Below are 57,020 nucleotides of genomic sequence, written 5' to 3'. Positions count from 1 at the left end.
CTCCGGCGCGGACCTGGCGTGGAGCGACGCCGAGCTGCACCACGCGATGACGCAGCAGTTCGGCGCGTTCGCCGACGCCCCGGCCTGGCGGGTGTGGCTGCTGGTGGCCAGCCGGCACGTCGGCGGCTACCGGGGCATCATGTTCGACTACAACGACGCCCACCAGCGCCAGGGGGCGGCGGTCTTCTACGACGCGATCCAGGGCACGACGCCGGAGGCGCAGCGGGCGCAGTTACGGACGTACATGCATGAGCTGGGGCACGCCTTCAACCTGCTGCACTCCTGGCAGAAGGACCTGGCCACCCCGCCGCAGCCGCTCGGCCCCGAGGGCGGCTTCGGCGACCTGAGCTGGATGAACTACGTGCAGAACTTCCGCCCCGGCGGCGAGCCCGGCTACTGGGCGGCCTTCCCCTTCCAGTTCACCGACGCCGAGCTGGTGCACCTGCGCCACGGCTTCTACCGCGACGTGGCCATGGGCGCCAACGCCTTCGGCACCGGGGCGGCCGAGATCGCGCCGTTCGAGCGGCCGGTCGAGGACCGCTCCGGGCTGCGGCTGGAGGTGCGCGCCAAGGAGTCGTTCGAGCTGGGCGAGCCGGTCGTGGTCGAGCTCAAGCTCTCCGCCCCCGGCGGGCCCGCGGTCACGCACGGGCATCTGCACCCCGACACCGAGTTCACCCAGGTGTCGATCACCCAGCCGGGCGGCAGGACCGTGCTGTACCGGCCGATGATGCGGCACTGCGTGGACACCTCGCCCGACATCCGGCTGGACGCCGGCAACCCGGCCATGTACCGCAGCGCGTACATCGGGCACGGCCGTGACGGGCACTACTTCCAGCAGCCCGGCGAGTACCAGGTCCGCGCCCGGTACGTCGCGGCCGACGGCTCGCGCGTGGTCTCCCCCGCCTGCCCGGTGCGGGTGCGCCTCCCGGTCACCCGGGACGACCACCAGGTGGCGGAGCTGATGCTGGGCGAGGAGCAGGGCAAGCTGTTCTCGCTGCTGGGGTCGGACTCGCCGGCCCTGCGGGCGGGCAACCTGGCGCTGGACGAGGTCATCGACCGCTACGGCGACCATCCGCTGGCCACGTACGCGCGGCTGGTCAAGGGCCTGAACGCCGAGAGCGGGTTCAAGGCGCTGACCACGGGCAAGCGGCTGCGCGTACGCCCGCCCGACCCGAAGCAGGGCATCGAGCACCTGGCCCGGGTCGCGCGGGACGGCACGGTCGACAACATCACGCTCAACCTGGTGATGCGCCGCCTGGCCAGGGCCCAGGCCCGGCAGGGCGACCTCCAGCGGGCGAACGCCGTGCTGGACGAGATGGTCGCCCTGTTCACCGCCAAGGGCGTCAACCCGATCGTGCTGGGGCAGGTCAGGCGGCAGGCCGAGCTGACGAAGTCGGCGCTCAGCGCGGAGGCGTGAGGCCCGCCGGCTCCCGGGGCGGTCAGCTCCGCCGCGGCACGGGCTGCCCGGCCGAGCAGGCGATCGTCAGCTCGACCTCCTCGCCCTCGCGCGGCTCGAACTCGACCTTCACCTCCGCGGCCGGGCCGGGCTCGACGTCGTCCACCGAGTAGTCCTGGGCCGGGCTCCACGAGCGCAGCGTCACCAGGCCGCCGCCGTCGCAGGCGGCGATGACCGTGCCGCCCGCGCTGCGGATCAGCTTGCCCTGCCCGCCGCCCTGGGCCGGGGTGCCCCCCGGGGTGGCGGCGGCGCGGGCGCCGGCGGTCGCGGTGGCGAGGGCCGCGGCGACCTCCTCCTCGCTGAGGACGTGGCTGGACGCGCCGGTGACCCCGGTGCCCAGCAGGCCGAGCACGGCCAGGGACGCGCCGGTGACGGCGACGGCGGAGGCCGCCCAGGCCAGCAGGTATCTCTTCATCCACCTCAGCTTCCCCCACGTCGGGCTAAGGCGGGGTTAACGGGACGCTAAGGCGTCCCGAGGCGGGGCCGGCGAGCGGCTACGTTCGTGCTATGGCCGACATCCTGCTCATCGAGGACGACGTGGCGATCCGCACCGCGCTCAGCCGGGGGCTGCGCGAGCTGGGGCACGCGGTGTCCTCCTCGCCGACCGCCCTCGACGGGCTGAAGCTGGCCGTCCAGGACCGGCCCGACCTCATCGTGCTGGACCTGGGGCTGCCCGACCTGGACGGGGTGGAGCTGCTGAAGATGGTGCGGGCGGTCAGCCGGGTGCCGGTCATCGTGGCGACGGCCCGCGACGGGGACGCCGAGATGGTGCCGGTGCTGGACGCGGGGGCCGACGACTACGTGGTCAAGCCGTACAGCGCGGCGCAGCTCGACGCCCGGGTGCGGGCGGTGCTGCGGCGGGCGGGCGGCTCGGCGCCCGAGCCGCTGGCGGTGGGGGCGCTGCGGGTCGATCCGCGGGCGCGCGCCGCGACGCTGGACGGCGTGCCGCTGGACCTGACGCCGCGCGAGTTCGACGTGCTGCACTACCTGGCGGCCCGGCCGGGCGAGGTGGTCACCAAGCGGGAGCTGCTGACCGAGGTGTGGCAGCTCCCGTACGGCGGCGCGGACAAGACGGTGGACGTGCACCTGTCGTGGCTGCGCAGGAAGCTCGGCGAGACCGCCGCCGAGCCCCGTTACCTGCACACGGTGCGCGGGGTCGGCGTCAAGCTGGTCGAGCCGTCATGAGGCGGTGGCTGGCGCTGCTGGTGGCGGCCACCACGTCGCTGGTGCTGATCGCGCTGCTGGTGCCGATGGCGCTGCTCATCAGGGCCGTGGCCGAGAACGGGGCGATGGACCGCGCCACGGCCGCGGCCGGGTCGGTGGCGCTCGCCGTCGGCACCCCGGACCTGGCGCTGGCGGTGGAGCAGGTGGCACGGCCGGTCACGGTGTTCCTGCCGGACGGGCGGACGGTCGGCGCGCGGGCTCCGCGCTCGGCCGCGGTACGGCTGGCCGCGACCGGCCGCAGCGTGACCGCCGAGACCGACGGCGGCAGGGAGGTGCTGGTCTCCGCGCAGTCGCCGGAGGGCACCGCGGTGATCAGGGTGTTCGTGCCGGACGCCGAGCTCACGAAGGGCGTGCGCGAGGCGTGGGCGGCGCTGCTGGTGCTGGGGCTGGCGCTGGTGGTGCTGGGGATCGTGCTGGCCGACCGGCTGGCGCTGGCCGTGACCCGGCCGGTGGACGGGCTGGCCCGGGTCTCGCACCGGCTGGCCGGGGGCGACCTCACCGCGCGCGCCGAGCCGGGCGGGCCGCCCGAGGTGCGGTCGGTGGCGCTGGCGCTCAACCACCTGGCCGGGCGGATCGACGAGCTGCTGGCGGCCGAGCGGGAGTCGGTGGCCGACCTGTCGCACCGGCTGCGCACGCCGCTGACCGGCCTGCGGCTGGACGCCGAGGCGCTGCGCGACCCCGAGGAGGCGGCGCGGGTGCAGGCCCGCGTGGACGCGCTGGAGCGGGCGGTGAGCGCGGTCATCACCGAGGCGCGGCACCGCACGGCCGGACGGGCCTCGTGCGAGGCGGGCGCGGTGGTGCGCGAGCGGGTGCGGTTCTGGTCGGTGCTGGCCGAGGACCAGGGGCGGGAGGTCGCGGTCGGCCTGCCCGACGGGCCGCTGCCGGTCGCGGTCGGGGCCGGCGAGCTGGCGGCCTGCGTGGACGCGCTGCTGGGCAACGTCTTCGCCCACACGCCGGAGGGCGTCGCCCTGTCCGTACGGCTGGCGCGGCACCCGGACGGGGCGCTGCTGACGGTCGAGGACGCCGGTCCGGGGTTCGAGCCCGCGCAGCTGGAGCGCGGCACCAGCGGCACCGGCTCGACCGGGCTGGGGCTGGACATCGTCCGGCGTACGGCGGAGGCGTCGGGCGGCCGGCTGGCCGTCTCCTCGCCCGGCGGGGGCGGCGCGCGTGTTGAGGTGGTTTTAGGAGCCGCTTAGCGCGCGGTTATCGGCGGTCGCGATGAGGTGGGGTCATGCGAATCACGAAGAAGCTCATCGTCGCCGGTACCGGAGCCGTCGTGCTGCTGGCGGGTGGCGGAGCCGCCGCCTACGCCGCCACCGCCGCTCCCACCGCTCCCAAGATCACCGCCGAGAAGGCCATCGAGCTGGCGCACCAGCAGGTCCAGGGCGCGTGGGTGAGCGAGGTGGACCACGACGACTCGGGCGCGTGGGAGATCGAGCTGACCAAGGACACCCAGGTGTACGAGGTGTCCGTGAACGCCACCGACGGCAAGGTGACCAACCACGGGGCGCAGCCGGCCGAAGCCGACGACGACCAGAACGACGACGACCAGGCGAGCGCCCAGACCGGCAACCAGCCGGGCGCCCAGACCGGCGCCCAGACCGGCGAGCAGGCCGACGACGACTGAGCCGCCGCTCCACCGCCTCCTTCACCGCCCGCCCATCGCCCGCCGCCCGCTTCCGAGGGCGGCGGGCGGTCGCGTTCACCGGACGAGGCGGTCCAGGAGGGCGTAGCAGGGGTCGCGGCGGAAGTCGTGCATGGTCGCGCAGGGATCGACCGGGCCCCTGGGCAGCGCCGGGGACAGCTCCCGGGGCGGGGCCTGCGGAGGCTCCTGAGGGGGCGCCTGGGGCGGGGCCTGCGGCACGGGCGAGCCGCCGCGCCGCAGGCGGGGCGACGGGGCCGCGCGCCCCGGGCGGGACGGCCCGGGCTGCTCGCTCGCGCGGGACGTCCTGGGCATCCCGCCCGACGGGGACGGCCGGGGGACGGCGGCGCGGTACGAGGGCGGGTCGCGGCGCGGCGGCGCCGGAGGGGCAGGGGGGACCGGAGGGACCGGGGCGGCCCTCGGCGCCGGCGGCGCGCCCGGCGACGGCAGCACGCCCGGCGTCGTCCACACGTCCAGGGACGGCAGCGCGCCGGGTGACGGCGGCGCGCCCGGCGACGGCACGGACCGCACCCACGGCCCCGGGGCCTCCGTGGCCTTGTGGATCGTTCCATCGGGTGGCGACGGAGATGCGATCAATGTCATATGCGGCGGGCTCGGCGTTATCGATCTTCGGGAAATCGGCGTTTCCCCCTCGTTTTCCCCCGCCCTTTGCCCTGCGGGTTCAGGGGTGCCGGCGAATGCCAGGAATATGCCGAGCGCGGCGATGGCCAGGACCCCGACCACCCCGGCCACCGACCCGAGGCGGCCCCGATCACCAGCGGAAACAGCTCTAAAGGGGGACAAGTCGTGATTCCTTTGTGATTGGTGTGCGAGCATTCCTCCAATGCGGCTAGTGTGGTCCATCACCCGCGGAAGCCGGCGAGCTTTCCCCGATACGACCGCGAGGAGCTGCACCCTCATGCACGATCCGACCCCACCGGATCACCACGAGATCCTGTCCGGCCCCGGCGACGTCCGCCTGGCGGAGAAGCGTTCCGGCGGCCCCGCCGCTTCCCGGAAGAAACCAGGCCGGAAGAAGGTCGCCGCCATCGCCGCCTCGGTGCTCGTCGCCGTGCTCGCGGCGGGCGGCGTCGGCTACACGCTGGCCTCCGGCTCCGGCACCCGGCAGGAGGCCGGGCCGTCACAGGGCACGAACGGCGACCAGAACCCCCGGAACGGCGCCCCCCAGGACGACACCTTCCAGGACGACACCTTCCAAGACGACGACGCCACCATGGGCGACGCCCGTACCGACGGCCCCGACGACGGCCTGCCGGACGACGGCAGCATGGGCGACGCCGCCACCGACCCGGGCGCGGGCGGCGACCCGGGCTCTTCCGACACCGGCTCCTCCGACACCGGCTCCTCCGACACCGGCTCGCCCACGGGCGGCGACTCCTCCCGCGGCACCGAGCAGACCGGCGACGGCAAGAAGACCTCCTCCCCCGCCAAGGCCCCGCAGGAGCCGGCGGCCGACAACCCGGCGGACGGGCCCGGCGGCCTGGTCTCCGGCCAGTGCGCCGTCAGCGGCTGCTGATCCCCCGCCTCGAAGGACCCCACCCCCGGAAGTGGTTCGGCGGTTATGGCCGTCACTGGCCCTTCGGCGAGGACCACTCGCGGCCTAGGGTCACGGTCATGACGACGATCGACAGAGCCGGCGCGGGCAGAGCCGGCGTGCTGCGCGCGCTGCACGTGCCGGGCACCCCCGTGATCCTGCCCAACGTCTGGGACGCCGCCTCCGCGCGTGCCGTCCAGGAGGCCGGCTTCCCCGCGGTGGCGACCGGCAGCGCGGCCGTCTGCGACGCGCTCGGCTACGACGACGGCGAGCGGATGCCCGTGGAGGAGATGCTGGCCGCCGTGGCGCGCGTCGCCCGCGCCGTGGACGTACCGGTCAGCGCCGACATCGAGCGCGGCTACGGCCTCAAGCCCGCCGAGCTGGCCGAGCGCCTGATCGCCTGCGGCGCGGCCGGCTGCAACCTGGAGGACAGCGACCCGCGCACCGGCGAGCTGCTCGACCCCGGCGAGCAGGCGGAGTTCCTGGCCGGGGTGCGGGCCGCGGCCGGCGACGCCCTGGTGATCAACGCCCGGGTGGACACGTACCTGCACGGCGGGGGCTCCCGCGAGGATGCGCTCGCGCGGGCGCGGCGCTACCTGGAGGCCGGCGCCGACTGCGTGTACCCGATCGTGCTCGGCGACGAGGACGAGATCCGGGCGCTGGTGGACGAGCTGGCGGGCGCCCCGGTGAACGTGTTGTTCCGCCCGGGCACGCCGTCCCTGGGGCGGCTGGCCGAGCTGGGCGTGGCGCGCGTCAGCTTCGGCAGCGGGCTGTACCGGCTGGTGTACGCCCACGCCGCCGGGCTGCTGGCGCGGGTCCGGCAGGGCGAGAGCCCCTTTTAGCAGGCCGGGGCGGGCCGCGTACGCTTGCGCTCGTGCTTGCCGCCGCGGCCGTCCGCCCGCAAACCCCGCTGATCGTGACGGCCCGGATGGCCGGGGTCCGCGCCGCGTGCGCGGCGCCGTCGAGGGCGTGCTCGCCGCCCGTCCCGACGTCCTGGCCGTGGTGGGCCGCTGCCTCCTGGACGGACGCGCCCCCGACGCCCTCCAGGCCGTGGCCTTCGACGCCGCGCCCGGCGAGTGCCTGACGCTGGGCGGGGAGCTGGCGGCGTCCGGGGCGCGGGTGGGGCTGCTGGCCCGCACGTCCCCGTACGGCGTCGGCTACTTCGCCGCGCTGTGGGCCTGACGCCGCGGCACCGGCACCTTCATCAGGTCGCGGGCCAGGACGACCTCCCCGTCGTAGCTGCGCCGCGCCTCGGCCACGAACGCGGGCTCGTCGTCGAACCCGTACCGCTCGGAGAAGTGCGTGAGCACCAGCCGCCGCACCCCGGCGTCCGCCGCCACCACGCCCGCCTCGTACGCCGTCAGGTGCCCGTACTCCTTGGCCAGCGCGCCCTCCCCCGACAGGAACGTGGCCTCGATGACCAGCAGGTCCACCCCGGAGGCCAGCTCGAAGACGGCGTCGCAGAGCCGGGTGTCCATGACGAAGGCGACGGCCTGCCCGGGGCGCGGCTCGCTGCACTCCTCCAGCGTGACGCCGCGCACGGACCCGGTGCGCTGCAGCTCGCCGATCTCCGGCCCGCGGATGCCGCGCGCGGCGAGCCTGGCGGGCAGCATGCGGCGGCCGGGCGGCTCCTGGAGGCGGTACCCGTAGGACTCGACGGGGTGGGACAGGCGGCGCGCGGTCAGCGGCCCGACCTCGGCCAGCGCGCCGGAGACGGGGTGCTCGGCGATCACGCCGGTGTCGGCGAACGCGGCGGCGTGCCGCAGCCGCCGCCAGTACTCCGTGCCGGAGGCGGGGAAGACCGCGCGCACCGGGTGCCGCACCCGGTCGCGGGCGATGCGCTGCACGACGCCCGGCACGCCCAGGCAGTGGTCGCCGTGGAAGTGCGTCACGCACAGCCAGTGCACGTCGTTGGCGCTCAGCCCGGCGTGCACCATCTGCCGCTGCGTGCCCTCGCCCGGGTCGAACAGGAAGCCCTGGCCGTCCCAGCGCAGGAGGTAGCCGTTGTGGTTACGGTGTCGGGTGGGGACCGCGCTGGAGGTGCCCAGCACCACGAGCTCACGAGAGGACACGATGACCTTCCGAGCAGACCCGCACCCCGCGGAGACCGTGGCCGTCGCGGAGGTGCCGACACCGGTGGGCACGTTCGTGCTGGCCGTCACCGAGAAGGGCCTGGTGACGTCGGGCTGGGGCTCCGGGGCTGGGCTGGCGGACCGGCTCGGGCTGCGCGAGGTGCATGATGCGGATCGTACGGCCTCCGCCGTCGCGGAGCTCAACGCTTATTTCGCCGGCGAGCTGCGCGCCTTCCGCACGCCGATCGACTGGCGGCTGATGTCGGGGGCGCGGCTGCGGGTGCTCCAGGCCCTGCACCGGGTGCCGTACGGCACGGCGGTCACCTACGGCGAGCTGGCCAGGCTCAGCGGCTCCGGCGTGCCCGCGCGCGGCATCGGCTCCATCATGGGCTCCAACCCGCTGCCCATCGTCGTGCCCTGTCACCGGGTGATCGCGGGCACGGGCCTCGGCGGGTTCAGCGGCGGCACGGGCGTGGAGACCAAGCGGTGGCTGCTCACGCACGAGGGGTACCTGCAACCGACCCTGCTCGACCTCTAGCACACTGGTGCGTGTGCGCCAGCAGCCCGTCATCGCCGTCGTCGGCCCCACCGCGGCCGGGAAGTCCGATCTCGCCGTGGAGCTCGCCCTCCGCCTGGGCGGCGAGTGTGTCAACGCCGACTCCATGCAGCTCTACCGCGGCATGGACATCGGCACCGCCAAGCTGACCCCCGCCGAGATGCGCGGCGTCCCGCACCATTTGCTGGACATCTGGGACGTCACGGTCACCGCGAGCGTGGCCGAGTACCAGAAGCTGGCGCGGGAGGTGATCGACCGGGTCGAGGTGCCCGTGCTGGTGGGCGGCAGCGGCCTGTACGTCCGCGCGGCCCTCGACGACCTGGAGTTCCCCGGCACCGATCCGGAGATCCGGGCGCGGCTGGAGGCCGAGCTGGCCGAGCGCGGCCCGGCCCCGCTGTACGAGCGGCTGCGCGGGCTGGACCCGTCCGCCGCGGCGGCGATCCTGCCCAGCAACGGCCGCCGCATCGTGCGCGCGCTGGAGGTGATCGAGCACTCGGGCCGCCCGTTCTCGGCCACGATGCCGTCGTACGACGCCGTCTACCCCAGCGTCCAGATCGGCCTGGACGTGCCGCGCCCCGAGCTGGACGCGCGGATCGCGCTGCGGGTCGAGCGCATGTGGGCGGCGGGCCTGGTGGACGAGGTGCGCGCGCTGCTCGGCCAGGGCCTGGCCGAGGGCCGCACGGCCGGCCGGGCGCTCGGCTACGCGCAGGTCGCCCGCTACCTGGGCGGCGAGTGGAGCGAGGAGCAGGCGCGCGAGGAGACGGTGCGGGCCACCCGGCGCTTCGCCCGCCGCCAGGAGTCGTGGTTCCGGCGCGACCCGCGGGTGCGCTGGCTGCCCTACGACGCCCCCGACCTCGTCGAGCGCTGCCTCGCTGAGATCGCCGCGCCCTCCGCCCCCTAAACTTGCAGGATGCGCTTCCTGAAGGGTCACGGCACCGAGAACGACTTCGTCATCCTGCCCGATCCTGACGCCGAGATCGACCTCACGGCCGCGCTCGTCGCCAGGATCTGCGACCGGAGGGCCGGCGTCGGGGCCGACGGCGTCCTGCGGGTGGTCCGCGCCAAGCGGAGCCAGGAGGTGGCCGATCAGGCGCCGGAGGCGGAGTGGTTCATGGACTACCGCAACTCCGACGGCAGCACGGCCGAGATGTGCGGCAACGGCGTGCGGGTGTTCGCCCGCTACCTCATCGACGCGGGCCTGACCGACCCCTCCGGGTTCGCCATCGCCACGCGCGGCGGGCTGCGCCGCGTCGGCGTCGAGCCCAACGGCGACATCACCGTCGACATGGGCAAGCCGGTCGTGCTCGGCGAGAGCGTGGCCACGGTCGGCGGCGCCGAATACCCCGGCCTGCACGTCGACATGGGCAACCCCCACCTGGCCTGCGCCATCGGCGATCCGGTCGTCCAGCTCGACCTCACCCACCAGCCCGGCTTCGACATCGGCGCCTTCCCCGCCGGGGTCAACATCGAGCTGTTCAACCCGGTGGGCGTCAGCCGCGCCATCATGCGCGTCTACGAGCGCGGCTCCGGCGAGACCCGCGCGTGCGGCACGGGCGCGGTGGCCACGGCGGTCGCGGCGGCGGCCCTGTCGGGCGACACCACCGGCACCTGGACGGTCGAGGTGCCCGGCGGCACGCTCACCGTCACCCTCGACGACGACACGAGCTACCTGTCCGGCCCGGCGGTGATCGTGGCCGACGGCGAGCTGATGCTTGCAGAATGATGTTCTCCTGAGGGATGCTGGGTCTGCTTGCCGAACCGAGAGGTGGGACATGGCAGACCCCCGCACCACCGCGATCCGCGTGAAGGCGCCCATCGGGCAGCTCGGCGGCGGCTTCATGGTCTCCCGCGAGGCCAAGGCCGTCTGCGAGGAGCAGGGCCTCGGCGCCCGGGAGCTGTACTTCAGGGGCCGCTGCGGCGTGCTCGGCGAGTGCGACGCCGACGTCGTCCACTCGGTCGCCGTCTTCTTCCCCCGCGAGCACGTCGAGGAGAGCTGGAACGGCGGCCGCAAGCTCGCCACCGACCTGGCCGTCGAGCTCTACGCCGAGGTGTGCCGCGCCTGGGGCCGGCGCAAGCTGGGCGACTACGACGGCTGCGCCCGGCTCGCCGAGCTGCTGGAGCGGGTCGTCCGGGCGGCGCCGTCCTTGGGCGCGCCGCTGTTCGCGGGCTGGCGGGCGGTGCCGCTGGCCGACGACCCGCCGGCGCGGGCCGTCCAGCTCATGCACTGCGTACGCGAGCTGCGCGGCGGCCTGCACGCCAACGCCGTGCTCGCGGCCGGCCTGCACCCGCTGGAGGCCACGCTCGCCACCGGCCACGACACCACTCCGTTCGGGCAGGCCGCCGGCGAGATGATCGCCAGGTTCTTCACCTGGCCCGAGCCCTACCCCGTGCCCTCCGCCGAGGTCGTGGCCCGCCGGGCCGAGGTGGAGCGGCGCACGGACGACCTCATGGCGCCGGTGTTCTCGGTCCTGGACGACGGCGAGTCGGACGAGCTGATCGACCTTCTGCGTTTGGGGCACGCTCGTTGACCTGGCAGACTGACTGCCCATGGACGTGGACATCTGGGCCTGGGTCGGCGACACCCAGCAGCAGCTTTCCGAGGCGGGCAACGTTGGCCTCGCCATGGCGCTGGGAGACCTCCCCGCACAGGCCTACGAGGGCCGGTATCCGCAGCTCGACGTCATGGCCCCCGCCATCGCGCAGCAGGCCGAGACCCTTGAGCTGCCCTGGCTGGAGTTCTACGCCCGCTACTGGCACCTCGTGGGCCGCATCGGCGACCGGGCGCAGGGCGCGGTCGCGCTCGACGACGCCGAGCAGCTCCTGACGTTCGCCCAGCGCGAAGACGTGCGCGAGTGCCCGTCCGCCCCGGCGGCGGTCGAGGCCCTCGCCATCGCCTGGGCCAACACCGACGGCCCCGGCTACGCGAGCCGGCGCCTGGAGACGCTGGGCGCCTTCCTGGAGGACCTGAGCCCCGAGCGGCCCGCCTTCACCGGGCTCGCCACCCAATACGTCGCCGCGCTGATCGACGCCGGCAGGGCGGGCGAGGCCGTCAGCTACGCCGAGTCCGCCACCGAGCGGCTGGGCACCGCCGGCCGCGCGCCGAGCTGGGAGCTCGGCGCCGAGCACGCCCGCGCGCTGCTGGCCGCCGGCCGCGCCGACGACGCGCTCACCGCGCTCCAGGCCGCCGCGGGCCACCAGCCCGACGACCCGGTCGCCAAGGAGCACCGCGACGGCGTGCGCCGGGCGCTGATCCTGGCCACGCTCGGCCGCGTCGCCGAGGCCGTGGACGCGCTGCCCGACCTCGACGTGGTCGGCGAGCACCCGCGCGTGTTCGTCGAGTGGTCGCGCGCGGTCGGCCTGCTGGCCAGCTCGTCCCAGATCACCAACACCTGGCAGCTCGGCCGGGTGCTGCGCCAGTGGATCGACTACTTCGGCATGATGGGCGGCTACCGCGCCCGGGTCGAGCTCGCGCTGATCGCCGGCGACCTCGCCGTCGCCCGCCAGGGCGTCTGGCAGGCCAGGCTGCTGGCCGACCTGGCCGAGTCCGGCACCGCCGAGCTGCGCGACAGCGAGGGCCTGGCCGAGCGCGTCGCCGCGCTGCGGGCCGCCGCCGAGGCCGCGGGCGAGCCCGAGGCCCCCGGCGCGCGGGAAGAGCTGGTGGGCCAGTTCGACGCGGCCGACGGCTTCAACGCCGACCCGGAGAAGTGGGTGGGCTGGCTGGCTCCGCTGTCCGGCGAGGACCTGGAGGCCACCCGCCGCCACACCACCACGCTGGGCTTCCTCGGCTACCCCGCCGCCGGCGCCGACATCTACTGGCGCATGCTGGTCGACACCGGCAGGATCGGCGAGGCCGAGCCCGACGACGTCGCCTACCTGACCACGCTGCTCGTCGAGGCCCGCCAGGACGAGCGGCTGGAGCAGATGGCCGCGCTGCTGCCGCACGCCGCGCAGCAGGTGACGCTCGCCCGCCTGCACAGCGCCCGCGAGCGCTGGCCGGAGGCGCTCGACGCCGCCGAGCACGCGGTGGCCGCCGGGGCCGGCCTCGACGCCCGCCGCCTGCTGTCCGGCGCCGCCCAGCAGCTCGACCAGAACGCCAGGGCCGCCGAGGTGCTGCTGGAGGTCATCGACGAGCTGTCCGACGAGGACGTCTGGCGCATGATCGTCATGGCCACCTCCGCCGAGGACTGGGACACCGTGCGCAAGGGCGCCGCCAGGATCGGCATGCCGATCAAGTCCAAGGAGGGCCCGATCGAGGAGGAGATGGGCCTCATCCGGGTCATCCTCCCGGCGCCCGACGGCGGCCAGCGCCAGGTGCTGTCGATCCGCACCGGCCCCGCCACCGCCCGGCTGGCCCTGCCGCAGCCGCGCGGCATGGACTACAACGCCGGCGACCTCGTGGTCTTCGACCCGCAACTACTGGAGCCGGTGCCCGACGACCCGCAGGAGCAGCAGAACTTCGTGCCGCCGTTCGCCGCGGTACGCATCCTGCGGCCGGGCGGCTACACCAGCTACTTCTTCGACGGCGCCGCGCCGAGCGAGTCCGACTGGACCGAGTTCACCGAGGTCATGGCCGAGCGCGGCTGGCCGATGTGGGTCTACAGCGACGAGAACTACAAGGTCACCCACCCCACCTCGGGCGAGCCGCTGCCCGGCGTGTTCGGCTGGGTCGCGGTGCCGCCGGACGTCACGCCGGAGGAGGTCGACGCGCTGCTCGACGACGCCACCGAGCGCTGGGTGCACCCGCTGGCCTGGCTCGACCTGGCGCGCGAGATCGGCGTCGAGGTCGAGCGGCACGAGCGCATCGTCAAGGAATACGGGCTGTAGGAGGGGCGCGGCGGTGCTGGAGCGCTTCCGCCTGGACGGCAGGGTCGCGGTGGTCACCGGGGCCTCGTCCGGGCTGGGGGTGGCCTTCGCCCGCGGGCTGGCCGAGGCCGGCGCCGACGTCGTGATCGGCGCCCGGCGCCCCGACCGGCTGGCGGAGACGCGGCGGCTGGTCGAGGAGACCGGCCGCCGGTGCCTGGCGGTGCCCGCCGACGTGGCCAGGCCCGAGGAGTGCGAGGCGCTGGTCGCCGCCGCGGTCGAGGCCCTGGGCGGCGTGGACGTACTGATCAACAACGCGGGCGTCGGCACCGCCGTGCCGGCCCTGCGCGAGACGCCCGCCGAGTTCCGGCGGGTGATCGAGGTCAACCTGATGGGCGCCTACTGGATGGCGCAGGCGTGCGCGCGGGTGATGCGGCCGGGCTCCTCGATCGTCAACATCGGCAGCGTGCTGGCCGAGACCACCGGCGGCCTGCCGCAGGCCGCCTACACCGCGTCCAAGGCGGGCCTGGCCGGGCTGACCCGCGACCTGGCCCAGCAGTGGACCGGGCGGCGCGGCATCCGCGTCAACTGCCTGGAGCCGGGCTTCTTCTCCTCGGAGATGACCGACCAGTACAAACCCGGCTACCTGGAGCAGGCCGTGGACTCCCGCGTGATCATGCGCCGGACCGGCGACCCGGCCGAGCTGGTGGCCGCCGCCGTGTTCCTGGCCAGCGACGCGTCCTCGTACGTGACGGGCGTGACCCTCCCGGTGGACGGCGGCCTCCTGCTCACCTGACCCGTGGCGCCTTCTGTCAGGCGTGCGCCTTCAATTGATGGACGCGCTGCTTGGACAGGCCCATCACCCGCGCCGTGTCCGGCTCCGACCAGTGACGCGTGAGCGCCTTCGCCGTCTTGACGGCGAGTTCCGCAGCTCGTCTGGCATGAGCCTCGGCCAGTTCCTTCTGACGGTGGTACTCCGCGACCACGCCCGCCACGTCCTCGGGCAGATCGAAGACGAACTCCACCCCTGGTGGCTCTTCTGGCCAGGCCCAGGCGTGAATGTCCGTCAGGTCGCGCTCCAGCTGCGACAAGGAGCTCGCCACGCCGACGCCCTCCACCTCCCCGCTGGGACACCGCGACACCCATCGGCCGTTCTCGAAGGTGACGGAGTATGTGATCGTGCGCAGCAGCCGCTATTGCTGCGATCTCCCCACAGGAGAGAGCGATAGGAGGGGCGCTCCTAGCCGACTGGGAGCCTTCTGCTCGCGTGTCATCGGGACAGCAGGTCCTGCTGGGCGGCGAGGTAGCCGGCGTGGAAGCGGGTGTGGGCGCCCAGGCGCTCGCAGAGGAGCTGGACGCGGCGCTGCACCGTGCGCGGGCTCAGGCCGAGCTGGCGGGCGATGGCGTCGTCCTTCATGCCGCCGGCGAGCAGGGCCAGCACCTCGGTGTCGGGGGCCTGGGGGCGGCCCTCGGGGTGCAGGCCGTCCTCGGTCAGGCGCAGCGGGACGGCGGCCCGCCACAGCGTCTCGAAGAGCGCGATCAGGGCGTCCAGCAGGGTGGACGGGTGGACGACGAGGGCGCTGTCCACCGCGCGGTCCGTGCCGGAGCCCAGGGGCAGCAGGGCGAGGCGGGCGTCGGCGACGGCCAGCTTGACCGGCACCTGGCCGAGCCTGGCCTGCTCGCCGCCGGCGATCGCGCGGCGGGCGTGGGCCAGCATGCCGGGGTGCTCGAAGGCGAGCGGGCTGTAGATGCCGCGCACCACGGGTGCTCCCTCGCGGCCGGGGGCGCGGCGGCTGCGCTCGCGCTCGTCGCCGTCGCCTCCGAGACCGCCGTCGCCTCCGGCACCACCGACGCCCCCGACACCCCCGATTCCGCCGACGCCCCCGACACCCCCGATTCCGCCGACGCCCCCGACGCCCCCGATTCCGTCGGCGCCTCCGGCACCGCCGATGCCGCCGGTGTCCACCGCGTACGGCGGGCGTACCAGCACCAGCAGCTCCCGCGTGGCGTCGCGTTCGAGCCGGCGGTAGCGGCGGGCCACGGCCTCACGCCCGGTCACCACCTCCAGTGCCTCCTCCGGCTGCGGCCCGCCGTGCTCGGCGGCCTCGGCGGCCAGCAGCGCGGCGGCGGACCGGCTGTGCGCCAGCTCCTCCTGGCGGCGGGTGACGAGCAGATCGACGGCGAGCTCCGGCGGGGTGGCGAGCAGCCGCAGCGGCCGCCCGGCGATCCGGGAGACCAGCCCGAGGTCCTCCAGCCTGGGCAGCATGCGGCGGACGGCGGACGGCGAGGAGCCGGTCTCGGCGGCCAGCTCGCTCAGGGTGGCGGGGCCGTGCCTGAGCAGGGCCCGGTACGCCGTCTCCTCGGCGAGGGTGACCCCCAGATCCTCCAGTAAGCGCCGCTGCGCCATGCCGCCCTTCCTGACGTGCCATGATCCCTGACGAGCGTACGGTGCGCCGCGTCCGGCGGTCCACACGCGGGCGCGGGTCTTGTTCCGGGGGCGGGCAGGGATCTATGGTCGTTGCGTAGTCCGGTTCTTGTTGCGTTATAAGGAACAACCGGAGGCGCCATGAGCCGTCCCCGTTTGGTGATCATCGGCGCGGGGATCGTCGGGTGCGCCCTGGCCGACGAGCTCACCGAGCGCGGCTGGACCGACGTGACAGTGCTGGACCAGGGGCCGCTGTTCGCCACGGGCGGATCCAGCTCGCACGCGCCCGGCCTGGTCTTCCAGACCAACCCCTCCAGGACGATGACCGAGTTCGCCGCCTACACCGTGCGCAAGTACACCGCGCTCGGCGAGCACTGCTTCCGCCAGGTCGGCGGCCTGGAGGTGGCCACCACCCCGGAACGCTGGGCCGACCTGCACCGCAAGCGGGGCTGGGCCGAGTCGTGGGGCGTCGAGGGCCACCTGGTGGACGCCGGCCGCTGCGCCGAGCTGTGGCCGCTGCTGGACCGCGCCAAGGTGTTCGGCGGCTACCACGTCCCCACGGACGGCCTGGCCGCGGCGGTCGCGTGCGGCGAGACGCAGGCCGCGCGGGCGGGCGAGCGCGGCGCGCGGTTCCTGGAGCGGCACACGGTGGTGGGCGTCGAGCAGCGCGGCGGCCGGGTCACCGGCGTGTCGGCGCTGGTTGCCGGCGAGTACCGGACGATCCCCGCCGACGTCGTGGTGTGCGCGGCCGGCTTCTGGGGGCCGTCGATCGGCGCGATGGCGGGGCTGAGCGTGCCGCTGCTGCCGCTGGCCCACCAGTACGCCAGGTCCGGCCCGCTCGACCTGGTCAGGCCCGGCCCGATCCTGCGCCACCAGGACCGCGACCTGTACGTCCGCCAGTACGGCGACCGCGTCGGCGTCGGCTCCTACGCCCACCGCCCCATGCCGGTCACCCAGGAGGAGATCGACCCCGGGGGCACCACGATGCCGTCGGTGCGGGCGTTCACCGCGGAGGACTTCGACCCGGCCTGGCGGGACGCGGCCGAGCTGCTGCCCGCGCTGGCCGCGTCCACGTACGAGGACGGCATCAACGGGATCTTCTCCTTCACCCCGGACGGCTTCCCGCTGATCGGCGAGGCGCCGCACCTCGACGGGTTCTGGCTGGCCGAGGCCGTGTGGGTGACGCACTCGGCCGGGGTCGCGCGGGCCGTCGCCGAGCTGCTGGTGGAGGGCACGTCCCGGATCGACCTGCACGAGTGCGAGCTGGGCAGGTTCGAGCCGGCGCAGCTCTCGCCCGCCTTCGTCGAGGAGCGCGGCAAGCAGAGCTTCGTCGAGGTGTACGACGTCATCCACCCGCTCCAGCCGATGGAGTCGCCGCGCCCGCTGCGCACCAGCCCCTTCCACGTACGCCAACGGGAGCTGGGGGCGTTCTTCCTGGAGGCGGCCGGGTGGGAGCGGCCCCACTGGTTCGAGGCGAACGCGCCGCTCTTGGACGCGGCGGCCGAGCCGTTCCTGGGTGCGGCGCGGCGGGACGCCTGGGCGAGCCGCTACTGGTCGCCGATCGCCGCCGCCGAGTCGTACGCCACCAGGGAGCGCGTCGCGCTCTACGACATGACCCCGCTCAAGCGCATCGAGGTGAGCGGCCCGGGCTCGGCGGCGTTCCTGCAGCGCATGACCACGAACAACGTGGACAGGAAGCCCGGCTCGGTCTCCTACACGCTGCTGCTGGACGCCAGGGGCGGCATCCGCTCGGACCTGACCGTCGCCCGGCTGGCCGAGGAGCGCTTCCAGATCGGCGCGAACGGCAACCTCGACCTGGACTGGCTCTCCCGGCACGCGCCCGGCGGGGTGCGGGTGCACGACCTGACGCCCGGCACCTGCTGCGTCGGGGTGTGGGGGCCGCTGGCCAGGGAGCTGGTACAGCCGCTGACCGACATGGACCTGTCGGACGAAGGCTTCCGCTACTTCACCTGCAAGTCCGGATATGTCGGGCACGTTCCGGTGCTCGCCCTGCGCGTGTCGTACGTCGGCGAGCTGGGATGGGAGCTCTACACCACCGCCGACATGGGGCTCAAGCTGTGGGACACGCTCTGGTCCCGGGGGACGGCGGTGGCCGGCGGGCGGGCGGCGTTCAACAGCCTGCGGCTGGAGAAGGGCTACCGGCTATGGGGGGTGGACATGACGAACGAGCACACTCCGTACGAGGCCGGGCTGGGCTTCGCCGTCCGCGACGACAAGGACTTCCTCGGCCGCGACGCCCTGCGCCGCGAGGTGACGCGCAAGCTGGCGCCGCTGCTCAGCACCGAGGTCGTCATGGGCAAGGAGCCCGTACGGCACGGCGGGCGCACGGTCGGGTACGTCACCAGCGCCGCCTACGGGCACACCGTCCGGAGCCCGATCGCCTACGCCTGGTTGCCGGCCGAGCTGGCCACTCCAGGGACATCTGTCGATATTTCCTACTTCGGCCGTCGGGTGCCCGCCGAGGTCGCCGCCGAGCCGCTCTTCGACCCCGGGATGGAGAAGATCAGGCGTTGACCCACCCCGACCCCGCCCCCACCCCCGACCCCTCCCCGCACCCCGGCTTCCTCTGGCGCGACCCCGACCCCAGGCCCTCCTACGACGTGGTGATCGTCGGCGGCGGCGGCCACGGCCTGGCCACCGCCTACTACCTGGCCAGGAACCACGGCCTGACGAACGTCGCCGTCCTGGAGAAGGGCTGGCTCGCCGGCGGCAACATGGCCCGCAACACCACGATCATCCGCTCCAACTACCTGTGGGACGAGAGCGCCGCCATCTACGAGCACTCGCTGAAGCTGTGGGAGGGGCTGAGCGCCGAGCTGGACTACGACCTGCGGTTCAGCCAGCGCGGCGTGCTCAACCTCGCCCACAGCCTGGGCGACGTGCGCGAGGGCCGGCGGCGGGTCAACGCCAACCGGCTCAACGGCGTGGACGCCGAATGGCTGGACGCCGACGAGGTGAAGAAGCTCTGCCCGATCATCGACGTCTCGGACCGGGCCCGGCACCCGGTCCTCGGCGCCACGCTCCAGCGGCGCGGCGGCATCGCCAAGCACGACCACGTGGCGTGGGCGCTGGCCCGCCGGGCGGACGCGTACGGCATCGACCTGATCCAGGGCTGCGAGGTCACCGGCTTCGAGATCACCGGCGGCCGCGTCACCGGGGTGCGCACCTCGCGCGGCCGGATCGCGGCCGGGAAGGTGGCGCTGGCCGCCGCCGGGCACACCTCCGTGCTGGCCGGGCTGGCCGGGTTCCGGCTGCCGTTGCAGTCGCACCCGTTGCAGGCGCTGGTGTCGGAGCTGCTGGAGCCGGTGCTCGGCTGCGTGGTGATGTCGAACGCCGTGCACGTGTACGTCAGCCAGGCGCACAAGGGCGAGCTGGTCATGGGGGCGGGCATCGACGCGTACAACTCCTACGGCCAGCGCGGCGGCGTCCACGTCATCGAGGCGCAGATGGCGGCGGCGCTGGAGCTGTTCCCGATCTTCAGCCGGGTACGCGTGCTGCGGACCTGGGCCGGCATCGTGGACGTCTCCCCCGACGCCTCCCCGATCATCGGCCGCACCCCGGTCGAGAACCTGTTCGTCAACGCCGGCTGGGGCACCGGCGGCTTCAAGGCCACCCCGGGCTCCGGCTGGGTCTACGCCGACACGATCGCGCACGGCCGGCCGCACCCGCTGGCGGAGCCGTTCGCGCTGGAGCGGTTCACGACGGGGGCGCTCATCGACGAGCACGGCGCGGCGGCGGTGGCGCACTGATGCTGCTCATCCCCTGCCCCTTCTGCGGCCCGCGCGACGAGACCGAGTTCCGCTACGGCGGCCAGGCCGGCGTCACCTGCCCCGGGCCCGACACCACCGACGAGGAGTGGGCCGCGTACGTCTTCCTGCGCGACAACCCCAAAGGCTGGTTCCGCGAGCGCTGGTTCCACGCGCACGGCTGCCGCACCTGGTTCACCGTCGAGCGGCACACGCTCACGCAGGAGATCCAATGAGATTCACCTTCGACGGCCGCGCCCACCAGGGGGAGCCGGGCGACACGCTGGCCGCCGCGCTGCTGCGCGACGGCGTGCGCGTGGTGGGCCGCAGCGTGACGCTGGGCCGCCCGCGCGGGATCTTCACCGCCGGCCCCGAGGAGCCGAACGCGCTGGTCCGCGTGGGCGCCGACCCCATGCTGGCGGCCACCACGGTCGAGCTGCGCGACGGGCTGGAGGCGTGGAGCCTGCGCGGCAAGGGCCGCCTCGACCCGGACGCGCCCGACGAGCGCCGCTGCGACAAGGGCTACCTGCACTGCGACCTGCTCGTGGTCGGCGGCGGCCCGGCCGGTCTGGCGGCCGCGTCGGCGGCCGGGCGGGCCGGGGCGCGGGTGATCCTCGTGGACGACCAGCCGCGGCTCGGCGGCGACCTGCTGAACAGCCGCGTCCTGCTCGGCGGCCGGCCCGCCCTGGAGTGGGTGGCGGGCCTGGAGCCGCCCGCCCGCGTGCTGACCAGGACCACGGCCGTCGGCTACTACGACCACAACTACGTGGTGGCGGTGGAGCGGCGGGCGCGCGGCGAGCGGCTGTGGCACCTCAGGGCGCGGCAGGTGGTGCTGGCGACCGGCGCGCACGAGCGCTCGCTCGCCTTCCCGGGCAACGACCGGCCCGGGGTGATGCTGGCCTCGGCCGCCCGGACCTACGCCAACCGGTACGGGGTGCGGGCCGGGCGGCGGGCGGTGGTGTTCGCCTGCGCGGACTCCGGTTACGAGGCCGCCCGCGACCTGGCGGCGGCCGGGGTGGAGGTGCTGGCGGTCGTGGACCCGCGGCCGTCCCGGCCGCACCCCGACGAGGTGCCGGACGGGGCCGAGGTGCTGGCCGGGCAGGTCGTCACCGGCACCACGGGCGACGCCGACGGCGTGCTGTCCGGCGTCCAGGCGGGCGGGCGGCACTTCGAGTGCGACCTGCTGGCCGTGGCCGGCGGCTGGAACCCGGCCGTGCACCTGTTCAGCCAGTCCCAGGGGCGGCTGCGGTACGACGAGAGGCTGGCCGCGTTCGTGCCGGGCACGTCCGCGCAGGCCGAGCGCTCGGCGGGAGCCTGCCGGGGGCTCTACGGCACCAGCGAGGCCATCGCCGACGGGTACGCGGCCGCCGCGGCGGCCCTCGGCCTGTCGCCCGATGACCCCGTTCCCGAGGACGGCCGGCGGCCGCCGCGGCCCCCGGCGGCCGTCTGGTCCGTGACCTCGGACTCCCCCGAGCCCGCCTTCGCCGACCTGCAACGGGACGTGACCGTGGCCGACCTGGCCAGGGCCGCGGGAGCCGGGCTGCGCTCGGTGGAGCACGTCAAGCGCTACACGACCGCGGGCACCGGCGCCGACCAGGGCAAGACCTCGGGCGCGGTGGTCGTGGGCGTGATGGCCGCCCTGCTGGGCGCGGCGCCCGGCCAGGTGGGGACGACGACGTTCCGGCCGCCGTACACGCCGGTGTCCTTCGCCACGCTGGCCGGGCGGGACCGCGGCGCGCTGTCCGACCCGGTCAGGACCACCGCCATGCACGAGGCGCACGTCGCGCTCGGCGCGGTGTTCGAGGACGTCGGCCAGTGGAAGCGCCCGTGGTACTTCCCGCGCGGCGACGAGCCGATGGAGGCGGCCGTGCTGCGCGAGTGCCGGGCGGCCCGCACCGGCGTGGCCGCCATGGACGCCTCCACGCTCGGCAAGATCGACATCCGGGGCGCGGACGCGGGCGCGTTCCTCGACCGGATCTACACCAACACGTACTCCACGCTGGCCGTCGGCGCCTGCCGCTACGGGCTCATGTGCGGCGCCGACGGCATGGTCCTCGACGACGGCACCACCACCCGGCTCGCCGAGCACCACTACCTCATGACCACGACCACCGGGAACGCCGCCACCGTGCTCGACTGGCTGGAGGAATGGCACCAGACCGAGTGGCCGGAGCTGGAGGTGTCGTTCACCTCGGTCACCGACCACTGGGCGACGGTCGTCGTGGCCGGGCCGCGGGCGCGGGAGGTCGTCGCCGCCGTCGCGCCCGAGGCCGTGGAGCTGGCCTTCATGCGCTACGCCGGGACCGACGTGCTCGGGGTGCCCGGGCGGGTGTTCAGGATCAGCTTCTCGGGCGAGCTGGCGTACGAGGTGAACGTGCCCTGGCGGCACGGCCGGGCACTGTGGGAGGCGGTGATCGGGCTGGGCGCGGTGCCGTACGGGACCGAGGCCATGCACGTGCTGCGGGCCGAGAAGGGCTTCGCGATCGTCGGCCAGGAGACCGACGGCACCGTCACGCCGCAGGACCTCGGCATGGCGTGGATCGTCTCGGCCCGCAAGCCGGACTTCGTCGGCAAGCGCTCCCACTCCCGTCCCGACACCGCCCGCCCCGGCCGCAAGCGCCTGGTCGGCCTGCTGCCGGACGACCCGGCGACGGTCCTGGAGGAGGGCGCGCAGCTCGTCCGCGCGGGCACGGGCACGGGCGTCGGCCATGTGACCTCCAGCTACGCCGGCGCCGCCCTGGGCCGCGGGTTCGCGCTCGCCCTGGCCAGGGACGCCGCCCCCGGCGACCGCCTGACCGCCGTCTCCGGTGACGCCGCGCACCCGGTCACCGTCGTCTCCCCCGTCTTCGTCGATCCGGACAACGCCCGCCGCGACGGTGAGCCGCTGACCGCCGGCGTGCCGGCGTACCAGGGCGAGCCGCCGGCCGCCGAGAGCCCGGCCGCGCCGTTCGCCGCGCGCTTCCAGGCGGCGAGCACGCCGTCCGCCCGGCTGCGCGAGATCGCCTTCGAGCCGATGTGGGAGGTACGCGGCGCGGACCCGGGGACGGGGCTCGCGCTGGGCCCGTCCTGGTGGCTCGTCACCGGCGACGTCGCGCCCGGTCCCGGCTGGGTGGACGTGTCGGACCAGCGTACGGTCCTGGAGCTGTCCGGGCCCGCGGCGGAGGACGTCCTGATCACCGGCTGCCCGCTCGACCTGCACCCGTCGGCGTTCCCCGGCCACGCCCAGACCCTGCTGGGCCGGGCCTCCGTGCTCCTGGAACGCCGCTCCGCGGACACGTACCGGATCTATGTCAGATCATCCTTCACCCGTTACCTCGCGGAATGGCTACTTGACGCTCTTGAGGGCATTTATCTCTAGACTTTACGAAAGCTGAAGTCCTGGGGGTTGACGTGCGCATACGGGCGCTAGTAGCGGGTCTGTCGACGATGGCCGTGCTGACGGCGGGCTGCGGTGGCCTGGACGCCCAGCTCTCCACGGACAGCGGCAAACCATCCAAACCCGACTCCGCCTCCGTCTCCGACGCCCGCAAGAAACTGGCCAAGCTCGACGTCAAGGGCCGCGCCCCGCGAACCGGCTTCGACCGCGACAAGTTCGGCCCCGCCTGGTCCGACGTGGACCACAACGGCTGCGACACCCGCAACGACATCCTCAAGCGCGACCTGGAGAAGGAGACCTTCAAGTCCGGCACCCACGACTGCATCGTGCTGACCGGCACCCTGAAGGACCCCTACAGCGGCAAGACCATCGACTTCGAACGCGGCCAGGACACCAGCACCGCCGTCCAGATCGACCACCTGGTGCCGCTCTCGGACGCCTGGCAGAAGGGCGCCCAGCAGTGGCCGGCCACCAAGCGCAAGGAGTTCGCCAACGACCCCCTCAACCTCCAGGCCGTGGACGGCCCGCTGAACGGCCAGAAGAGCGACTCCGACGCCGCCACCTGGCTGCCGCCCCGCAAGTCCTACCGCTGCACGTACGTCGCCCGCCAGATCGACGTGAAGGCCAAGTACGGCGTCTGGGTCACCTCGGCCGAGAAGACCGCCATGGAGAAGGTCCTCGACGACTGCTGACCCGCGAGGGCGGGCGACCCGTCCCGAGCCGCCCGCCTCCGTCCCGCTCGTCTACTTCAGGCTGCGCCAGTCGCTCCAGGCGCTCGCGCCGCCCGTGCCGGTGACCCTGGTGCGCCACCTGAGCTCCTGGCCGGCCCGCAGCCGGCTCTTGGGGATCTTCACGGTGACGCGGGAGTCGCCGGAACCGGCCGTCGCCCGGCCCGACCAGACCGGCCGCCCGCTCGTGGCCCTGCCGCTCGCCCTGCCCGCCTTGGGCTGCTGGGCGATCTGCACCTCCACCGTCGCCGCGCCGTCCCGGCCGGACGGGAGCCAGGTGGTCACGTGCGGGTCGCCGTCCACGGTCAGCTTGTCGACCGTCGTGGCGGCGGTGCCGGTGGTGCTCAGTTTCCTGGCCGCCGCCGCGCTCGCCGGCGCGGCGCCGATCGCGGTGTTCATGTCGCTCTGGATCTCGGCCGCGCTCTGGGCCCGGTTGTAGACGCGGACCTCGTCGATCAGGCCCTTGAAGAACTCGCCCCAGATGTCGTTGCCGCCGATCCGCAGCACGCCGCCGGTGTCGATGATCTCACTGGAGAAGGCGGACTGCGCGACCTGGACGCCGTTGACGTACAGCCGGTTGACGGAGCCGTCGTAGGTCGTGGCCAGGTGGGCCCACTGGTTCAGCGGCAGCGCGGTGGTGCTGACGGCGCCGCCCTCGCCGTCCGGGGTCAGCAGCCAGCCCGACGGGCCGGTGCCGGTGCCGGCGTACAGGCCGTAGGCGCCGCCGAGCTCGCTCTCCTTCAGCAGCACCGTGCGCCACGAGCCGCCCAGCGCCGAGGGACGCACCCAGGCCGAGACCGTCACCCCGTCCGCCAGCGTCAGCGACGTGGAGTGCGGGACGGTGACCCAGCTGGAGAAGCCGTTGAAGGACAGGGCGTTGCCGTACTTGCCGCTCGTCCGGGTGGTGTCCGTCGCGGCGCCGGTGTTGTTGCGGCCGGAGGAGTCGGCCACGCTGGTGCCCGAGCTCTCGTTCATCCCGTAGGCCGCCACCAGGCCCGCAGGCGTGGGAGTCGGCGTGGGAGTCGGGGTGGGAGTCGGCGTCGGGGTCTCTGTCGGAGTCGGCGTCGGGGTGGGAGTGTCGGTCGGCGTCGGAGTAGGCGTGTCCGTGGGGGTCGGGGTCGGAGTGTCGGTCGGCGTCGGCGTCGGGGTGTCGGTCGGCGTCGGGGTCGGAGTGTCGGTCGGCGTCGGAGTAGGCGTGGGGGTCGGCGTCGGAGTAGGCGTGGGGGTGGGGGTCGGAGTCGGAGTCGGGGCGGTGGTGATCGGGGTGGCCATGTCGCTCTGGATCTCGGCCGCGCTCTGAGCCCGGTTGTAGATGCGGACCTCGTCGATCAGGCCCTTGAAGAACTCGCCCCAGACGTCGTTGCCGCCGATCTGCAACACGCCGCCGTCGTCGAAGATGGCTCCCGCCGCCGGGAACTCGCCGGCCAGCCGGCCGTTGACGTACAGGCGCAGGTCGCTGTTGTCGTAGGTGACCGCCAGGTGGCTCCAGGTGCCGACCGCCAGCGGCGTGGCGCCGTCCACCGAGCTCCAGTCGCCGGCGGAGGTCTGCATCCAGCCGGACGGCGCGGAAAGACCGTTGGCGGCGTACAGCCCGTAGGACAGGCCCTCGGTGCCCAGCTCCTTGCTCAGCACGCTGCGCCAGCCGGACACCGTGGCCGGACTGACCCAGGCCGAGAGCGTCATGCCGGTCGTCAGGCGCAGCGACGTGGAGTGCGGGACGGTGACCTGGCTGTAGGTGCCGTTGAACGACAGGGCCTTGCCGTACTTGCCGTTCGTCCAATTGGGGTCCGACGCGGCGCCGGTGTTGTTCCTGCCCGAGGAGTCGGACACCGCCGTGCCCGCCCCCTCGTTCATGCCGTACGCCGCCACGAGCCCCGCCGGGTCCGCCTGGACGGTCGTGCTCGCCGCGGAGGACGCGGGGACGAAGACCGACTGGGCGGCCGCGGTGGCGGCCATCAACGAGAGCGGCAGTGCCAGCGCGCCGATGAGGGCGAGCCGGCGCCGCGCCCGGGCGGCGTGCGCTCCGGGCTCTAATCGTGGTGTGTTCACTCCGGCCTCTCCGAAAATCGTGGGCAAAACCCAGTGATCATCACATGGGCCGGAGCAACAGTAAAGATCGTTTTCAGTAAGGGGAAAGCTCGGCTCCGTGAGGAGAAAGCGCCGGTCAGGAGGTCAGGAGACCGCGCAGCCGCCGGTGGCGGCGGGCAGCGGGGCCGGGCGGCCGACCGTGGGCATGCCGAGCAGGACGCCCGAGCCGGACGGTGCGCGGCCCTGGCGGGACTCCCAGGCGTCGCCCGCGCGGGTGCGCCGCAGCGACCGCACCGGGCCGTCGGCCACCAGGTGGTGCGGCGCGGCGTACGTCACCTCGACCGTCACCATGTCGCCCGGCCGCGGCGTCTGGTCGCCGGCGGTGAAGTGGACCAGCCGGTTGTCGGGCGCGCGGCCCGACAGGCGGCGGGTGGCGTCGTCCTTGCGGCCCTCGCCCTCGGCCACCAGGACCTCCAGCGTGCGGCCGACCTGCTTCTTGTTCTCCGCCCAGGAGATCTCCTCCTGCAGCGCCACCAGCCGCTCGTAGCGCTCCTGGACGACCTCCTTCGGCACCTGGTCGGGCATGGTGGCCGCCGGGGTGCCGGGGCGGATGGAGTACTGGAAGGTGAAGGCGTTGGCGAAGCGGCTCTGCCGGACGACGTCGAGCGTGGCCTGGAAGTCTTCCTCGGTCTCGCCGGGGAAGCCGACGATGATGTCGGTGGAGATCGCGGCGTCGGGCATGGCGGCGCGCACCCGCTCGATGATGCCGAGGTAGCGCTCGGCCCGGTAGGAGCGGCGCATCGCCCGCAGCACCCGGTCGGAGCCGGACTGGAGCGGCATGTGGAGCTGGTGCATGACGTTGGGCGTCTCGGCCATGGCGGCGATCACGTCGTCGGTGAAGGCGGCCGGGTGGGGCGAGGTGAAACGCACCCGCTCCAGGCCCTCGACCTCGCCGCAGGCGCGCAGCAGCTTGCCGAAGGCCAGCCGGTCGCCGAACTCCACCCCGTAGGTGTTGACGTTCTGGCCCAGCAGCGTGACCTCCAGGACGCCCTGCTCGACCAGCGTGCGGACCTCGGCCAGGACGTCGCCGGGGCGGCGGTCCTTCTCCTTGCCGCGCAGCGACGGCACGATGCAGAACGTGCAGGTGTTGTTGCAGCCGACCGAGATGGCGACCCAGGCGGCGTAGGCGGACTCGCGCCGGGTGGGCAGCGTGGAGGGGAAGGTCTCCAGCGCCTCCTTCAGCTCGACCTGCGCCTCGCCCTCGACGCGGGCCCGCTCCAGCAGCACCGGCAGCGAGCCGATGTTGTGGGTGCCGAACACCACGTCGACCCAGGGCGCCTTGCGGACGATCTCGCCCTGGTCCTTCTGCGCCAGGCAGCCGCCCACCGCGATCTGCATGCGCGGGTTGCGGGTCTTGGCGGGACGGAGGTGGCCGAGGTTGCCGTAGAGGCGGTTGTCGGCGTTCTCCCGCACGGCGCACGTGTTGAACACGACCACGTCGGCGGTCTCGCCATCGGGCGCGGGCACGTAGCCCGCCTCCTCCAGCAGGCCGGACAGCCGCTCGGAGTCGTGGACGTTCATCTGGCACCCGTATGTGCGCACTTCGTACGTGCGGGCGCCGTCCTGGGTCACAGTCATGGCACCTTCAAGGGTAGTCGTTGTCCGGCTCAGGGCAGGCCGCACGGGCCCAAAAGAGCAGCTTGACGGGCGGATGTGATCGGATCGGTACCACCCGGTTAGGGACCAGCGTCTTAACCCCTCTACCGTGTGGGTCCATGACGGAGAACGGCGACGGCACTCCACTGGTTCAGTTGGAGAACGTCAACAAGCACTTCGGGGCGTTGCACGTCCTGAAGAACATCAACTTGACCGTCTCTCGTGGTGAGGTCCTGGTCGTCATCGGTCCGTCGGGCGGCGGGAAGTCCACGCTGTGCCGCACGATCAACCGGCTGGAGACGATCGACGACGGCAAGATCATATTTGACGGCCAGGTGCTTCCCGAGGAGGGCAAGGCGCTGGCCAGGCTGCGTTCCGAAGTCGGGATGGTCTTCCAGTCGTTCAACCTGTTCGCGCACAAGACCATCCGGGAGAACGTCACGCTCGGCCCCGTCAAGGTGCGGCGCGTGGCCAGGGAGGCCGCCGACAAGCGGGCGATGGAGCTCCTCGAACGCGTGGGCATCGCCGCGCAGGCGGACAAGTACCCCGCGCAGTTGTCCGGCGGCCAGCAGCAGCGGGTGGCCATCGCCAGGGCGCTGGCCATGAACCCCAAGATGATCCTGTTCGACGAGCCGACCTCGGCGCTGGACCCCGAGATGGTCCAGGAGGTGCTCGACGTCATGATCGGGCTCGCGGCGGACGGCATGACGATGATGGTCGTCACGCACGAGATGGGCTTCGCCCGCCGGGCCGCCAACCGGGTCGTGTTCATGGCGGACGGGCAGATCGTGGAGGAGAACACCCCCGACGAGTTCTTCACCAACGCGCAGACCGACCGCGCGCGCGACTTCCTTTCGAAGATCCTCACGCACTGACTGACTATTGAGGCAGGTACACATGCACATGCGTCGAGCGGGAGTGCTGCTCTCGATTGCGGCCATGGCCGCCGGGCTGACCGCTTGCGGTGGCGACGGTGGCGGCGGTGGTGGTGGCGGCCAGAGCTACTCCACGGTGGCGGACAAGGTCAACGGCGGCGCCACGATCGTCGTCGGCACCAAATGGGACCAGCCCAGCCTGGGGCTGAAGACGGGCAGCGAGCCCGTGGGCTTTGACGTCGACGTGGCCAAGGCCGTGCTCAAGGAGATGGCCGGCGGCAAGGACGTGAAGATCGAATGGAAGGAGTCGGCCTCCTCCAACCGTGAGCCGTTCCTCCAGAACGGCACGGTCGACATCGTCTTCGCGACCTACTCGATCACCGAGGAGCGCAAGGCCAAGGTCACCTTCGGCGGCCCGTACGTCGTCGCGCACCAGGACATCATGGTCCGCAAGGACGACGCCTCGATCACCAAGCCGCAGGACCTCAAGGGCAAGAAGATCTGCAAGGCCTCGGGCTCCAACTCCTACAAGCGCGTCACCGAGGGCCCGCCGGACGGCGAGCTCAACATCGCCGCCACCACGGTGGACGCGGCCAACTACTCCGAGTGCGTGCAGAAGCTCAACGGCAGCAACCTCGACGCCGTCACCACCGACGACCTGATCCTGGCGGGCTTCGCCAAGCAGGCCGGCGGCAACTTCAAGGTGCTGGGCCAGGGCTTCACGGACGAGAAGTACGGCGTCGGCCTGAAGAAGGGCGACACCAAGAGCTGCGAGGCCGTGAACACCGCGGTGAAGAAGCTCTGGGACAACGGCACGATGAAGCAGCTGCTGGACAAGTGGTTCGGCGGCATCCAGGGCCTCAACCTGTCCACGACGGCGCCGCCCGCCGAGGGTTGCAGCTGACAACGCCAGAGGCGGCGGCCGGTCACCCGGCCGCCGCCGCGCTATGTGGTGGAGCACGATGGACGAACTAATCAAGTACGCCCCTGATCTGGCGCTGGGGTTCCTGGAGAACATCAAGCTCGCGCTCGTGGGCGCGGTGGTCTCGCTGATCCTCGGCACGATCCTGGTCGCGATGCGGGTCTCCCCGACGCCCGTGCTGCGGGCGGCCGGCACGCTCTACGTGAACATCATCCGCAACACCCCGCTGACCCTGGTGCTGGCGTTCTCCGCGCTGGGCCTCAGCGACCAGCTCGGCCTGGTCTTCAGCGGGGAGCCGCGCACCAACTCCTTCTGGATCGTGGCGCTGGGCCTGTCGGCCTACACCGCGGCGTTCGTGTGCGAGGCGCTGCGGTCGGGCATCAACACGATCCCGCTCGGCCAGGCCGAGGCGGCCAGGGCGATCGGGCTGACGTTCATGCAGTCCCTGACGATGATCACCCTGCCGCAGGCGTTCCGGGTGGTCATCGCGCCGCTGGGCAGCGTGATGATCGCCATGATCAAGAACACCACGGTCGCCGTCGCCGGCGGTTTCGCGGCCGAATCCTCGGCCACGATGAAGACGACGTTCGATCAGACGGGCGCGTCGATCCCCATCTTCCTCGGTCTGGTGGTGGCCTTCATGGCGCTGACTCTGCCGATCGGCTACCTGACCGGCTGGCTGGCCCGGCGTCTGGCGGTGGCGCGATGAGCACCTCCGTCCTGTTCGACGCCCCCGGGCCGCGCGCGCGGGTGCGCAACGGCCTGCTGACGGCGATCAGCGTCGCCGCCGTGGCGGCCGTCCTGTACGGCGTCTACGCCGGCTTCGACGCCAAGGGCCAGTGGGACGCCAAGATCTGGCAGCCGTTCACCCAGTGGGAGACCTGGCAGGTCTTCATCATCCCCGGGCTGATCGGCACCCTGCGGGCCGCCGCCACGGCGGCCGTGTGCGCGGTGCTCTTCGGCATGGTCTTCGGCCTGGCCCGGATGTCGGACCACGCCTGGATCCGGGTGCCGGCGGGCGTGGTGGTCGAGGTCTTCCGCGCCATCCCGCTGCTGCTGCTGATCTTCTTCATCTTCTACCTGGCGCCCATGGTCGGGGGCGGCGGCGACTACTCGTTCATGGCGGTCGTGCTCGGCCTGACGCTCTACAACGGCTCCGTGCTCGCCGAGGTCGTCCGGGCCGGCGTGTACGCCGTGCCGAAGGGCCAGGCCGAGGCCGCGTACGCCGTGGGCATGCGCAAGAACCAGGTGATGCGGCTCGTGCTGCTGCCGCAGGCCGTCACGGCGATGATGCCGGCGATCGTCAGCCAGCTCGTGGTGCTGCTGAAGGACACCGCGCTCGGCTACATCATCGCCTACGTGGACCTGCTCAACACCGGGTTCAAGATCCTGCCGGCCGCCTTCTTCGGCTCGCTCATCCCGGCGGCGATCGTCATCGGGATCATCTACGTGCTGCTCAACCTGGCGCTGAGCTACCTGGCGACCTGGCTGGAGCGGCGCAGCAGGCGCAGCCGCAAGACGGCCGCGAGGCCGCTCGCGCCTCCGGGCGGCGGCGACTCGGCCGTCCTGGCGACCGGGGCGGCCTCGACCGCCGCCATCGTGCAGGACCGCGGGACGCCCTGACCCGACGTCCCAGAACGATCCGGGCCGCGAGCCGCATGGCTCGCGGCCCGTCCGCGTCCCGGGCCGTCCCCTTCTTCAGGGAAATGGACCTCTTACCAGGTGGCCACTTCCGAATAATGATGTGGGTCATCGAAAGTTTGCCAACGGCTCCTCATATATGACGAGCACCGGCGCATCCCCCGAACCCCTCCGCCCCACGTCAGCCCCCATGCGACCGGCCACCTCAGCCCGCCGCAGGCGTACGACAACGCCTTCAGCAGGACCAAGCTGGAGTTGCGCGACCCCGACGCCGCCGGCGGCGCGGCCACCGGCCGCGACATCGGCTACCACGACGACTCCTTCTGCTGCCGGGAAGGCTCGCCACTGGCCGGCGTCACGCTGCCGCGCTCGCTCGGCGGAGCCGGCTACGCCCAGCTCCAGCGGGCCCTCGACGTGGGCGCCGAGAACAAGTGGATCACCGCCTTCATCGACACCGGGCTGAGCCCCTCGACGTCCTCCACCTACGCCGTGCGGGCCTACGACGCCGCGGGCAACGCCTCCGCCGCGTCGGCGGCCGTCACCGTCGTCACCCTGCCCTCGTCGAGCGGCGGCCCGGTCCTGGACGACGTCGACGGCGATCCCGCCTCCCCCTCGGCCGCCCGCAACGACCTCGGCAAGTGGACCGGCGGCAACTGCTTCCTCAACGGCTCCGGCTCGGGCGCCTTCTCCGGCGGGGCGCTCAGCCTGCGCTACGGCAACTGCGGCTGGTCCGGCAGCGACGTGAACACCGACCTGTCCGCGTACACCCACCTCGCCGTCCGGATCAAGGGCGCGGCGGGAGGCGAGCAGCGCCACTTCCACCTCGGCCTCGGCGGGGGACCAGGACCTTCGCCGACCTCACCCTCGACGGCGGCGGCCATCCGGCCGTCACCACGGCCTACCAGGACATCAGGATCCCGATGTCCGCCAACGGCATCAACCGCGCGTCGCCGGGGCAGCTCGCGATGGGCTTCTGGTACGGCGGCAACAGCACCGTCACCATCGACTCCCTGTCGTTCCGCTGACCCCTGCGGGGAGGCCGGGCCACCGCCCCGGTCTCCCTGCGCCCGCGGGCCGCGTACGAGCAGGTTGATCTAGGGGGACCGGGCAACACCGCTGGTGATCTTCCGGCAGGATGCGGGTATGCCTTTCTGGCCCTCCCCCATATCGACGCGCGACGTGGCGGGTTCGGGTACACGCCCCGCCTGGCCGGCGGCCCAGGCCGGCCGGGTCTGGTGGACCGAGGACCGCCCCGACGAGGGCGGCCGTACCACGATCATGTGCCGCACGCCCGACGGCGAGCGCCACGAGCTGCTGCCCGCCCCCTGGAACGCGCGCACCAGGGTCCACGAGTACGGCGGCCGCCCCTACGCCGTGACCCCCGCGAACGAGGTGGTCTTCGCCAACCTGGAGGACCAGCGCCTCTACCTGCTCGGGCGGGACGGCGAGCCGAGACCCCTGACCCCGGAGGGTTTCCGCTACGCCGACCTGCTGGTACGCGACGGCCAGGTGTGGTGCGTACGCGAGCGGCACACCGAGAACGGCAAGGTCACCCGCGCCATCGTGACCGTGCCCCTCGACGGCGGCGAGCCTCGCGAACGGGTCACCGGTCACGACTTCTACGCATCCCCCACTGTGTCCCCCGACGGGCGGCATCTCGCCTATGTCTGCTGGAACCACCCGCGCATGCCGTGGAACGGCACCGAGCTCCGCGTCACCAGCCTCGCATCCGGCGACTCGTGGCCGGTCAAGGGCGGCCCCGCCGAGTCGGTGCTCGCCCCGTCCTGGCGCGACGACTCCCGCCTCTACCTCGTCTCGGACGCCTCCGGCTGGTGGAACCTGTACGAAACCGGCCTGCGGGGCGACGGCGTGCGAGCGCTGCACCCGGCCGAGGAGGAGTTCGCGGCGGCGCCGTGGCAGCTCGGCGGCCGGCCGTACGCGGCGCTCGCGGACGGCCGGCTGGCGGTCCTGCACGGGCGCGGCGACCTGCGGCTGAGCGTGCTCGACCCGGAGTCGGGGGCGCTGGCGGAGCTGCCGACGCCTTACCACGGCTGGGACGGCGCCCTGGCCGCCGACGGCACGTCCGTGGCCGGCGTCGGCTACGCCCCCACCACTCCCCGCTCCGTCGTCATCGTGGACACCGCCACCGGCTCGGCCGCCCGCCCGCGGGTGGACACCGTCACCGGCTCGGCCGCCCGCCCGCGGCAGGGCGCCGACCGGCTGCCCGGCGCCGAGTACCTGCCGGTCCCCCGCCCGGTGCTGATCCCCGGGCGCGAGGACGTGCACGCCTTCCTCTACCCGCCGTACGGGCCCGCCGCCGAGGGGCTCCCGCCGTACGTGATCTTCGTTCACGGCGGCCCGACCGCCTGCGCCGGCACCGCGCTCGACCTGGAGAAGGCGTTCTTCACCTCGCGCGGCATCGGCGTGCTCGACGTCAACTACGGCGGCTCGACCGGCTACGGCCGGGCCTACCGGGAGCGGCTGCGGGGCCGGTGGGGCCTGGTGGACGTGGCCGACACCGTCGCCGCCGCCGAGTGGCTGGCCGCCGAAGGGCTCGCCGACCCGGCCAGGATCGCGGTACGCGGGGGCAGCGCGGGCGGCTGGACCGTGATGGCCGCGTGCTGCCGGTCGGACGTGTTCGCGGGCGGGGTGTCGTACTACGGGGTCAGCGCCCTCGGGCCGCTCGTCGCGCACACCCACGACTTCGAGTCCCGGTACGTGGAGTGGCTGGTCGGCCCCGAGGACCCGGCGGTCTACGCGGAACGCGAACCGCTCGCGCTGGTCGGCGGTGTCTCCTGCCCCATGCTGCTCCTGCAGGGGCTCGACGACCCCGTGGTGCCGCCCGAGCAGTCCGCCGCCTTCGCCGACGCGCTGTCGGAGCGGGGGGTGCCGTGTACGTACCTGGCCTTCGAGGGCGAGTCGCACGGCTTCCGGCGCGCCGAGACCCGGGCCGCGGCCCTCGCCGCCGAGCTGGCCTTCTACCAGCAGATCTTCACGTGACCCCGGCTCGTCGTAGCCCTGCCCGCGCAGCCCCTGCCCGCGCAGCCCCTGCCGCGTAGCCCCTGCCCGGGGGCGCTGCTCGCGGGGGGCGCTGCTCGCGGGGGCTCAGCGGGCGAACTCGGTCGCCCGCGACTCCCGCACCACCGTGATCCGGATCTGCCCGGGATAGGTCAGCTCCTCCTCCACCTGCTTGGCCACGTCCCGCGCGATCACCTGGGCCTGGATGTCGTCGATGGCGTCCGGCTTGACCATGACCCGGATCTCCCGCCCGGCCTGCATGGCGAACACCTTCTCCACGCCCTCGTACGACTGCGCGATCTCCTCCAGCCGCTCCAGCCGCTTGACGTACGCCTCCAGCGACTCCCGGCGCGCGCCCGGCCGGCTGCCGCTGATCGCGTCGGCGGCCTGCGTGAGGACCGCCTCGACCGTCCGCACCTCGACCTCGTTGTGGTGCGCCTCGATGGCGTGCACCACGTCCTCCTCCTCGCCGTAGCGGCGGGCGATCTCGGCGCCGATGAGCGCGTGGCTGCCCTCGACCTCGTGCGTGAGGGCCTTGCCGATGTCGTGCAGCAGGGCGCAGCGCTTGACGAGCCGCTGGTCCAGCTTGAGCTCGGCGGCCATGATGCCGGCGATGTGCGCGGACTCGATGAGGTGCTTCAGCACGTTCTGGCCGTAGGAGGTGCGGTAGCGGAGCTGGCCCAGCAGGAGCGTCAGCTCGGGGTGCATGTCCGTGATGCCCAGCTCGACGAGGGCGTCCTCACCGGCCCGCGCGCACAGGTCCTGGACCTCCTGGCGGCTGCGGTCGTGCGCCTCCTCGATGCGCTGCGGGTGGATCCGCCCGTCCAGGACGAGCTTCTCCAGCGTGAGCCGCGCGGTCTCCCTCCGTACCGGGTCGAAACAGGACAGCAGCACCGCCTCGGGCGTGTCGTCGATGATCAGGTTGACGCCGGTCGTGGACTCGAAGGCCCGGATGTTACGCCCTTCGCGCCCGATGATCCGCCCCTTCATCTCGTCGCCGGGCAGGTGCAGCACGCTGACGACCGACTCCGCCGTCTGCTCCGCCGCCAGCCGCTGCACGGCCAGGGTCACGATCTTGGTGGCGCGCTTCTCGCCCTCCTTGCGGGCCTGGCTCTCGATCTCCCGGACGATCAGCGCCGCCTCGCGCTTGGCCTGGTTCTCGATCTCCTTGACCAGCTCGCTCTTGGCCTGCTCGGCCGTCAGCCCCGCCACCCGCTCCAGGATGACCCGCCGCTCCTCCTCCACCTGGAGCAGCTCCTCGCGCCGGTCGGCCAGCTCGATCTCGGTCTCGGCCAGCTTCCGGTCCCGCTCGGACTGCCGCCGGGCCTCCTCGTCCAGCCGCTGCTCGCGCTCGGCCAGCCGGGCCTCGCGGCGTTCGAGGTCGGAGCGCAGCTCCTTGAGCTCGGACTTCAGGATCCGGCTCTCCCGCTCGACCTCCTGCCGCATCTGCGTGGCGCTCTCGGCGGCCGCCTCGGACCTGCGCAGGATCTCCTCGGCATCGAACTCCGCCTTCTGGCGGATCTCCCGCGCCTCCTCACGCGCCTGTTCGAGCTCCTCGTGCACGGCCTGCACCTGCTGGGGGCTCGGTTTGGCCGCCCCTTTGGGCGTGCCGGCGGAGGTGCGGCGAATGACGACGAGCAGCGCGACGATCATCCCGAACGCGAGCACGAGCACCGCCACCATCAGCACCACGACCAGCGGCCCCATGTGTGCCCCGCCCTCCTCGCGTCGTCAACACCTCATAACGCGGACCCAACAATGGGAGGGGTCACCAGCACGCCACGCGAAACCCGTTCGGCACCGGGATCGATGTCAAGCCAAGGCCGACCGGGCGTCGGCCCCCAAAGCCGACACCTCGCCTGCCTCGATCAACCAAGCTCGTTCGTCCGTCGTTCACCGGTATGGCAATCCGCGCTGCGCGGAGTAACTCCTCACTGCCGTCGAGGTTATGCGTCGAACTGGTCACGAGCAAGCAAACGAGTCATCAAGCGTGTCTTACGGACCTGCACTTCCATATTGAACCCGATATCCCCCATCGATGCCGGAATTACCGGTTCTCGGGATGCCGGTCTCCGGCCCGACCAGGCGTTCCCGTTCCGGAGCCCTCTCCAGGCCCCTGACAATGCCCTCGGCACCCTCCCACAAACCCGGCCCCCTCCACACCGCCGGTCCGCCAGGGCCGGGCAAACCCCGCACCACCTCAGCCCCAAGCCGCCGTCCCTCTCCTACGAGAAGTCGTCCTCCAGATCGATCCCCTCCTGCTCCAGCGCCTCCCGGATCACCCGGTAGGCCAGCCCGGAGGAGTAACCCTTGCGGGCGAGCATCCCGGCGAGGCGGCGGGTGCGGGTCTGGGGGTCGAGGGAGCGGGTCGAGGCGAGCTTGCGGTCCACCAGCCGCCGCGCGGTCTCCGCCTCCTGGTCGGAATCCAGGCGCTCCACGGCCTCCTTGACGGTGTCGCCGTCCACGCCACGGTGGCGCAGCTCGGCCGCCAGCGCGCGCCTGGCCAGGCCGCGCCCGTGGTGCCGGGAGTCGACCCACGCCTCCGCGAACGCCTCGTCGTTGATCAGGCCCAGCTCCGAGAAGCGGTCCAGGACCGCCTGCGCCGCCTCCTCCGGCACGTCCCGCTTGCGGAGGGCTTCGGCGAGCTGGGCGCGCGTCTTGGGCGCCATGGTGAGGAGCCGCAGGACGATGGCCCGGGCCACCGACTCCGGATCCGCCTCCGGAGCGGACGCGGCCGGGCTGCCGTCGTCGGGCCCTTCCGGCAACCATCCGGCCCCGGAGCTCCGCCGCCCCCTGCCCGCGGCCCGGCTCCCCTTCTCACCGCCTCGCCGCTTCTTGCGCCCACCGGCCCGCCGCCCTTCCTCGGGCTCGCCGCCGAAGAGACTCCCGCCCCAATCGACGGCACGGGGCCGCGCGGCGGAACGGTCATCCGAAGCCCCGCCAGAGGCCCCGCCGCCGGCGGTGCCGTCAACCGTCCCATCGACCCCGGCAGGACCACCGGCCGACGCGTCCGGAGAACCGCCGGACAACACGGCGGCGGGCTCGTCATCGAGCGGCATGCCCAGCTCCTCAGGCACGCGCGGCATCCAAGACGCACGGGACTCGTCGCGCTCGTCGGGTACACCGCGCTGGTCGCGTACGCCACGCTCGTCGGGCACATCGGACCTGCCAAGCCCATCCGACCCGCCAAGCGCACTGTGCTCGTCGGGCGCATCTGACTCGCCAAGTGCGCCGCGCTCCTCAGGCGCATCGGGTGCGACAAGCGCGTCGGGCTTGCTGGACATGCCGAGCGTGTCAGGAGCGTCAGGCGGCTGGAGACCGTCGGGGGCGGCGCCCGGTTCTCCAGGCGCGTCGTTCTGCGAGCTGTCGAGCGGAACGGCGGTGTTGTCCCGCGGGCTGCCGAACGACATGCGGGGAAGATCATCGGACCGAGTGTCCGCAGGGTCGCCGGAGGCCGCCTCAGGGGTGGCGTCGTCCGAGGAATCAGCGGCGGGAGCCGCCGGAGTGCCGGCGAAGAAGGGATGGGTCTTCGAGGCTTCACCCGGGTTGCGGCTCAAGGAGTCACCGAAGAAGGACTCGCCCCTGCCGCTGCCGTCCCAGCGGGACACGTCCTCAGCGCCGGTGGAGTGTCCGTCACCGGCGTCACCGCCCCAGCGGGACGTCCCGCCAGCAGCAGCGGCGGCGAGATGCCCGTCGTCGGAGCCGTCCCATGGGGACGCGCCCTCGGCGCCGGTGTCGCGCTCGTCGATGGTCACGTCCGCCTCACCGCTGGCAGCAGGGCGAACGGGACGGACGGAGCGGACCCCTTCAGCAGGATCAGTGGACCAGCCCACTCCGGCCGAGGCACCGAACCCGGCCAGGCCAACCGCATCGGCGCCCGACCCAGCCAGGTAGGCAGTGTCAGCGCCCGACTCGGTCACGTAGGGCGCGTCAGGGGCCGGTTCCGTCAGGTGGGGCGTGTCCGGAGCGGTGGGAGGGGTGGTTTCCGGTCCGGTGTCGGTGGTCGCCTGGGGTGGGTGGGCCGATGTGGGGGCGGCGTCAGGGGGTGGATCGGCGGGGTGGGGGGTGAGGCGGCGGGGGGTGTTCTCGGGAAGGGGCGGGACGGGGAGGGGGGTTTCCCGGTCCTTCGTAGGAAGCTCGGGGGTCGTGAGGTCGTCGGCGGTGGGCGGGGGGTCGGAGGGGTGAGTGGCGCGTTGGCGGGTGCGCTGGGCGCGCCACTCCTCCACCGATGGCCAGCCCTCGGACGAGGAACGGGCCAGATCGCCGGAACGGGAACGGGAGTGGGGGGTGTGCGGGTGGTCAGTCATGAGTCAGGCCCCCGGTGGTGCAGGGGTGGTCGGGCCAGGCGCCCCGCGGCCAGGGCGCCTGCGGCCGGTACGGGTCACACATGAGTGACGATCAGACGTCACCCGGCTTCGGCGTGGACTTCGAGCCGCGGCCGGAGGGCGCCGGGGCCGGGGCCGGGGCCGCGGCGGCGACGGGCTCGGCCGGGGCGTCGAGACGCGGGCCCACACCCAGCTTGTCCTTGATCTTCTTCTCGATCTCGTTGGCCATGTCGGGGTGGTTGCGCAGGAAGTTACGCGCGTTTTCCTTGCCCTGGCCGAGCTGGTCGCCCTCGTACGTGTACCAGGCCCCCGACTTGCGCACGAAGCCGTGCTCCACGCCCATGTCGATCAGGCCGCCCTCGCGGGAGATGCCCACCCCGTACAGGATGTCGAAGTCGGCGACCCGGAAGGGCGGGGCCATCTTGTTCTTGACGACCTTGACACGGGTGCGGTTGCCGACCGCCTCCGTGCCGTCCTTGAGCGTCTCGATGCGGCGGATGTCCAGGCGCACCGAGGCGTAGAACTTGAGGGCCTTGCCACCGGTCGTGGTCTCCGGGCTGCCGAACATGACGCCGATCTTCTCGCGCAGCTGGTTGATGAAGATGGCGGTGGTGCCGGTGCTGTTGAGGGCGCCGGCGACCTTGCGCAGGGCCTGCGACATGAGGCGGGCCTGGAGACCGACGTGGCTGTCGCCCATCTCACCCTCGATCTCGGCCTTCGGCACCAGCGCGGCGACCGAGTCGATGACGATGATGTCGACGGCCCCGGACCTGATGAGCATGTCGGCGATCTCGAGCGCCTGCTCGCCGGTGTCGGGCTGGGAGACCAGCAGGGCGTCGGTGTCGACCCCCAGCTTCTTGGCGTACTCGGGGTCGAGGGCGTGCTCGGCGTCGATGAACGCCGCGATGCCCCCGGCGCGCTGGGCGTTGGCCACCGCGTGCAGGGCGACCGTGGTCTTGCCTGACGACTCGGGGCCGTAGATCTCGACGATGCGGCCGCGCGGGAGGCCGCCGATGCCGAGCGCCACGTCGAGGGAGATCGAGCCGGTGGGGATCACCTCGATGGGAGCTCGGGCGTCGTCGCCCAGGCGCATCACAGAGCCCTTGCCGAACTGCCGCTCGATCTGGGCGAGGGCGGTCTCGAGGGCCTTCTCGCGGTCGTTGATTGCCATGGGAACTCCCCCTGGAGGGTCGTGGTCCGATCAGTCGAGTGAAAGCTACGGCCTGCCACCGACATTTTCTGCGACTGCCGGGGAAGACGTGGCCCGGCATTTCTCCATGGTAGCCGAACGGCTGTTCGATCACAGCAGGAACACACGGGAGCGGGCGGCGGTGACGATGCTGTGGCGGCACAGCAATCACTCCCGTCACAGGAGCCTCCGGGATCGCGGCCTGGCGGCGCGGTCGCCGGCCCCGCCCCGGGATCACACCGGGGAAAATGCTCCGCTCCTGATGGTGTTCGGGGCCGTTCGCGGTGCTGTGTTGTCATACGGGATGAGCTGGGAAGACTCACGAGAGGGGGCGACGGTTGGAGGCGGTGACGTGGCGAGCGGCTACACCGGGGAACGGCGTGCCCACCTGCAGGCGCTCGCCGATCTGCTGCCGGACCAGGGGCTGGCGGGCCGCATGGTCGGCGGCGACGAGCCGGTGTTGTGGGTGTGGCATCCGAGTACGGGACAGCGGACGCTGATCTTCGCCACCCCGTCGGCCGACGGCTGGATGTTCCTGTGGTCGCCGAAGGGCCAGGGGCGCGCGGACGAGCTGGAGCGTACGGTGGACGCGCTCCGGCGGACCCTGGACGTCTCGCGCGACGACCACGGGTGAACGCGCGTCAGCGCAGCCTGGACGGGACGTCCTCCACCTGGCAGACCGCCCGCCACACGGTCTTGGCGCTCTCGCCGTCGGCCAGCGCCTGCACCACCGTGCGCCCGCCCAGAGGCGCGATCACGTAGTCGCGGGCCCAGGACTCGGCGTACGCCTCGCCGAAGTGAGCGTTCATCCGCCGCCAGAATTCCGTAAGCCGCATGCATCAAGTATGGAAGCGCGCGGAGGGTGGGTAGGACACCCGCATGGCTAAGACCCACAAGTCCGCACCCCCGAAAACGCCCAGGACGAAGGCCAACAGGGCCAAGCGACGCCGGCTGCTGCAGGTGTTACGCGCGGTCGTCAGGAAGGAGAAGGCAGAGCGGTCCGAGAGGCACGCCGGCATCAGGCGGGCACCCCGCACGGGCATCTCGCGCGCGCGCCGGGCGTCGCGGCGCTGACCCGTCACGAGCTCGCAGGCGCTGACCCGATCACGAGCTCGCAGGCGCTGACCCGATCACGAGGTCACAGGCGCCGACCCGCCACGAGGTCACAACACTCGTGCGCCGTACATCTCACCGAGATGGTCGGCGAGCAGCTCCAGCCGCGCGCCGTCGGGGTCCTTGAAGTAAATGGAGGCGCCGCTCTCTATCTGGTGCGGCACGCCGGCCATCTCCAGCTTCCCGCGCAGCCGCTCCCACGTGGCCGGGTCCACGGAGATGGCGATGTGGTGCAGGCCGCCCAGCACCTCCTGGTAAGGGGCGAGGTCGAGGCCGGGGAAGTCGAAGAAGGCGAGCAGGTTGCCGTTGCCGATGTCGAAGAAGAAGTGGCTGGACCCCTTGTAGTCCCGGTTCTCGATGATCTCGGTGAGCGGGAACTCCAGAAGATCCTGGTAGAACTCTATGGTGCGCTCCACGTCGGACGAGATCAGGGCGACGTGGTGCAGGCCGCGGGCGCTGCTGGACGGCCGGCGTGCTAACACGTGACGGCGCCTGATCTCGGCACGGCGGGCTTCGATGGCCGCATAGTCAATGGTCACGGTCGCTGTATGTCCGCCAGGAGGGCCACTCAACCTCCCGGCGTCCGCACAATGCGTTTTCTGTCGGTGGCGCGAGGCAATATGTGCTGGTGAGCTCGCTAGACCAGTTCAGCCGGACGACACAGCAGTGGTTCACCGGAGCCTTCCACGCTCCCACGGCCGCCCAGGAGGGGGCGTGGGAGTCGATCGCGCGCGGCGACAACACCCTGGTCGTCGCGCCCACGGGGTCGGGCAAGACGCTGGCGGCGTTCTTGTGGTCCCTCGACCGGCTGGCCGCCGCCCAGGCCGTGGCCGCCGACGGCGAGCGCAAGGGCACGCGGGTGCTGTACGTCTCGCCGCTCAAGGCCCTGGCCGTGGACGTCGAGCGCAACCTGCGCGCCCCCCTGGCCGGGCTCAGGCAGACGGCGCGGCGGCTCGGGCTGCCGGTGCCGGAGATCTCGGTGGCGATCCGCTCGGGCGACACGCCCGCCGAAGACCGCAGGAGGTTCGCGGCCAAGCCGTCCGACATCCTCATCACCACCCCGGAGTCGCTGTTCCTGCTGCTCACCAGCCAGGCGCGAGAGGCGTTGCGCACGGTCGAGACGGTCATCGTGGACGAGGTGCACGCGGTCGCGGCCACCAAGCGCGGCGCCCATCTGGCGCTCACCCTGGAGCGGCTCGACGCGTTGCTGGAGCGGCCCGCGCAGCGCGTCGGCCTGTCGGCGACGGTGCGGCCGGTGAGCGAGGTGGCGGCGTTCCTGGGCGGCGCCCGCCCGGCCACGGTGGTGCAGCCGCCCGCCGACAAGCGCATCGAGGTCGAGGTCGTGGTCCCGGTCGAGGACATGACCGAGACCGACGCCGGGCGCGGTCCCGTGGAGAGCGAGGGCGCGGGCGAGGACGCCGGGGAGGCCCGGAGCCGGTCGATCTGGCCGCACGTCGAGGACCGCCTGTTCGACCTCATCGAGGCCCACAGCTCGACGATCGTGTTCGCCAACTCCAGGCGGCTGGCCGAGCGGCTGTGCTCGCGCCTCAACGAGCTGGCCTACGACCGCTCCCGGGGCGGCTCGCCGGGCGCGGAGGCGGTCGACCTGTCGATCTGGGAGACGCCGTCCGACCGGCCCCGGCGCGCCCCGGCCGAGATGATGGCGCAGGCGGGCAGCGGCGGGGGCGTCGTGACGGAGATCGTCCGCGCCCATCACGGCTCGGTGTCCAAGGAGGAGCGGGGGCAGATCGAGGAGGCGCTCAAGTCGGGCCGGCTGCCGGCCGTGGTCGCCACCTCCAGCCTGGAGCTGGGCATCGACATGGGCTCGGTCGACCTGGTGGCGTGCGTCGAGGCGCCGCCGAGCGTGGCGAGCGGCCTGCAGCGCATCGGCCGGGCCGGCCACCAGGTCGGCGCGGTGTCCAAGGGCGTGATCTTCCCCAAATACCGCGGCGACCTGGTGCAGACCACCGTGGTGGCCGAGCGGATGAAGGACGGCCGCATCGAGGAGATGCGCTATCCGCGTAACCCGCTCGACGTGCTGGCCCAGCAGATCGTGGCGATGACGGCGATGGACGAGTGGACGCTCGACGAGCTGGAGTCGGTGGTCAAGCGCGCCGCCCCCTACGCCACGCTGCCGCGCAGCGCCCTGGAGGCCACGCTCGACATGCTGGCCGGGCGCTACCCGAGCGAGGAGTTCGCCGACCTGCGCCCGCGCATCGTCTGGGACCGCGTCACCGGCACGCTCCAGGGCCGGCCGGGCGCGCAGCGGCTGGCGGTCACCAACGGCGGCACGATCCCCGACCGCGGCCTGTTCGGCGTGTTCCTGGTGGGCGAGCGGGCCTCCAGGGTGGGTGAGCTGGACGAGGAGATGGTCTACGAGTCGCGCGTGGGCGACGTGTTCGTGCTGGGCGCGACGTCGTGGCGGATCGAGGACATCACGGCCGACCGGGTGCTGGTCTCCCCCGCGCCGGGGCAGCCGGGCAAGCTGCCGTTCTGGCACGGCGACACGCCGGGGCGGCCGGCCGAGCTGGGGCGGGCCATCGGCGAGTTCCTGCGCGAGCAGGCCAAGGGCGGCTCGCCCGAGCGGATGAGGGCCGCCGGTCTCGACGACTACGCCGCCCGCAACCTCCTGGCCTACCTGGCCGAGCAGCGCGAGGCCACCGGCTACGTGCCCGACGACCGCACGCTGCTGGTCGAGCGTTTCCACGACGAGCTGGGCGACTGGCGGGTGGTGATCCACTCGCCGTACGGCGCGCGGGTGCACGCGCCGTGGGCCCTCGCGATCAACCGGCGGCTGCGCGAGCGCTACGGGGTGGATGTGCAGGCCGTCCACTCCGACGACGGCATCGTGCTGCGCATCCCCGACACGCTGGCCGAGCCGCCCGCCGACGTGGCGGCCTTCGACCCCGAGGAGATCGAGCAGATCGTCACCGAGGAGCTGGGCGGCTCGGCGCTGTTCGCCGCCCGCTTCCGCGAGTGCGCGGGGCGGGCGCTGCTGCTGCCGCGCCGCACGCCGGGCCGGCGCAGCCCGCTGTGGCAGCAGCGGCAGCGGGCGGCCCACCTGCTGGGGGTGGCCTCGCGGTACGCCTCGTTCCCGATCGTGCTGGAGACGATGCGCGAGTGCCTCCAGGACGTCTTCGACGTGCCGGGGCTGGTGCGGCTCATGCGCGACATCGCCGCGCGCCGGGTGCGGGTGGTGGAGGTGGAGACCTCGCAGGCCTCGCCGTTCGCGGCGTCGCTGCTGTTCCACTACGTGGGCGCGTTCATGTACGAGGGCGACGCGCCGCTGGCCGAGCGGCGGGCCCAGGCGCTGGCGCTGGACACGTCCCTGCTGGCCGAGCTGCTGGGCCAGGCCGACCTGCGCGAGCTGCTCGATCCCGACGTCATCTCCGACGCCGAGCGCGAGCTGGCCCGGCTCGACCGGCCGCTGCGCGACGCCGAGGACCTCGCCGACCTGCTGCGGACGCACGGGCCGCTGCTGGCTCCCGACGTCAGCGTGCGCGGCGGCGACCCGGCCTGGCTGGAGGGGCTGGAGCGGGCGCGGCGGGCCATCCGGGTGCGCGTCGCGGGCGAGGAGCAGTGGGCGGCCGTCGAGGACGCCGGCCGCCTGCGTGACGCGCTCGGCGTGCCGCTGCCGGTGGGGGTGCCGCACGCGTTCCTGGAGCCGGTGGCCGATCCGCTGGCCGACCTGGTGGCGCGGCACGCCCGCACCCGCGGGCCCTTCCACGCCGGCACCGCCGCCGCGCGGTTCGGGCTGGGCGTGGCCGTGGTGAGCGACGCCCTGCGGCGGCTGGCCGGGGCCGGGCGGGTGGTCAGCGGCGAGTTCCGGCCCGGCGGGCGCGGCGAGGAGTGGTGCGACGCCGGGGTGCTGCGGATGTTGCGGCGGCGGTCGCTGGCGCGGCTGCGCAAGGAGGTGGAGCCGGTCGCGCCGGAGACGCTCGCCCGGTTCCTGCCCGCCTGGCACGGCATCACCGGTTCGAGCACGCCGGAGGCGGGGCCGGGCGGGGCGAGAGCCACGGGGCCGGGCGGGACGGCCAGGGCCGTGGGGCCGTTCGAGGCGCCCAGGGCCGCGGGGCCGGTCGGGGCGGCGCGGGCCATGGACGCGCTGGTCCGGGCGATCGAGCAGCTCCAGGGGGCCACCGTGCCCGCGTCGGCGCTGGAGAGCCTGGTGCTGCCCTCGCGGGTGCCCGGCTATCACCCGTCGCTGCTGGACGAGCTGACCTCCTCCGGCGAGGTGATCTGGGCGGGCCAGGGCTCGCTGCCCGGAGGCGACGGCTGGGTGTCCCTCTACTTCGCCGACACCGCGCCGCTGCTGCTGCCCGAGCCGGCCGAGATCACGATGACGGAGCTGCACGAGCGGGTGCTGGAGCTGCTGGGCGGCGGCGGCGCGCTGTTCTTCCGCGGCATCTCCGACCAGCTCGGGACGCTGGACGACCAGGCGCTGGCCTCGGTGCTGTGGGACCTGGTGTGGTCGGGACGGGTCTCCGGCGACACGCTGGCGCCGCTGCGGGCCACGCTCGGCACCGGGCGCCCGGCGCACCGGCCCGCGACGACGCGGCGGCGGCGGGCGGTGCTGCCCACGCGGAGCGGGCCGCCGACGGTGGCGGGGCGGTGGTGGCTGCTGCCCGCGCCCGCGGCCGACGCCGCCCAGCGGGCCCAGGCCCAGGCCGAGGTGCTGCTGGAGCGGCACGGGGTGGTGACGCGGGGGGCGGTGACCTCCGAGCGGCTGCCCGGCGGGTTCACGCCCGTCTACCAGGTGCTGCGGGCGTACGAGGAGAGCGGGCGGTGCCGGCGGGGCTACTTCGTCGAGGGGCTCGGGGGCGCGCAGTTCGCGCTGCCGGGCGCGGTCGACCGGATGCGCGCCCTGGCTCCGGGCCTCGCCCCGGCGCCCGCCGACGTCCCGGGCCCGGAGCGGGGGCGGCGGGTCGTGGTGCTGGCCGCCGCCGATCCGGCCAACCCCTACGGCGCCGCGCTCCCCTGGCCCCAGCATCCCGGCGACGTCGGGCACAAGCCGGGGCGCAAGGCGGGCTCGCTGGTGGTGCTGGTGGACGGATATCTCGTCCTCTACGTCGAGCGCGGCGGCAGGACCCTGCTGTCGTTCGCCGACGACGAGCGGCTGCGGCCGGCCGTGGACGCCCTGGCGCTGGCGGTCCGCGACGGCGCGCTGGGCAAGCTGACGGTCGAGCGTGCCGACGGCGCCTCGATCGTGGAGTCCCCGCTGGCGGCGGCCCTGGAGGCGGCCGGCTTCCATCCCACTCCGCGCGGCCTGCGCCTGCGCGCCTGACGCTCCGGCCGTCGCGGCGATCGGAAAAGGGCTGGCCGCGGAGTTGAATGGTCGTTTAAAGTTCTGAACGTGCCGCCAGAAAGTCGTACGTTCATTGAAGAGGCCCGCCGCGCGCAGATCATCGACTGCGCCATCGAGGTCCTGGCCACCCAGGGCTACGCCCACGCCACGATGGCCAGGATCGCCGCGCGGGCCCGCGTCAGCGCGGGCGTGATCTCCTACCACTTCGGCGGCAAGCAGCAGCTCATCGAGGCGGTCGTCGAGAAGGTGGCCGGGCTGGCGACCGACCTGATGGTGCCGCGCATCCTGGCCCAGCCCACCGCCACGGAGGGCCTGCGGGTCTACATCGAGGGCAACCTGGAGTTCATGCGGCTGCACCGCGAGCCGCTCCTGGCCCTGGTCGAGATCATCACGCACGCGGTGAGCGAGGGCGGCGGCCCCGGCCCGTACGCCGCCCAGGCCGAGACCGCGATCACGGACCTGATGAAGCTGCTGGACTGGGGCCAGCGCACCGGCGAGTTCCGCGACTTCGACCAGCGGGCCATGGCCATCGCCATCCGCGGCGCCATCGACGCCGTCCCCGCCCGCCTCCTCGCCGCCCATCCCACCGGCGATCCCACTGGCGATCCCACTGGCGGCCCCACCGGCGGCCCCGGCTTCGACCTCGACGCGCTCGCCCGCGAGTACGTCACCCTCTTCACCCTCGCCACCACCGGGAGAAACCCCTCATGACGCCATCCCCCGCATTAGAGATCAGCGGCCTGAGCAAGACGTTCGGCGAGAAGGTCGCCGTGGACCACGTCGATCTCACCGTCCCCCGGGGCTCGTTCTACGGCCTCGTCGGCCAGAACGGCGCCGGCAAGACCACCACTCTGTCGATGGCGGTCGGCCTGCTGCGCCCCGACCACGGCACGGCCCGCGTCTTCGGCGCCGACGTGTGGACGGACCCGTCGCGGGCCAAGCAGCTCGTCGGCGTGCTGCCGGACGGCCTGGCGATGCCGGAGCGGCTGACCGGCCGCGAGGTGCTCACCTACCTGGGCCTGCTGCGCGGGCTCACCAAGGACGTGGTGGCCGCGCGGGCCGAGGAGCTGCTGTCGGTGCTGGAGCTGGACGGGGCGGACAAGACGCTCGTCATCGAGTACTCGACCGGCATGCGCAAGAAGATCGGCCTGGCCACGGCGCTGCTGCACGCGCCGAAGCTGCTGGTGCTGGACGAGCCGTTCGAGGCGGTGGACCCGGTGTCGGCGGCGACGATCAAGATGATCCTGCGGGGTTTCGTGGCGGGCGGCGGCTCGGTGGTGCTGTCGAGCCACGTGATGGCGCTGGTCGAGCAGCTCTGCGACCACGTGGCGGTGATCGACAAGGGCCGGGTGGCGGTGGCCGGCCCGCTGGCGGAGGTCCGGGGCGAGGGCAGCCTGGAGGACCGGTTCGTGGAGCTGGTCGGGGCGGTCCCCGCGGGCGCCAGGGGGCTGTCGTGGCTGTAGCGCTCACGCTCGTCCGGATGAAGGTGGCGATCCTGCGCCACTCCGGCACGGGGCAGCGCGGCCAGATGATGGCCGCCGGCGGCTTCCTCGGCCTCGTGCTGGCGGCGGGCACGATCTACCTGGCCACGCTGGGCGGTGACTGGCTCGCCGCGGCGTACGCGGTGTGGATGCTCGGCTGGATCATCGGCCCGGTCTTCTCCGGCGGCGGCGACGAGACGCTGCGCCCGGAGTTCTTCTCGCTGCTGGGCCTGCCGCCGCACCGGATGGCGGCGGGGCTGCTGGCGGCGGCGTTCGTGGGCGTGGCCCCGGCGATCAGCCTGATCGCGCTCGCCGGGCTGGCGGTGGGCGCGACGGCGGCGGGCGGGCCGGCGGGCGGGAACGTGCTGGTCGCGGTGCCGGCGATGGTGCTGCAACTGGCCGTGTTCGTGCTGGTGTCGAAGGTGGCCGTGGCGGTGCTGGGCATCGCGCTGCGCTCGCGGGCGGGGGCGGTCGGCGCGGGCGTGGTCAACGGCGCGGTGCTGGCGTTCCTGGGCCAGGCGTGGGTGTTCGCGGTGGCGTTCGGGCAGGGCGCGGCGGTCCCGGAGTTCGTGCGGTACCTGCCGTCCGGGTGGGGCCTGCTCGCCGTGCGGGGGCACTACTGGGCGCTGGGCGCGCTGGTGGTGCTGATCGTGCTGCTGCTCGGCGCGTGGGCGGCGCTGCTGTCGCGGCGGGCGGGCGCGAGCCGGCCCTCGACGCGGGGCCGCCGCCCGGTGCGCGCGGCCACGGCGCGGGAGGCCGTGGTGGCCAAGGAGCTGCGTACGTGGTCGCGCGACCTGGTGCGCACCCATCAGCTCACCTTCGCGCTGGCGTACGGGCTGTTCTTCGCGGGCGCGCCGCTCGCGCTGGGCTGGATCGGCCTGCTGCCGTGGGCGGCGCCGCTGTTCGTCGTGATGGCGGCCTCGATGACGGCCAACATGTACGGCACCGACGGCACCGCCCTCTGGCTGCCGCTCATGACGCCGGGCGCCACGGCCGCGGACGTGCGCGGCAGGCAGCAGGCCTGGCTGGTGACGGTGGCCCCGGTCGCGCTGGCCCTGGCGGTGGTCCTCACCCCGCTCGCGGACGGACCCTGGCCGCTGGTCCTGGCGGTCACGGCGGCCGTGCTGGGCGGCGGCGCGGGGCTGGTGCCGCTGATCTCGGTGTACGTGCTCGTGCCCAGCATCGATCCGCGCAACCGCGGCGGCAACCCGCTGCGGACGAGCGAGGACGACGGCGCGCTGACCGGCCTGGCGTACCTGACGATCTTCCTGGTGGCGCTCAGTGCCGCGCCCGCCGCCGGGGTGGCGCTGGCGGCGGGCTGGTGGGGCGTGGCGGTGGGCCTGGCGACCGGCGCGCTCTGCTTCTGGGGCTTCGGCCTGCTGGCCGAGCGGCGGCTGCGGGCGCACGGGCCGGAGCTGCTGCACCTGATGCGCACCGGCAGGCGGCCGGACGCCGGCAAGCCGGGCTCGTCGTTCCAGCTCCCCGACATGCCGAAGGCGCAGCGGGCGGCGACCGTGGTCTGCCTGTCGTTCGGCGCGATCCCGCTGGTGCCGCAGGGGATCATCGCCGCGGTCATGGTGTCGGACGGGCGGCTGCGGCACTCGTGGTTCCTGGCCACGTACATGCCGCCGGGGCTGCGCTGGCCGGTGGCGGCCGGCATGGTGCTGCTCGGCCTGGCCATGTACGGCGTGGGGGCGTGGCTCCCGTACCGCGCCAGGAAACGAGCACGATGAGCGGCCGCCTCCCCACGCTCCACCTGCTGGAGGGGGAGGTCCTGGAGAGGGAGTTCGCCCGCAGGCGGGAGGTTTCCGATAATCGGGACATTTGATACTCCTGTATACGATTAGCCCCCAATGACGGATCTGGCGCCGGCGCCACCCCCACGCACGCGACAGGAGCGACCTTGTTCACCACCAGGCCCGAGCTGACGGGCGACTTCGGCATGGTCGCCGGCACCCACTGGCTGGCCTCGGCCACCGGCATGAGCGTGCTGGAGCGCGGCGGGAACGCCTTCGACGCGGCCGTGGCCGCCGGCTTCGTGCTGCAGGTCGCCGAGCCGCACCTGAACGGCCCCGGCGGCGAGGTGCCGATCCTGCTGTGGAGCGAGGCCGAGCAGCGGGCGCACGTGGTGTGCGGGCAGGGCGTCGCCCCGGCCGCCGCGACCGTCGAGCGCTTCACCGGGATGGGCCTGGACGTCGTCCCCGGCACCGGCCTGCTGGCGGCCACGGTGCCGGGGGCGTTCGGCGGGTGGATGGTGCTGCTGGAGCGCTGGGGCACCTGGCGGCTGGCCGACGTGCTCGCGCCCGCCGTCCACTACGCCGAGCACGGCATCCCCGTGCTGGAGCGCATCTCGGCCACGATCGCCTCGGTCGAGGAGCTGTTCACCGCCGACTGGCCCACCTCGGCGGCGACCTGGCTGCCCGGCGGCCGGGTGCCCGCGCCGGGCTCGCGGCTGGCCAACCCCGCCCTGGCCGCCACCTACCGGCGGATCGTCGCCGAGGCCGAGGCCGCCTCCGCCACCCGCGAGGGGCAACTCGCCGCCGCCCGCCGGGCCTGGTACGAGGGCTTCGTGGCCGAGGCCGTCGCCGGGTTCAGCACCACGACGGCCTGGCGGGACAGCTCCGGCGAGGTCCACGGCGGCCTGCTGACCGGCGACGACCTGGCCCGCTGGACGGCCACCGTCGAGGAGCCGGTCACCTTCGACTATCGCGGCCACACCGTCTGCAAGACCGGCCCGTGGGGCCAGGGCCCGGTCTTCCTCCAGCAGCTCGCCCTGCTCGACGGCTGCGACCTGGACGCGATGGGCTACCTGAGCGCCGACTACGTGCACACGGTGACCGAGGCCGCCAAGCTCGCCTTCGCCGACCGCGAAGCCTGGTACGGCGACACCGACGTGCCGCTGGACGACCTGCTCGACCCGGCCTACAACGCCGCCCGGCGGCGGCTGATCGGCGCCGGGGCCAGCCTGGAGCTGCGGCCCGGCTCCCCCGGCGGGCGCGTCCCCCGCCTGCCCGGCCTTCCCGTGCCCGGCACCGCGAGCGGCGCCCCCGGCGTCTCCGGCGCGCGCTCCCCGCGGGGCGTGGGCGAGCCGACCGTGAACGCCGGCGCGGGCGCGGGCGGCGTGGAGCAGACGCTGCCCGACGGCCAGGTCCGCGGCGACACCTGCCACGTGGACGTCGTGGACCGCTGGGGCAACATGGTCTCGGCCACCCCCAGCGGCGGCTGGCTGCAGAGCTCCCCCACCATCCCCGCCCTGGGCTTCTGCCTGGGCACCCGGGCGCAGATGTTCTGGTTGCAGGAGGGCCTGCCGGCCACGCTGCGCCCGGGCGCGCGGCCGCGCACCACGCTGTCGCCGTCGTTCGCGCTCAGGGACGGGCGGCCGTGGATGGCGTTCGGCACGCCGGGCGGCGACCAGCAGGACCAGTGGAGCGTGAACTTCTTCCTGGCGGTCGTGCACGGCGGGCTGAACCTGCAGGAGGCCGTGGACGCCCCCATGTTCCACTCCGAGCACTTCCCCAGCTCGTTCTTCCCACGCGGCTCGCGTCCCGGCGTGCTGCACGCCGAGGAGCGGCTGGACCCGGGCGTCGTGGCGGAGCTGCGGCGGCGCGGGCACGAGGTCGAGGTGCAGGGCCCGTGGTCGCTGGGCCGGCTCAGCGCGGTGGCCCGGGACGGCGGCTTCCTCAAGGCCGCCGCCAATCCGCGCGGCGCCCAGGGGTACGCCGCCGGCCGGTGAACCGGCCCGGACCCAGGCCACGGTTGAGGCCACCGTTCGGGCTACAGCCCAGGGCCACAGTTCAGGCCACGGTCGCCTCGATGATGTCGTCCACCACCTCGGCCAGGTCGTTGCCGCGGGCGTGGACCCGGCGCTGCCGCATCGCGCCGGAGCCGTTGCGCAGCAGCCGGTCCAGGCCCTCGGTTACGAAGGCCAGGTCGCCGAGCGCGGCCAGCGCCGGGCGCACGTGCTCAAGGAGCCGCCCGGCCAGCACCCGCGAGGGCGCGCGCGTGCCGTCGCGCACGTCCAGGCCCTCGCCGGGCAGTCCGTCCCTGGCCGCCCGCCAGTAGGCGGCGCGCAGCACCTCCGACGGGACGGGCAGCCCGCGGTCGCCGCGCCGCACGGCCTCCAGCGCGGTGACCACCAGGGCGCGCACCAGGCCGATCAGGGTGAGGCTGTCGCTCACGTCGAGCGGCACGTCGGCCGCCCTGACCTCGACGGTGGGCAGGCTCGGCGAGGGGCGGGTGTCCCAGTAGACCGTCTTGGGGTCGAGCAGCGCGCCCGACTCCCCCAGCGCCCGCAGCGTCAGCTCGTAGTCGCCGTAGGAGGCGAAGTACGGGGGCGCGCCCGCCACCGGCCACCGCCCCCAGGAGATCACCCTCCAGGAGGCGTACCCGGTGTCGCGGCCGGCGAAGAACGGCGAGTTGGCGGCCAGCGCGATCAGCGTCGGCAGCCAGCAGCGCAGATGGTTGCCGACGTAGACGGCGTGCTCCCGGTCGGGCACGTCCACGTGGACGTGCAGCGCGCAGATGGTGATCTCGTCCTGGAGCGCCCGGTAGGCCACCCTGCTCTGCAGGTAGCGGGGCACGTCGGTCAGCGGCGGGGAGCTCACGTCGCCCAGGACGGGGATGCCGCTGGCGGCGATGGCCAGCCCGCGGGCGCGCGCCGCGTCGGCCACCTCCTTGCGTACGGCACGCAGTTGCGAGCCCAGCTCGCTCAGGTCGGCGGAGGGCGGCGTGCGGGCCTCCACCTGGAAGCGGGTGATCTCGTGCACCACGTCGGCCATGCCGGTGGTGGCGGCCAGCACCTCGGCCGCCCGGGGGGACACGTGGCGGGTGCGGGGATCGACGACGAGGTATTCCTCCTCGATCCCGATGAGCGGAACCATGCCTGCACCTCGTTGGGGGGTCAGTCTCCGCAAAAGATTGTGCCCAGGCGACGACCGGCGGAAAACCTTTACCAGGTGAGGGCCGTCAGGCGGCAAAACCTGTGGGGCCGTACAGCGCGTGCGGGGCGCCTGTGACCATCGCCCAGTAGCGGTCGCCGTAGGACCAGTGCCACCACTCGGTCGGGTAGTTGACCAGGCCGACCGGCTCCAGGGCGGCGGCCAGGAGCTTGCGGTGGGCGCGGGCGTCGGCCGAGATGTTGGGGGCGGCGGTGTAGCAGGCGCCCGCGCTCTGCTCGGGGTTGTCGTTGACCGCGGTGCCCATGTCGTACTCGACGCCCTCGGGGTCGCACAGGGTGAGGTCCACGGCCGCCCCGGCGGTGTGCGGGGCCACGCTGACGGGCGAGACGTACCGGCTGGCCGCGACGTGCGCCTCCTCGACCGTCATGCCGGGGTTGGCGGCCAGCAGCTCGTCGCGGTACGCGGTGAAGTACAGGGACTGGGTGGCGATGGGCCGGTAGCCCTCCACGACCAGCAGGTGGTAGCCGTCGGGCAGCAGGGCCTCGGCGCGCTCCAGCCGCTCCAGCAGGCCGGCGCGCAGGTGCGCGTAGGCGCCCTCGGGGTCGGCCAGCCGCCCGTCCACCCGCAGCCGCCCGCGCGCCTCGGCCAGCGGCTCACCACACTCCCGCACCGGGACGGCGGCCACGCGCGGATCGGAGATGAGCACCACATCGTTGCGCGGGTCGTTCGGGGACTGCCACATGGGCAACGATTTTCACACAGTGTCGGAGAAAACCTGCTCCCGGGCCTGCTCCAGCGCCGCCACCAGGGCGCCGCGCAGCACGGGGTTCCCGGCCACCTTGGTGGTGACGACGGGCGGCCGGCTCGGGCACACGCGGGCCACGGCCTCCTGGACCTTGGCGGCCAGCCGCTCGCCGCCGGCCCGGCCGACGTCGCCGCTCAGCACGATCAGGCCGGGGTCGAGCACGACGGTCACCGCCGCCGCGCCCACCGCCAGCCGCCCGGCCACCGCGTCGAGGAAGTCCTCGCCGCCGTTGCGCATCAGGTCGGGCACCGTCGCCCCCTGGACGCCGTGCTCGCGGGCCAGGCCGCGCAGCGCGTCGTGGCCCACCAGGCGCTGGAAGGAGCCGGACTGCGGCTGGGAGACGTCGGCGGGCAGCGGCTCGCCCGGCACCGGCAGCCAGCCGATCTCGCCGGCGCCGCCGGTGATGCCGCGGTGCAGGCGGCCGTCCAGCATGACGCCGAGGCCCTGGCCGACGCCCGCCCAGATGACCACGAAGTCGTCGTGGCCGACCGCGGCGCCGTAGGTGCGCTCGGCCAGGGCGACCAGGTTGACGTCGTTCTCGATGGTGACGGAGGCGCCGAGCGTGCGGCGGAGGCTGGCCAGCACGCCGACGTGCCAGGCGGGCAGGTCGTACGACCAGCGCACGTCCCCGCTGGCCGGGTCCACCACGCCGCGCGTGCCGATGACGAAGGCCCGCAGCCGTTCCAGGCCGATGCCGGCCGTGTCGCAGGCCCGCTGGACGGCGGCGTGGACCGTCCTGACCGGGTCGCCGCCGTCGGCGGGGTTGACGGTGATCTCGACCACGGTCCGGCCTGTGATGTCGGCCACACCGACCTTCAGGCTGTCGGGCAGGACCTCCAGGCCGGCGACGTACGCGCTGGAGGGGACGACCCCGTACAGGGCGGCGTGCGGCCCCCTGCCGCCGGCCCGCTCCCCCGCCACCTCGACCAGGCCCCGCTCCTCCAGTCTGGACAGGAGCTGGCCTGCCGTTACCTTGGAGAGCCCGGTCCTTTCGCCCAGCTCGGCGCGGGTGAGCGGGCCGTCCACGAGGAGGAGCTCGAGTGCCGCGCGATCGTTCAACCGACGCAGCAGCCGGGGCACACCCGGGCTTCGACTCATTACCGCACCCCTCTCGTCACGAATGGCTAACGAGCGTTTCTTTTAAGAAAGTTTCTTGTTAGTTTAGCAGCGTCGTTCGGCATTTGACGATCAGCCTGGTGCGGACCGTAGGCCAGCACCCGGGAAGGGAGAACCCTGTGAGGATCGCGAAGATCACCGCCACTACGGTCACCACGGCCGCCCTGGCCCTGGGCCTGGCCGCCTGTGGCTCCGGCGGCGAGGAGACCTCCTCCTCACCCAGCGCCGCGGCCTCGGCCGGCGGCCCCAAGTACGCCGGCAAGACGCTCAACGTCTGGCGTCTCGGCGACAGCAACCCGGCCGCCGCCAAGTACATGGAAGAGCTGAACGCCGAGTTCAAGAAGCAGACCGGCGCTGACGTCAAGCTCGAGTGGATCCCGTGGCCGCAGGTCGCCGACAAGTTCGCCGCCGCCGCCACCGGCGCCGGCCCGGACGTCACCGAGATCGGCAACGACCAGGTGCCGATGTGGCAGAGCCAGGACGCCCTGACGCCGATCACCGACATCGCCCGCGAGGGCGACCGGTCGCAGATCCCCCAGAACCTCTACGGCTACGAGACCGTGGACGGCGAGATCTACGCCGTGCCGTGGGGCGCCGGCGCCCGCGCCGTGCTCTACCGCAAGGACTGGTTCGAGGACCTGAAGATCGAGGTCCCGAAGAGCTGGGACGAGCTGGTCGCCGCCGCCAAGAAGATCCAGAAGGAGAAGGGCGACGGCGTGGACGGCTTCGCCTTCAACGGCGGCTCCGACGCCAACCACCTGCTGGCCGCGTTCGCCTGGTCCGAGGGCGGCGACTACGCCGCCAAGGAGGGCGACAAGTGGGTCGGCAAGCTCACCGAGCCCGGCTTCGTCAAGGGCTTCGAGACCTACACCGGCCTGGTGACCGGCGGCCTGTCCGGCAAGGCGAACCTCACGCTCAACACGGTCGACATCCGCAAGCGCTTCGCCAACAACAAGGTCGCCATGTACCTCACCGCCGCCTGGGACCTGCCCGGCATCGAGGAGGACTCCAAGGGCAAGCTGAAGAGCGACAAGCTCGGCTTCTTCCCGCTGCCCGCCAAGACCGGCGGCGTGGCCCCCTCCTTCTTCGGCGGCAACGACATCGCGCTGTGGGGCGGCACCAAGGAGGCCGACCTCGGCAAGGAGTACATCAAGCTGGCCACCAGCAAGACCTGGGCCGACCGGTACGCCAGCGAGGGCGGCCTGCTCCCGGTCTACCCGGACACCCTGGCCAAGCTTGAGGAGGACCCGGCGCAGGGCGCCTTCGCCCAGGCGTTCGCCAAGGCCAGGGCCTTCCCCGCCGACCCCAACTGGGCCGAGGCCGACGCCACCAAGATGGTGCTGCAGAACGCCGCACGGGCCGTCATCGAGGGCAAGAAGGACACCAACACCGCCCTCGCCGACGCCAACAAGGAACTCGAAGAGATCCTGAACCAGTAGTCATGGCGAACACCACCACGGTCGCCCGGGGCGGGGGCTCGTCCCCGGCCCCGGGACACCGGCGCAAGAAGAACGCCGGTCGCGCGCGGGCCAGCGGGCTTCCGGTGTGGAGCATCCCGTACGTCCTGCTCGTCCCCGGCCTGCTGGTCATCGCGGGGCTGCTGCTCTACCCGATGGTCCAGCTCGCGGTGATGGCCTTCCAGAAGGTCGGCCTGGCCCAGATCAGGGGCACCAGGCCGGCCGAGTGGGTGGGCCTGGAGAACTTCGAGAAGGTCCTGGCCAACGACATCTTCTGGGCGGCCCTGCGCAACACCGTCGCCTTCGCCTTCGTCGCGGTCAGCCTCACGCTCGTCGTCGGCACCGCCGTCGGCGTGCTGCTGCACCGGCTCGGCAGGAAGATGTCGCTGTTCGTGGTGATCGGGTGCATGTTCGCCTGGGCCGTGCCGCCGGTGGCGCAGGGCGTCATCTGGCGCTCGCTCTTCGACGCCGAGGCCGGCATCGTCAACTGGGCGCTGGACCTGCTGCCCGACTGGCTGGCCGCGCCGCCGGACGGCCAGGCGAGCTGGGCCGGCACCCCCTGGCTCAACGACACGCTGCCCCTCTACATCGCGCTGATCGTGTGCGTGGTGTGGGCCGGCTTCCCGTTCATCGCGGTCTCGGTGCTGGCCGGGCTCAAGGGCATCCCGTCCGAGCTGTACGAGGCGGCCAGGGTGGACGGCTCCGGGCCGTGGCGCACGTTCACCAGGATCACCCTGCCGATGCTGAAGCCCGTCTTCGCCGTCCTGACGATCCTGTCGATCATCTGGGACTTCAAGGTCTTCAGCCAGCTCTACGTGCTGATGAACGGGCCCACCAACCGCGACGGCTTCAACCTGTCCATGTACGCGGTCGCCGAGGCGTTCAAGCCCCCGCAGAAGCTGGGCACCGGCGCGGCGATCTCCGTCGTCCTGACGATCATCCTGCTCGTCATCACCGTCGTGTACGTCAGGCAGATCGTGAAGCAGGAGGAGATGTGACCCCGCTCGCCCGCAAGAGGCTCGGCAAGATCCTCCTCAACACGGCCGGCGTGCTGGTCTTCCTCTACGCCGTCTTCCCCGTCTACTGGATGGTGGCGACCGGCTTCAAGGAGAACGACCAGATCTTCACCACGGAGTTCGTGCCGTTCCCGACGCACTTCACCTTCGACCACTTCGCGCGGGTGCTGAGCGAGGGCGTCGCGAACAACTCCATCTGGCTCTACATGCGCAACAGCGCGATCGTGGCGCTCGGGACCGTGCTCATCGGCTCGGCCTTCGCCCTGCTGTCGGCCACGGCCATCGCCCGCTTCCGGTTCAGGGGGCGCAGCGTGTTCCTGGTCGTGCTGCTGATCGTGCAGATGCTGCCGGCCGAGGGGCTGCTCATCCCGCTCTACATGATGGTCAAGCGGGTGGGGCTGGGCGACCAGCTCCTCGGGCTGATCGTCACCCAGGTCGCGTTGACGCTGCCGTTCGGCGTCTGGATGTTGCGCACGTTCGTGGCCGCGGTGCCCAGGTCGCTGGAGGAGGCGGCCTGGATCGACGGCGCGGGGCGCATGCAGACCTTCTGGCGGGTGCTCTTCCCGCTGGTCGC

48 protein-coding genes (2 of these 48 cut by a window edge) are annotated in these 57,020 nt (G+C 73.2%); 33 read left to right on the top strand and 15 right to left on the bottom strand.

All coding sequences use genetic code 11. From position 1 onward, the window contains the following. Positions 1-1,417, top strand: the 3' portion of a protein-coding gene (locus AB0H75_RS06200) for a hypothetical protein (protein ID WP_367791221.1). The gene continues 497 nt to the left of window position 1, outside the view; 1,417 of the gene's 1,914 nt are visible here — the last part of the coding sequence; its start codon lies off the left edge, out of view; the stop codon is at positions 1,415-1,417. Between the two features lie 22 nt (positions 1,418-1,439). Here AB0H75_RS06200 and AB0H75_RS06195 read toward each other — a convergent pair whose 3' ends face one another. Next, the gene (locus AB0H75_RS06195) at positions 1,440-1,871 is read right to left on the bottom strand and encodes a hypothetical protein (RefSeq protein ID WP_367791218.1); all 432 of its coding nucleotides are present in this window, start codon (positions 1,869-1,871) and stop codon (positions 1,440-1,442) included. Positions 1,872-1,963: 92 nt separating this feature from the next. Here AB0H75_RS06195 and AB0H75_RS06190 point away from each other — a divergent pair, with 92 nt between their 5' ends. From AB0H75_RS06190 to AB0H75_RS06180, 3 genes are read left to right on the top strand one after another with little or no spacing between them, the layout of a single operon-like run. Continuing rightward, positions 1,964-2,641, top strand: coding sequence for a response regulator transcription factor (locus AB0H75_RS06190; RefSeq protein ID WP_367791215.1), 678 nt, complete (start codon positions 1,964-1,966; stop codon positions 2,639-2,641). Then, positions 2,638-3,876, top strand: a complete 1,239-nt coding sequence (locus tag AB0H75_RS06185; RefSeq protein WP_367791213.1) for an ATP-binding protein — start codon at positions 2,638-2,640, stop codon at positions 3,874-3,876. The genes AB0H75_RS06190 and AB0H75_RS06185 overlap by 4 nt, the downstream gene beginning before the upstream one ends. A 35-nt stretch (positions 3,877-3,911) precedes the next feature. After that, complete coding sequence (locus tag AB0H75_RS06180) at positions 3,912-4,307, top strand: PepSY domain-containing protein (protein ID WP_367791211.1); 396 nt, start codon at positions 3,912-3,914, stop codon at positions 4,305-4,307. A 75-nt stretch (positions 4,308-4,382) separates the two neighbouring features. On the opposite strand, the gene AB0H75_RS06175 is transcribed toward AB0H75_RS06180, so the two are convergent. Further along, positions 4,383-4,844 carry a hypothetical protein gene (locus tag AB0H75_RS06175; RefSeq protein ID WP_367791208.1) on the bottom strand — a complete coding sequence of 154 codons (462 nt, stop codon included), beginning with the start codon at positions 4,842-4,844 and terminating at the stop codon, positions 4,383-4,385. A 397-nt stretch (positions 4,845-5,241) separates the two neighbouring features. On the opposite strand from AB0H75_RS06175, the gene AB0H75_RS06170 reads away from it, so the two are divergent. The 3 genes from AB0H75_RS06170 to AB0H75_RS06160 all read left to right on the top strand — a co-directional run bounded on the left by AB0H75_RS06170 (position 5,242) and on the right by AB0H75_RS06160 (position 7,059). Beyond that, entirely contained in the window at positions 5,242-5,859 is a 618-nt protein-coding gene (locus AB0H75_RS06170) for a hypothetical protein (RefSeq protein ID WP_367791205.1), read from the top strand. Between the two features lie 98 nt (positions 5,860-5,957). After that, on the top strand, positions 5,958-6,719 hold the full coding sequence (locus tag AB0H75_RS06165) for an isocitrate lyase/phosphoenolpyruvate mutase family protein (protein WP_367791202.1): 762 nt from the start codon (positions 5,958-5,960) through the stop codon (positions 6,717-6,719). Positions 6,720-6,825: 106 nt separating this feature from the next. Next, positions 6,826-7,059: a hypothetical protein gene (locus AB0H75_RS06160; RefSeq protein ID WP_367791200.1), complete on the top strand. Its 234-nt coding sequence runs from the start codon at positions 6,826-6,828 to the stop codon at positions 7,057-7,059. Here AB0H75_RS06160 and AB0H75_RS06155 read toward each other — a convergent pair. After that, positions 7,035-7,949, bottom strand: coding sequence for a ribonuclease Z (locus AB0H75_RS06155; RefSeq protein WP_367791198.1), 915 nt, complete (start codon positions 7,947-7,949; stop codon positions 7,035-7,037). The genes AB0H75_RS06160 and AB0H75_RS06155 overlap by 25 nt on opposite strands. 1 nt (position 7,950) lies before the next feature. On the opposite strand from AB0H75_RS06155, the gene AB0H75_RS06150 reads away from it, so the two are divergent. From AB0H75_RS06150 to AB0H75_RS06125, 6 genes are read left to right on the top strand one after another with little or no spacing between them, the layout of a single operon-like run. After that, complete coding sequence (locus AB0H75_RS06150) at positions 7,951-8,487, top strand: methylated-DNA--[protein]-cysteine S-methyltransferase (RefSeq protein ID WP_367791195.1); 537 nt, start codon at positions 7,951-7,953, stop codon at positions 8,485-8,487. A 13-nt stretch (positions 8,488-8,500) separates the two neighbouring features. After that, entirely contained in the window at positions 8,501-9,406 is a 906-nt protein-coding gene (gene miaA / locus AB0H75_RS06145; RefSeq protein WP_367791192.1) for a tRNA (adenosine(37)-N6)-dimethylallyltransferase MiaA, read from the top strand. A 9-nt stretch (positions 9,407-9,415) separates the two neighbouring features. After that, positions 9,416-10,228, top strand: coding sequence for a diaminopimelate epimerase (dapF, locus tag AB0H75_RS06140; RefSeq protein ID WP_367791189.1), 813 nt, complete (start codon positions 9,416-9,418; stop codon positions 10,226-10,228). Between the two features lie 49 nt (positions 10,229-10,277). After that, positions 10,278-11,033, top strand: coding sequence for a hypothetical protein (locus AB0H75_RS06135; protein WP_367791186.1), 756 nt, complete (start codon positions 10,278-10,280; stop codon positions 11,031-11,033). 19 nt (positions 11,034-11,052) lie between these two features. Further along, the gene (locus tag AB0H75_RS06130; RefSeq protein ID WP_367791183.1) at positions 11,053-13,329 is read left to right on the top strand and encodes a tetratricopeptide repeat protein; all 2,277 of its coding nucleotides are present in this window, start codon (positions 11,053-11,055) and stop codon (positions 13,327-13,329) included. Positions 13,330-13,342: 13 nt separating this feature from the next. Continuing rightward, positions 13,343-14,101, top strand: a complete 759-nt coding sequence (locus tag AB0H75_RS06125) for an SDR family NAD(P)-dependent oxidoreductase (protein ID WP_367791180.1) — start codon at positions 13,343-13,345, stop codon at positions 14,099-14,101. Between the two features lie 16 nt (positions 14,102-14,117). Here the strand turns inward: AB0H75_RS06125 and AB0H75_RS06120 are convergent, their stop codons facing one another. Both AB0H75_RS06120 and AB0H75_RS06115 read right to left on the bottom strand, forming a co-directional pair. Further along, entirely contained in the window at positions 14,118-14,423 is a 306-nt protein-coding gene (locus tag AB0H75_RS06120) for a hypothetical protein (RefSeq protein WP_367791177.1), read from the bottom strand. Between the two features lie 152 nt (positions 14,424-14,575). Then, positions 14,576-15,712 carry a helix-turn-helix domain-containing protein gene (locus tag AB0H75_RS06115; protein ID WP_367791174.1) on the bottom strand — a complete coding sequence of 379 codons (1,137 nt, stop codon included), beginning with the start codon at positions 15,710-15,712 and terminating at the stop codon, positions 14,576-14,578. A gap of 159 nt (positions 15,713-15,871) precedes the next feature. On the opposite strand from AB0H75_RS06115, the gene AB0H75_RS06110 reads away from it, so the two are divergent. The 5 genes from AB0H75_RS06110 (at position 15,872) to AB0H75_RS06090 (ending at position 23,565) form a co-directional block, all read left to right on the top strand. Next, positions 15,872-18,265 carry an FAD-dependent oxidoreductase gene (locus AB0H75_RS06110; RefSeq protein ID WP_367791171.1) on the top strand — a complete coding sequence of 798 codons (2,394 nt, stop codon included), beginning with the start codon at positions 15,872-15,874 and terminating at the stop codon, positions 18,263-18,265. Beyond that, the gene (locus AB0H75_RS06105) at positions 18,262-19,500 is read left to right on the top strand and encodes a sarcosine oxidase subunit beta family protein (RefSeq protein ID WP_367791168.1); all 1,239 of its coding nucleotides are present in this window, start codon (positions 18,262-18,264) and stop codon (positions 19,498-19,500) included. Before AB0H75_RS06110 ends, AB0H75_RS06105 begins: the two co-directional genes overlap by 4 nt. After that, positions 19,500-19,733 carry a sarcosine oxidase subunit delta gene (locus AB0H75_RS06100; protein ID WP_367791165.1) on the top strand — a complete coding sequence of 78 codons (234 nt, stop codon included), beginning with the start codon at positions 19,500-19,502 and terminating at the stop codon, positions 19,731-19,733. The genes AB0H75_RS06105 and AB0H75_RS06100 overlap by 1 nt, the downstream gene beginning before the upstream one ends. Beyond that, positions 19,730-22,855 carry a 2Fe-2S iron-sulfur cluster-binding protein gene (locus AB0H75_RS06095; protein ID WP_367791162.1) on the top strand — a complete coding sequence of 1,042 codons (3,126 nt, stop codon included), beginning with the start codon at positions 19,730-19,732 and terminating at the stop codon, positions 22,853-22,855. Before AB0H75_RS06100 ends, AB0H75_RS06095 begins: the two co-directional genes overlap by 4 nt. Before the next feature lie 68 nt (positions 22,856-22,923). Further along, positions 22,924-23,565: an HNH endonuclease family protein gene (locus AB0H75_RS06090; RefSeq protein WP_367791159.1), complete on the top strand. Its 642-nt coding sequence runs from the start codon at positions 22,924-22,926 to the stop codon at positions 23,563-23,565. 51 nt (positions 23,566-23,616) lie between these two features. Here AB0H75_RS06090 and AB0H75_RS06085 read toward each other — a convergent pair whose 3' ends face one another. Beyond that, positions 23,617-25,650, bottom strand: coding sequence for a LamG domain-containing protein (locus tag AB0H75_RS06085; protein ID WP_367791156.1), 2,034 nt, complete (start codon positions 25,648-25,650; stop codon positions 23,617-23,619). Between the two features lie 123 nt (positions 25,651-25,773). Beyond that, positions 25,774-27,267 (bottom strand): tRNA (N6-isopentenyl adenosine(37)-C2)-methylthiotransferase MiaB, encoded by a 1,494-nt coding sequence (gene miaB / locus AB0H75_RS06080; RefSeq protein ID WP_367791153.1) that lies wholly within the window; start codon positions 27,265-27,267, stop codon positions 25,774-25,776. Between the two features lie 137 nt (positions 27,268-27,404). Between miaB and AB0H75_RS06075 the strand changes: the two genes are divergently transcribed. The 6 genes from AB0H75_RS06075 to AB0H75_RS06050 all read left to right on the top strand — a co-directional run bounded on the left by AB0H75_RS06075 (position 27,405) and on the right by AB0H75_RS06050 (position 33,723). Further along, positions 27,405-28,160 carry an amino acid ABC transporter ATP-binding protein gene (locus AB0H75_RS06075; protein WP_367791150.1) on the top strand — a complete coding sequence of 252 codons (756 nt, stop codon included), beginning with the start codon at positions 27,405-27,407 and terminating at the stop codon, positions 28,158-28,160. 22 nt (positions 28,161-28,182) lie between these two features. Beyond that, positions 28,183-29,064 carry a glutamate ABC transporter substrate-binding protein gene (locus AB0H75_RS06070; RefSeq protein WP_367791147.1) on the top strand — a complete coding sequence of 294 codons (882 nt, stop codon included), beginning with the start codon at positions 28,183-28,185 and terminating at the stop codon, positions 29,062-29,064. A 58-nt stretch (positions 29,065-29,122) separates the two neighbouring features. Further along, positions 29,123-29,791: an amino acid ABC transporter permease gene (locus AB0H75_RS06065; RefSeq protein WP_367791144.1), complete on the top strand. Its 669-nt coding sequence runs from the start codon at positions 29,123-29,125 to the stop codon at positions 29,789-29,791. After that, positions 29,788-30,705: an amino acid ABC transporter permease gene (locus AB0H75_RS06060; protein ID WP_367791141.1), complete on the top strand. Its 918-nt coding sequence runs from the start codon at positions 29,788-29,790 to the stop codon at positions 30,703-30,705. The genes AB0H75_RS06065 and AB0H75_RS06060 overlap by 4 nt, the downstream gene beginning before the upstream one ends. A gap of 273 nt (positions 30,706-30,978) precedes the next feature. Continuing rightward, positions 30,979-31,821 (top strand): hypothetical protein, encoded by an 843-nt coding sequence (locus AB0H75_RS06055; protein ID WP_367791139.1) that lies wholly within the window; start codon positions 30,979-30,981, stop codon positions 31,819-31,821. A gap of 45 nt (positions 31,822-31,866) precedes the next feature. After that, positions 31,867-33,723, top strand: a complete 1,857-nt coding sequence (locus AB0H75_RS06050; RefSeq protein ID WP_367791136.1) for a prolyl oligopeptidase family serine peptidase — start codon at positions 31,867-31,869, stop codon at positions 33,721-33,723. A gap of 105 nt (positions 33,724-33,828) precedes the next feature. Here the strand turns inward: AB0H75_RS06050 and rny are convergent, their stop codons facing one another. The 3 genes from rny to recA form a co-directional block, all read right to left on the bottom strand. After that, complete coding sequence (rny, locus tag AB0H75_RS06045; protein ID WP_367791132.1) at positions 33,829-35,448, bottom strand: ribonuclease Y; 1,620 nt, start codon at positions 35,446-35,448, stop codon at positions 33,829-33,831. A 518-nt stretch (positions 35,449-35,966) separates the two neighbouring features. Next, positions 35,967-36,800, bottom strand: coding sequence for a recombination regulator RecX (gene recX / locus AB0H75_RS06040; protein ID WP_367792360.1), 834 nt, complete (start codon positions 36,798-36,800; stop codon positions 35,967-35,969). 1,339 nt (positions 36,801-38,139) lie between these two features. Beyond that, complete coding sequence (recA, locus tag AB0H75_RS06035) at positions 38,140-39,237, bottom strand: recombinase RecA (protein WP_367791129.1); 1,098 nt, start codon at positions 39,235-39,237, stop codon at positions 38,140-38,142. 370 nt (positions 39,238-39,607) lie between these two features. Between recA and AB0H75_RS06030 the strand changes: the two genes are divergently transcribed. Then, a complete protein-coding gene (locus AB0H75_RS06030; protein WP_367791126.1) occupies positions 39,608-39,889 on the top strand; it encodes a hypothetical protein in 282 nt (93 codons plus the stop codon). Between the two features lie 7 nt (positions 39,890-39,896). Here the strand turns inward: AB0H75_RS06030 and AB0H75_RS06025 are convergent, their stop codons facing one another. Continuing rightward, complete coding sequence (locus AB0H75_RS06025) at positions 39,897-40,091, bottom strand: DUF3046 domain-containing protein (RefSeq protein ID WP_367791123.1); 195 nt, start codon at positions 40,089-40,091, stop codon at positions 39,897-39,899. Positions 40,092-40,418: 327 nt separating this feature from the next. Beyond that, positions 40,419-40,907 carry a VOC family protein gene (locus tag AB0H75_RS06020; protein ID WP_367791120.1) on the bottom strand — a complete coding sequence of 163 codons (489 nt, stop codon included), beginning with the start codon at positions 40,905-40,907 and terminating at the stop codon, positions 40,419-40,421. A gap of 89 nt (positions 40,908-40,996) precedes the next feature. Between AB0H75_RS06020 and AB0H75_RS06015 the strand changes: the two genes are divergently transcribed. The 5 genes from AB0H75_RS06015 (at position 40,997) to AB0H75_RS05995 (ending at position 50,887) form a co-directional block, all read left to right on the top strand. Further along, the gene (locus AB0H75_RS06015) at positions 40,997-45,652 is read left to right on the top strand and encodes an ATP-dependent helicase (protein WP_367791117.1); all 4,656 of its coding nucleotides are present in this window, start codon (positions 40,997-40,999) and stop codon (positions 45,650-45,652) included. Positions 45,653-45,721: 69 nt separating this feature from the next. Beyond that, entirely contained in the window at positions 45,722-46,384 is a 663-nt protein-coding gene (locus AB0H75_RS06010; RefSeq protein WP_367791114.1) for a TetR/AcrR family transcriptional regulator, read from the top strand. After that, on the top strand, positions 46,381-47,136 hold the full coding sequence (locus AB0H75_RS06005) for an ABC transporter ATP-binding protein (protein WP_367791111.1): 756 nt from the start codon (positions 46,381-46,383) through the stop codon (positions 47,134-47,136). Before AB0H75_RS06010 ends, AB0H75_RS06005 begins: the two co-directional genes overlap by 4 nt. After that, positions 47,127-48,887: a hypothetical protein gene (locus AB0H75_RS06000; protein ID WP_367791108.1), complete on the top strand. Its 1,761-nt coding sequence runs from the start codon at positions 47,127-47,129 to the stop codon at positions 48,885-48,887. Before AB0H75_RS06005 ends, AB0H75_RS06000 begins: the two co-directional genes overlap by 10 nt. A 209-nt stretch (positions 48,888-49,096) precedes the next feature. After that, positions 49,097-50,887 (top strand): gamma-glutamyltransferase family protein, encoded by a 1,791-nt coding sequence (locus AB0H75_RS05995; RefSeq protein WP_367792357.1) that lies wholly within the window; start codon positions 49,097-49,099, stop codon positions 50,885-50,887. A gap of 61 nt (positions 50,888-50,948) precedes the next feature. On the opposite strand, the gene AB0H75_RS05990 is transcribed toward AB0H75_RS05995, so the two are convergent. From AB0H75_RS05990 to AB0H75_RS05980, 3 genes are all read right to left on the bottom strand, one after another. Continuing rightward, the gene (locus tag AB0H75_RS05990) at positions 50,949-52,034 is read right to left on the bottom strand and encodes a glutamate--cysteine ligase (RefSeq protein WP_367791105.1); all 1,086 of its coding nucleotides are present in this window, start codon (positions 52,032-52,034) and stop codon (positions 50,949-50,951) included. An 85-nt stretch (positions 52,035-52,119) separates the two neighbouring features. After that, the gene (locus AB0H75_RS05985) at positions 52,120-52,794 is read right to left on the bottom strand and encodes a M15 family metallopeptidase (protein WP_367791102.1); all 675 of its coding nucleotides are present in this window, start codon (positions 52,792-52,794) and stop codon (positions 52,120-52,122) included. A gap of 12 nt (positions 52,795-52,806) precedes the next feature. Further along, a complete protein-coding gene (locus AB0H75_RS05980) occupies positions 52,807-53,955 on the bottom strand; it encodes an ROK family protein (protein WP_367791099.1) in 1,149 nt (382 codons plus the stop codon). Between the two features lie 137 nt (positions 53,956-54,092). Here AB0H75_RS05980 and AB0H75_RS05975 point away from each other — a divergent pair, with 137 nt between their 5' ends. The 3 genes in view from AB0H75_RS05975 to AB0H75_RS05965 are tightly spaced (at most 2 nt apart) and all read left to right on the top strand, a layout consistent with a single transcriptional unit that may run on beyond the window. Next, positions 54,093-55,412, top strand: coding sequence for a sugar ABC transporter substrate-binding protein (locus tag AB0H75_RS05975; RefSeq protein WP_367791096.1), 1,320 nt, complete (start codon positions 54,093-54,095; stop codon positions 55,410-55,412). A gap of 2 nt (positions 55,413-55,414) precedes the next feature. Continuing rightward, a complete protein-coding gene (locus tag AB0H75_RS05970) occupies positions 55,415-56,428 on the top strand; it encodes a carbohydrate ABC transporter permease (RefSeq protein WP_367791093.1) in 1,014 nt (337 codons plus the stop codon). After that, positions 56,425-57,020 carry the 5' portion of a carbohydrate ABC transporter permease gene (locus AB0H75_RS05965; protein ID WP_367791090.1) on the top strand. It continues 256 nt past the right edge of the window, so only the first 596 of its 852 coding nucleotides appear in the window; its start codon is at positions 56,425-56,427; the stop codon falls past the right edge of the window. The genes AB0H75_RS05970 and AB0H75_RS05965 overlap by 4 nt, the downstream gene beginning before the upstream one ends.

The organism is Nonomuraea sp. NPDC050783 (assembly GCF_040802095.1).
Classification (GTDB): domain Bacteria; phylum Actinomycetota; class Actinomycetes; order Streptosporangiales; family Streptosporangiaceae; genus Nonomuraea.
The sequence above is the reverse complement of the archived record's forward strand: the minus strand, read 5'-3'. Positions and strand labels throughout refer to the sequence as shown.

Excerpts from the sequence above, each read along its gene's own strand:
- AB0H75_RS06195 (WP_367791218.1), bottom strand. The coding sequence starts at position 1,871 with ATGAAGAGATACCTGCTGGCCTGGGCGGCCTCCGCCGTCGCCGTCACC.
- AB0H75_RS06190 (WP_367791215.1), top strand. The coding sequence starts at position 1,964 with ATGGCCGACATCCTGCTCATCGAGGACGACGTGGCGATCCGCACCGCG.
- AB0H75_RS06185 (WP_367791213.1), top strand. The coding sequence starts at position 2,638 with ATGAGGCGGTGGCTGGCGCTGCTGGTGGCGGCCACCACGTCGCTGGTG.
- AB0H75_RS06180 (WP_367791211.1), top strand. The coding sequence starts at position 3,912 with ATGCGAATCACGAAGAAGCTCATCGTCGCCGGTACCGGAGCCGTCGTG.
- AB0H75_RS06170 (WP_367791205.1), top strand. The coding sequence starts at position 5,242 with ATGCACGATCCGACCCCACCGGATCACCACGAGATCCTGTCCGGCCCC.
- AB0H75_RS06165 (WP_367791202.1), top strand. The coding sequence starts at position 5,958 with ATGACGACGATCGACAGAGCCGGCGCGGGCAGAGCCGGCGTGCTGCGC.
- AB0H75_RS06150 (WP_367791195.1), top strand. The coding sequence starts at position 7,951 with ATGACCTTCCGAGCAGACCCGCACCCCGCGGAGACCGTGGCCGTCGCG.
- dapF (WP_367791189.1), top strand. The coding sequence starts at position 9,416 with ATGCGCTTCCTGAAGGGTCACGGCACCGAGAACGACTTCGTCATCCTG.
- AB0H75_RS06135 (WP_367791186.1), top strand. The coding sequence starts at position 10,278 with ATGGCAGACCCCCGCACCACCGCGATCCGCGTGAAGGCGCCCATCGGG.
- AB0H75_RS06130 (WP_367791183.1), top strand. The coding sequence starts at position 11,053 with ATGGACGTGGACATCTGGGCCTGGGTCGGCGACACCCAGCAGCAGCTT.
- AB0H75_RS06115 (WP_367791174.1), bottom strand. The coding sequence starts at position 15,712 with ATGGCGCAGCGGCGCTTACTGGAGGATCTGGGGGTCACCCTCGCCGAG.
- AB0H75_RS06110 (WP_367791171.1), top strand. The coding sequence starts at position 15,872 with ATGAGCCGTCCCCGTTTGGTGATCATCGGCGCGGGGATCGTCGGGTGC.
- AB0H75_RS06100 (WP_367791165.1), top strand. The coding sequence starts at position 19,500 with ATGCTGCTCATCCCCTGCCCCTTCTGCGGCCCGCGCGACGAGACCGAG.
- AB0H75_RS06095 (WP_367791162.1), top strand. The coding sequence starts at position 19,730 with ATGAGATTCACCTTCGACGGCCGCGCCCACCAGGGGGAGCCGGGCGAC.
- AB0H75_RS06090 (WP_367791159.1), top strand. The coding sequence starts at position 22,924 with ATGGCCGTGCTGACGGCGGGCTGCGGTGGCCTGGACGCCCAGCTCTCC.
- miaB (WP_367791153.1), bottom strand. The coding sequence starts at position 27,267 with ATGACTGTGACCCAGGACGGCGCCCGCACGTACGAAGTGCGCACATAC.
- AB0H75_RS06075 (WP_367791150.1), top strand. The coding sequence starts at position 27,405 with ATGACGGAGAACGGCGACGGCACTCCACTGGTTCAGTTGGAGAACGTC.
- AB0H75_RS06070 (WP_367791147.1), top strand. The coding sequence starts at position 28,183 with ATGCACATGCGTCGAGCGGGAGTGCTGCTCTCGATTGCGGCCATGGCC.
- AB0H75_RS06065 (WP_367791144.1), top strand. The coding sequence starts at position 29,123 with ATGGACGAACTAATCAAGTACGCCCCTGATCTGGCGCTGGGGTTCCTG.
- AB0H75_RS06060 (WP_367791141.1), top strand. The coding sequence starts at position 29,788 with ATGAGCACCTCCGTCCTGTTCGACGCCCCCGGGCCGCGCGCGCGGGTG.
- AB0H75_RS06050 (WP_367791136.1), top strand. The coding sequence starts at position 31,867 with ATGCCTTTCTGGCCCTCCCCCATATCGACGCGCGACGTGGCGGGTTCG.
- rny (WP_367791132.1), bottom strand. The coding sequence starts at position 35,448 with ATGGGGCCGCTGGTCGTGGTGCTGATGGTGGCGGTGCTCGTGCTCGCG.
- recX (WP_367792360.1), bottom strand. The coding sequence starts at position 36,800 with ATGCCGCTCGATGACGAGCCCGCCGCCGTGTTGTCCGGCGGTTCTCCG.
- recA (WP_367791129.1), bottom strand. The coding sequence starts at position 39,237 with ATGGCAATCAACGACCGCGAGAAGGCCCTCGAGACCGCCCTCGCCCAG.
- AB0H75_RS06025 (WP_367791123.1), bottom strand. The coding sequence starts at position 40,091 with ATGCGGCTTACGGAATTCTGGCGGCGGATGAACGCTCACTTCGGCGAG.
- AB0H75_RS06005 (WP_367791111.1), top strand. The coding sequence starts at position 46,381 with ATGACGCCATCCCCCGCATTAGAGATCAGCGGCCTGAGCAAGACGTTC.
- AB0H75_RS05995 (WP_367792357.1), top strand. The coding sequence starts at position 49,097 with ATGGTCGCCGGCACCCACTGGCTGGCCTCGGCCACCGGCATGAGCGTG.
- AB0H75_RS05990 (WP_367791105.1), bottom strand. The coding sequence starts at position 52,034 with ATGGTTCCGCTCATCGGGATCGAGGAGGAATACCTCGTCGTCGATCCC.
- AB0H75_RS05985 (WP_367791102.1), bottom strand. The coding sequence starts at position 52,794 with ATGTGGCAGTCCCCGAACGACCCGCGCAACGATGTGGTGCTCATCTCC.
- AB0H75_RS05980 (WP_367791099.1), bottom strand. The coding sequence starts at position 53,955 with ATGAGTCGAAGCCCGGGTGTGCCCCGGCTGCTGCGTCGGTTGAACGAT.
- AB0H75_RS05970 (WP_367791093.1), top strand. The coding sequence starts at position 55,415 with ATGGCGAACACCACCACGGTCGCCCGGGGCGGGGGCTCGTCCCCGGCC.